Origin of the sequence: Paenibacillus foliorum, assembly GCF_013141765.1 — a bacterium.
GTDB classification, from domain to species: Bacteria; Bacillota; Bacilli; order Paenibacillales; family NBRC-103111; genus Paenibacillus_S; species Paenibacillus_S foliorum.
Window position 1 is genome coordinate 57,672 of the sequence record NZ_WHOD01000045.1, and the last position, 57,671, is coordinate 115,342.

The 57,671-nt window shown below is 42.8% G+C and carries 58 protein-coding genes and 1 pseudogene (2 of these 59 cut by a window edge); 9 read left to right on the top strand and 50 right to left on the bottom strand.

Annotation, left to right across the window (positions count from 1 at the left end; genetic code table 11):
* On the bottom strand, positions 1–4,600 hold the 5' portion of the coding sequence (locus tag GC093_RS08485; RefSeq protein ID WP_171651434.1) for an S-layer homology domain-containing protein. Its footprint begins 2,804 nt before the window's first position; the window shows 4,600 of its 7,404 coding nt (coding positions 1–4,600); its start codon is at positions 4,598–4,600; the stop codon falls past the left edge of the window.
* Between the two features lie 338 nt (positions 4,601–4,938).
* Complete coding sequence (locus GC093_RS08490; protein WP_171651435.1) at positions 4,939–5,355, bottom strand: NUDIX hydrolase; 417 nt, start codon at positions 5,353–5,355, stop codon at positions 4,939–4,941.
* Positions 5,356–5,618: 263 nt separating this feature from the next.
* Here GC093_RS08490 and GC093_RS08495 point away from each other — a divergent pair, with 263 nt between their 5' ends.
* Positions 5,619–7,178, top strand: coding sequence for an SWIM zinc finger family protein (locus GC093_RS08495; RefSeq protein ID WP_171651436.1), 1,560 nt, complete (start codon positions 5,619–5,621; stop codon positions 7,176–7,178).
* Positions 7,175–10,108, top strand: a complete 2,934-nt coding sequence (locus tag GC093_RS08500; protein WP_171651437.1) for a DEAD/DEAH box helicase — start codon at positions 7,175–7,177, stop codon at positions 10,106–10,108. Before GC093_RS08495 ends, GC093_RS08500 begins: the two co-directional genes overlap by 4 nt.
* A gap of 247 nt (positions 10,109–10,355) precedes the next feature.
* On the opposite strand, the gene GC093_RS08505 is transcribed toward GC093_RS08500, so the two are convergent.
* From GC093_RS08505 to GC093_RS35840, 3 genes are all read right to left on the bottom strand, one after another.
* Positions 10,356–10,688 carry a DUF3024 domain-containing protein gene (locus GC093_RS08505; RefSeq protein ID WP_171651438.1) on the bottom strand — a complete coding sequence of 111 codons (333 nt, stop codon included), beginning with the start codon at positions 10,686–10,688 and terminating at the stop codon, positions 10,356–10,358.
* 46 nt (positions 10,689–10,734) lie between these two features.
* Positions 10,735–11,103 (bottom strand): hypothetical protein, encoded by a 369-nt coding sequence (locus tag GC093_RS35835; protein ID WP_246313947.1) that lies wholly within the window; start codon positions 11,101–11,103, stop codon positions 10,735–10,737.
* 77 nt (positions 11,104–11,180) lie between these two features.
* Positions 11,181–11,411 carry a class I SAM-dependent methyltransferase gene (locus GC093_RS35840; RefSeq protein ID WP_246313948.1) on the bottom strand — a complete coding sequence of 77 codons (231 nt, stop codon included), beginning with the start codon at positions 11,409–11,411 and terminating at the stop codon, positions 11,181–11,183.
* Positions 11,412–11,617: 206 nt separating this feature from the next.
* Here GC093_RS35840 and GC093_RS08515 point away from each other — a divergent pair, with 206 nt between their 5' ends.
* Positions 11,618–12,664, top strand: coding sequence for a hypothetical protein (locus tag GC093_RS08515; RefSeq protein ID WP_171651439.1), 1,047 nt, complete (start codon positions 11,618–11,620; stop codon positions 12,662–12,664).
* A 175-nt stretch (positions 12,665–12,839) separates the two neighbouring features.
* Here GC093_RS08515 and GC093_RS08520 read toward each other — a convergent pair whose 3' ends face one another.
* The 25 genes and pseudogenes from GC093_RS08520 to GC093_RS08630 form a co-directional block, all read right to left on the bottom strand.
* Positions 12,840–14,390: a PAS domain-containing sensor histidine kinase gene (locus GC093_RS08520; RefSeq protein WP_171651440.1), complete on the bottom strand. Its 1,551-nt coding sequence runs from the start codon at positions 14,388–14,390 to the stop codon at positions 12,840–12,842.
* 64 nt (positions 14,391–14,454) lie between these two features.
* On the bottom strand, positions 14,455–15,303 hold the full coding sequence (locus tag GC093_RS36325) for an HD domain-containing phosphohydrolase (protein ID WP_281365198.1): 849 nt from the start codon (positions 15,301–15,303) through the stop codon (positions 14,455–14,457).
* A complete protein-coding gene (locus GC093_RS35850; RefSeq protein WP_281365199.1) occupies positions 15,278–15,508 on the bottom strand; it encodes a response regulator in 231 nt (76 codons plus the stop codon). Before GC093_RS35850 ends, GC093_RS36325 begins: the two co-directional genes overlap by 26 nt.
* A gap of 52 nt (positions 15,509–15,560) precedes the next feature.
* Positions 15,561–17,942 carry a response regulator gene (locus GC093_RS08530; RefSeq protein ID WP_171651441.1) on the bottom strand — a complete coding sequence of 794 codons (2,382 nt, stop codon included), beginning with the start codon at positions 17,940–17,942 and terminating at the stop codon, positions 15,561–15,563.
* 90 nt (positions 17,943–18,032) lie between these two features.
* Entirely contained in the window at positions 18,033–18,998 is a 966-nt protein-coding gene (locus GC093_RS08535) for a methyl-accepting chemotaxis protein (RefSeq protein ID WP_171651442.1), read from the bottom strand.
* A 35-nt stretch (positions 18,999–19,033) separates the two neighbouring features.
* Positions 19,034–20,365, bottom strand: a complete 1,332-nt coding sequence (locus GC093_RS08540; RefSeq protein ID WP_171651443.1) for a globin-coupled sensor protein — start codon at positions 20,363–20,365, stop codon at positions 19,034–19,036.
* Positions 20,366–20,762: 397 nt separating this feature from the next.
* Positions 20,763–21,146, bottom strand: a complete 384-nt coding sequence (locus GC093_RS08545) for an ACT domain-containing protein (protein WP_171651444.1) — start codon at positions 21,144–21,146, stop codon at positions 20,763–20,765.
* Positions 21,147–21,421: 275 nt separating this feature from the next.
* Positions 21,422–22,426 carry a hydrogenase expression/formation protein HypE gene (gene hypE / locus GC093_RS08550; protein WP_171651445.1) on the bottom strand — a complete coding sequence of 335 codons (1,005 nt, stop codon included), beginning with the start codon at positions 22,424–22,426 and terminating at the stop codon, positions 21,422–21,424.
* Positions 22,427–22,429: 3 nt separating this feature from the next.
* Complete coding sequence (hypD, locus tag GC093_RS08555) at positions 22,430–23,539, bottom strand: hydrogenase formation protein HypD (RefSeq protein ID WP_171651446.1); 1,110 nt, start codon at positions 23,537–23,539, stop codon at positions 22,430–22,432.
* Positions 23,511–23,747 carry a HypC/HybG/HupF family hydrogenase formation chaperone gene (locus tag GC093_RS08560; RefSeq protein ID WP_171651447.1) on the bottom strand — a complete coding sequence of 79 codons (237 nt, stop codon included), beginning with the start codon at positions 23,745–23,747 and terminating at the stop codon, positions 23,511–23,513. The genes hypD and GC093_RS08560 overlap by 29 nt, the downstream gene beginning before the upstream one ends.
* Before the next feature lie 14 nt (positions 23,748–23,761).
* A pseudogene (hypF, locus tag GC093_RS08565) lies at positions 23,762–25,531 on the bottom strand (carbamoyltransferase HypF); the annotation flags it as partial.
* Positions 25,492–26,088: an acylphosphatase gene (locus GC093_RS36600; protein WP_312886482.1), complete on the bottom strand. Its 597-nt coding sequence runs from the start codon at positions 26,086–26,088 to the stop codon at positions 25,492–25,494. The pseudogene hypF and the gene GC093_RS36600, both read right to left, overlap by 40 nt.
* A complete protein-coding gene (hypB, locus tag GC093_RS08570; protein WP_171651448.1) occupies positions 26,046–26,708 on the bottom strand; it encodes a hydrogenase nickel incorporation protein HypB in 663 nt (220 codons plus the stop codon). Before hypB ends, GC093_RS36600 begins: the two co-directional genes overlap by 43 nt.
* 5 nt (positions 26,709–26,713) lie before the next feature.
* The gene (locus GC093_RS08575; RefSeq protein ID WP_171651449.1) at positions 26,714–27,064 is read right to left on the bottom strand and encodes a hydrogenase maturation nickel metallochaperone HypA/HybF; all 351 of its coding nucleotides are present in this window, start codon (positions 27,062–27,064) and stop codon (positions 26,714–26,716) included.
* A gap of 5 nt (positions 27,065–27,069) precedes the next feature.
* Positions 27,070–27,480: a hypothetical protein gene (locus tag GC093_RS08580; RefSeq protein ID WP_171651450.1), complete on the bottom strand. Its 411-nt coding sequence runs from the start codon at positions 27,478–27,480 to the stop codon at positions 27,070–27,072.
* Positions 27,473–27,982, bottom strand: coding sequence for a HyaD/HybD family hydrogenase maturation endopeptidase (locus GC093_RS08585; RefSeq protein ID WP_246313949.1), 510 nt, complete (start codon positions 27,980–27,982; stop codon positions 27,473–27,475). Before GC093_RS08585 ends, GC093_RS08580 begins: the two co-directional genes overlap by 8 nt.
* Positions 27,954–28,748 (bottom strand): Ni/Fe-hydrogenase, b-type cytochrome subunit, encoded by a 795-nt coding sequence (gene cybH, locus GC093_RS08590; RefSeq protein WP_171651452.1) that lies wholly within the window; start codon positions 28,746–28,748, stop codon positions 27,954–27,956. Before cybH ends, GC093_RS08585 begins: the two co-directional genes overlap by 29 nt.
* Positions 28,749–28,758: 10 nt before the next feature.
* Positions 28,759–30,474 (bottom strand): nickel-dependent hydrogenase large subunit, encoded by a 1,716-nt coding sequence (locus tag GC093_RS08595; RefSeq protein ID WP_171651453.1) that lies wholly within the window; start codon positions 30,472–30,474, stop codon positions 28,759–28,761.
* Positions 30,475–31,554, bottom strand: coding sequence for a hydrogenase small subunit (locus GC093_RS08600; RefSeq protein WP_171651454.1), 1,080 nt, complete (start codon positions 31,552–31,554; stop codon positions 30,475–30,477). It lies immediately after the preceding gene.
* Between the two features lie 206 nt (positions 31,555–31,760).
* On the bottom strand, positions 31,761–32,660 hold the full coding sequence (locus GC093_RS08605; protein WP_171651455.1) for an SDR family oxidoreductase: 900 nt from the start codon (positions 32,658–32,660) through the stop codon (positions 31,761–31,763).
* Between the two features lie 154 nt (positions 32,661–32,814).
* Positions 32,815–33,165 carry a VOC family protein gene (locus GC093_RS08610; protein ID WP_171651456.1) on the bottom strand — a complete coding sequence of 117 codons (351 nt, stop codon included), beginning with the start codon at positions 33,163–33,165 and terminating at the stop codon, positions 32,815–32,817.
* Between the two features lie 53 nt (positions 33,166–33,218).
* Positions 33,219–33,653 (bottom strand): GNAT family N-acetyltransferase, encoded by a 435-nt coding sequence (locus GC093_RS08615; RefSeq protein ID WP_171651457.1) that lies wholly within the window; start codon positions 33,651–33,653, stop codon positions 33,219–33,221.
* Between the two features lie 14 nt (positions 33,654–33,667).
* Positions 33,668–34,318 (bottom strand): zinc dependent phospholipase C family protein, encoded by a 651-nt coding sequence (locus GC093_RS08620; protein ID WP_171651458.1) that lies wholly within the window; start codon positions 34,316–34,318, stop codon positions 33,668–33,670.
* 93 nt (positions 34,319–34,411) lie between these two features.
* On the bottom strand, positions 34,412–34,987 hold the full coding sequence (locus tag GC093_RS08625) for a hypothetical protein (protein WP_171651459.1): 576 nt from the start codon (positions 34,985–34,987) through the stop codon (positions 34,412–34,414).
* A 56-nt stretch (positions 34,988–35,043) separates the two neighbouring features.
* The gene (locus GC093_RS08630; RefSeq protein ID WP_171651460.1) at positions 35,044–35,568 is read right to left on the bottom strand and encodes a GNAT family N-acetyltransferase; all 525 of its coding nucleotides are present in this window, start codon (positions 35,566–35,568) and stop codon (positions 35,044–35,046) included.
* 341 nt (positions 35,569–35,909) lie between these two features.
* On the opposite strand from GC093_RS08630, the gene GC093_RS08635 reads away from it, so the two are divergent.
* The gene (locus GC093_RS08635) at positions 35,910–36,971 is read left to right on the top strand and encodes an LLM class flavin-dependent oxidoreductase (RefSeq protein WP_171651461.1); all 1,062 of its coding nucleotides are present in this window, start codon (positions 35,910–35,912) and stop codon (positions 36,969–36,971) included.
* 212 nt (positions 36,972–37,183) lie between these two features.
* Here the strand turns inward: GC093_RS08635 and GC093_RS08640 are convergent, their stop codons facing one another.
* The gene (locus tag GC093_RS08640; RefSeq protein ID WP_171651462.1) at positions 37,184–39,211 is read right to left on the bottom strand and encodes a Na+/H+ antiporter; all 2,028 of its coding nucleotides are present in this window, start codon (positions 39,209–39,211) and stop codon (positions 37,184–37,186) included.
* A 234-nt stretch (positions 39,212–39,445) separates the two neighbouring features.
* Here GC093_RS08640 and GC093_RS08645 point away from each other — a divergent pair, with 234 nt between their 5' ends.
* The gene (locus GC093_RS08645) at positions 39,446–39,718 is read left to right on the top strand and encodes a YkgJ family cysteine cluster protein (protein ID WP_171651674.1); all 273 of its coding nucleotides are present in this window, start codon (positions 39,446–39,448) and stop codon (positions 39,716–39,718) included.
* Between the two features lie 194 nt (positions 39,719–39,912).
* On the opposite strand, the gene GC093_RS08650 is transcribed toward GC093_RS08645, so the two are convergent.
* From GC093_RS08650 to GC093_RS08725, 17 genes are all read right to left on the bottom strand, one after another.
* Complete coding sequence (locus GC093_RS08650) at positions 39,913–40,692, bottom strand: helix-turn-helix domain-containing protein (protein WP_171651463.1); 780 nt, start codon at positions 40,690–40,692, stop codon at positions 39,913–39,915.
* Between the two features lie 13 nt (positions 40,693–40,705).
* Positions 40,706–40,879: a sensor histidine kinase gene (locus GC093_RS08655; protein WP_171651464.1), complete on the bottom strand. Its 174-nt coding sequence runs from the start codon at positions 40,877–40,879 to the stop codon at positions 40,706–40,708.
* 128 nt (positions 40,880–41,007) lie between these two features.
* Positions 41,008–41,418, bottom strand: a complete 411-nt coding sequence (locus tag GC093_RS08660; protein WP_246313950.1) for an ABC transporter permease subunit — start codon at positions 41,416–41,418, stop codon at positions 41,008–41,010.
* Between the two features lie 129 nt (positions 41,419–41,547).
* Positions 41,548–41,820: a sugar ABC transporter permease gene (locus GC093_RS08665; protein ID WP_171651465.1), complete on the bottom strand. Its 273-nt coding sequence runs from the start codon at positions 41,818–41,820 to the stop codon at positions 41,548–41,550.
* A gap of 495 nt (positions 41,821–42,315) precedes the next feature.
* Positions 42,316–42,930, bottom strand: a complete 615-nt coding sequence (locus tag GC093_RS08670; protein ID WP_171651466.1) for a DUF1796 family putative cysteine peptidase — start codon at positions 42,928–42,930, stop codon at positions 42,316–42,318.
* Positions 42,931–43,110: 180 nt separating this feature from the next.
* Positions 43,111–43,833 (bottom strand): class I SAM-dependent methyltransferase, encoded by a 723-nt coding sequence (locus tag GC093_RS08675; protein ID WP_171651467.1) that lies wholly within the window; start codon positions 43,831–43,833, stop codon positions 43,111–43,113.
* A 36-nt stretch (positions 43,834–43,869) separates the two neighbouring features.
* On the bottom strand, positions 43,870–44,004 hold the full coding sequence (locus GC093_RS36330; RefSeq protein ID WP_281365200.1) for a hypothetical protein: 135 nt from the start codon (positions 44,002–44,004) through the stop codon (positions 43,870–43,872).
* A gap of 11 nt (positions 44,005–44,015) precedes the next feature.
* Positions 44,016–44,483: a GNAT family N-acetyltransferase gene (locus GC093_RS08680; protein ID WP_171651468.1), complete on the bottom strand. Its 468-nt coding sequence runs from the start codon at positions 44,481–44,483 to the stop codon at positions 44,016–44,018.
* A 138-nt stretch (positions 44,484–44,621) separates the two neighbouring features.
* Positions 44,622–45,161, bottom strand: coding sequence for a GNAT family N-acetyltransferase (locus GC093_RS08685; protein ID WP_171651469.1), 540 nt, complete (start codon positions 45,159–45,161; stop codon positions 44,622–44,624).
* A gap of 743 nt (positions 45,162–45,904) precedes the next feature.
* Positions 45,905–46,822 (bottom strand): alpha/beta fold hydrolase, encoded by a 918-nt coding sequence (locus GC093_RS08690; protein WP_171651470.1) that lies wholly within the window; start codon positions 46,820–46,822, stop codon positions 45,905–45,907.
* Positions 46,823–46,851: 29 nt separating this feature from the next.
* Positions 46,852–47,331 (bottom strand): hypothetical protein, encoded by a 480-nt coding sequence (locus tag GC093_RS08695; protein ID WP_171651471.1) that lies wholly within the window; start codon positions 47,329–47,331, stop codon positions 46,852–46,854.
* An 89-nt stretch (positions 47,332–47,420) separates the two neighbouring features.
* Positions 47,421–47,939 carry a GrpB family protein gene (locus GC093_RS08700; protein ID WP_171651472.1) on the bottom strand — a complete coding sequence of 173 codons (519 nt, stop codon included), beginning with the start codon at positions 47,937–47,939 and terminating at the stop codon, positions 47,421–47,423.
* Between the two features lie 31 nt (positions 47,940–47,970).
* Positions 47,971–48,516 carry a GNAT family N-acetyltransferase gene (locus GC093_RS08705; protein ID WP_171651473.1) on the bottom strand — a complete coding sequence of 182 codons (546 nt, stop codon included), beginning with the start codon at positions 48,514–48,516 and terminating at the stop codon, positions 47,971–47,973.
* A gap of 866 nt (positions 48,517–49,382) precedes the next feature.
* The gene (locus GC093_RS36875; RefSeq protein ID WP_171651675.1) at positions 49,383–49,637 is read right to left on the bottom strand and encodes a contact-dependent growth inhibition system immunity protein; all 255 of its coding nucleotides are present in this window, start codon (positions 49,635–49,637) and stop codon (positions 49,383–49,385) included.
* Positions 49,638–49,752: 115 nt separating this feature from the next.
* On the bottom strand, positions 49,753–50,613 hold the full coding sequence (locus GC093_RS08715; protein ID WP_171651474.1) for an aminoglycoside phosphotransferase family protein: 861 nt from the start codon (positions 50,611–50,613) through the stop codon (positions 49,753–49,755).
* Between the two features lie 239 nt (positions 50,614–50,852).
* A complete protein-coding gene (locus GC093_RS08720) occupies positions 50,853–51,170 on the bottom strand; it encodes a hypothetical protein (protein WP_171651475.1) in 318 nt (105 codons plus the stop codon).
* Positions 51,171–51,431: 261 nt separating this feature from the next.
* Positions 51,432–51,896 (bottom strand): hypothetical protein, encoded by a 465-nt coding sequence (locus GC093_RS08725; protein WP_171651476.1) that lies wholly within the window; start codon positions 51,894–51,896, stop codon positions 51,432–51,434.
* 563 nt (positions 51,897–52,459) lie between these two features.
* Between GC093_RS08725 and GC093_RS08730 the strand changes: the two genes are divergently transcribed.
* Positions 52,460–53,278: a class I SAM-dependent methyltransferase gene (locus GC093_RS08730; protein WP_171651477.1), complete on the top strand. Its 819-nt coding sequence runs from the start codon at positions 52,460–52,462 to the stop codon at positions 53,276–53,278.
* A 284-nt stretch (positions 53,279–53,562) separates the two neighbouring features.
* Here GC093_RS08730 and GC093_RS08735 read toward each other — a convergent pair whose 3' ends face one another.
* Together GC093_RS08735 and GC093_RS08740 are read right to left on the bottom strand one after the other, a co-directional pair.
* Positions 53,563–53,811 carry a helix-hairpin-helix domain-containing protein gene (locus GC093_RS08735; protein WP_171651478.1) on the bottom strand — a complete coding sequence of 83 codons (249 nt, stop codon included), beginning with the start codon at positions 53,809–53,811 and terminating at the stop codon, positions 53,563–53,565.
* A 146-nt stretch (positions 53,812–53,957) separates the two neighbouring features.
* A complete protein-coding gene (locus tag GC093_RS08740) occupies positions 53,958–54,398 on the bottom strand; it encodes a GNAT family N-acetyltransferase (RefSeq protein WP_246313951.1) in 441 nt (146 codons plus the stop codon).
* 267 nt (positions 54,399–54,665) lie between these two features.
* On the opposite strand from GC093_RS08740, the gene GC093_RS08745 reads away from it, so the two are divergent.
* The 3 genes in view from GC093_RS08745 to cydD are tightly spaced (each overlapping or abutting the next) and all read left to right on the top strand, a layout consistent with a single transcriptional unit that may run on beyond the window.
* Positions 54,666–56,069 carry a cytochrome ubiquinol oxidase subunit I gene (locus GC093_RS08745; protein ID WP_171651479.1) on the top strand — a complete coding sequence of 468 codons (1,404 nt, stop codon included), beginning with the start codon at positions 54,666–54,668 and terminating at the stop codon, positions 56,067–56,069.
* Positions 56,056–57,072, top strand: a complete 1,017-nt coding sequence (gene cydB, locus GC093_RS08750; RefSeq protein ID WP_171651480.1) for a cytochrome d ubiquinol oxidase subunit II — start codon at positions 56,056–56,058, stop codon at positions 57,070–57,072. Before GC093_RS08745 ends, cydB begins: the two co-directional genes overlap by 14 nt.
* Positions 57,072–57,671, top strand: the start of a protein-coding gene (cydD, locus tag GC093_RS08755) for a thiol reductant ABC exporter subunit CydD (protein ID WP_171651481.1). 1,137 nt of this gene lie beyond the right edge of the window; the window shows 600 of its 1,737 coding nt (coding positions 1–600); the start codon lies at positions 57,072–57,074; its stop codon lies beyond the right edge, outside the window. The genes cydB and cydD overlap by 1 nt, the downstream gene beginning before the upstream one ends.

The following is a 57,671-nucleotide window of genomic DNA, read 5'->3' on the forward strand; positions in this document are numbered from 1 at the left end:
ACTGGATCGGGTTTGCGCCTTCTGTCGTGCCTACGTTATATGCTTTTTTGTTAAGCGCAAGGTTTACAGATGATATCCCTGATGCCACCTTACTTATGGTAATGTCGGCAAGCTGAAGCTCAGCATCATAAGCAGAGTTTGTACCGTTAGCGGAGCTGCGATAAATGCCCCACTTGGGACGCTCATATTGATCAAAAGTAGCTGGATACTCGGTTTCAAAGCTGCCGCTTCTTTCCGGTCTTCTCCATAAGTCTTTGATACCGTCGCCTGCACCTTGGTTTGGAAACACTTGATACACATCCGGGCTATCGAAGGTGTATACCTTACCGGTTACTGTATCCGTTATCTTGACTGTAAGCCAGCCGCTATCCGAAATAAGCGCGTTAAGCTCAACCTTAATCCAATGCCCATCGATTTCTTTTAACGGAATTCTCATAAGGGTTTTATCGCCGTCATATCGGTTGTGATTCACTACAAGATCCCTGCTGGTCGTTCCGGAAATCGACATAGCGATGATATAAGCGCCGTTCTCACCTCCGGTGTTGCCGCCCTGTAATGTATCAGCCGCTTGGGCATTCGTAGCCTTCAACTGGAAGATATGCCTGAAGTTAGGCTGATTCCACTGGTTGCCATCCGGTATATTCCAGAGCCAATCATAAGAAACCAAGTCACCTTCGTAGGCTACAAAATCGCCAGTTGAATCTTCGCTAGGGCGAATTTCAACCCGTTGCCTATCCGTAGTAGCAGCACCGTCAACAACATAGCCTAAATTCCAGTCAAAAACACCCTTGTGACCGTATTCGCCATCACGAGTCTTTTCGATGAATTCATTGTTCAAGCCTCTACCGTATTCAAAGATCTTGAACACATCTTTTTTCAGTGTGCTGTCCCAAATGCTCTTGATATGATCGTCGGCCGCAGTTGCCCGAGGCTGATCACCGTAAAATGCGTGGTAAGCGTCTCTTATCCTTTTAGTCACGCCTTCTACCGGTTCGTCGGTACCCATAGCGCCGCCCAAAATGTTATAAGGAGATACGCCAGCAATTGCGTTCATCTTGATTGTCTTGTTATTCTCGCCATAACCGCGTGCTGTTACGTTCAATGCAAATATAGACGGGTTGCCGTTGTTAAAATGAAACGTAAATTCATTGGTACCTAGTGGCAATTTGGCAAGGTATGGGAGTGTCAATGTAACCGTATTGCCTGATAGAGAGTAGTCATTATCCTGACGAAGCGCAGTGTCACCTTTGGTTATGCTCGTAAGCGCCTGCCCGTTAGCAAGGTTTATATGGGTAGATATAGGTGAAACCTGATCCCATGTACTATAAGTTTCCTTATCGGGTACCAATCCGGTTGCGTTGGTTACCGAGTCCTTTCCATAAATAGCCAATCCGGATATACCCATCATCGATTTGGTATCATCCACACGCTTATCGCGGGGGCCAACCAGTACTGTGTTTACCATCACATACCGGGCTGTAAACGGGTAAACGAATGTCTTGGTATCATAGCCCCATTTTTGACCATTGTAGGTTACATAAGACCACAAACCTTCCGTTTCCGTTCCGCCGGCCAGCGTCCATCCATTTGCCTTCCAGTCGTAATTGTTCGCCTTATCAGAGTCGGATGCCACGGGAGCACTTGCCCAAGATTTGGGGTCATTGGAGTAATACACTTCAAATCTTGTCGCATTACTTTGAATATTTGAGATGATGTTGGGTATTTCAAGGTACAACTTATCAATCGTTTTTGGAGTGCCAAAGTCAACCGTTAATGCCAAGGAGGATGGCGAATAGTTACTTTTATATACATCTGAGCTTGAATTACGCCAATAGCCGCTACCACCGGATAGCAAAGCGTCTACTCCCGGATGATCAGAAGCTTCAGAGCTCACCTTGAGATTCACGCCTGCTTGAGGTGTGAATCGGGATGGAGCCAACAGACTTACCGAACCTGAAGGAATTACCGGAACATCCGCTACCGTAACCGTACAAGTTTGGCTCAAGCTTCCATAGCTTACGGTTATTACAGCCGTACCTGCACTTACACCGGTTACTAAACCATTTGCATCAACAGTTGCCACTGATGGATTTGCCGATTCCCAAGTTACCTTCTTAATCGGTGTTTCTTCAGGTAATACTTCGGCTTGAAGAGACTCTGTTTTGCCGATTGCAAGGTTTAGGCTATTCTTGTTGATGGTTAAGGATCGAGAAGTCTCTCCGAAGACTCTGAATACATTACTACGAATTCCAACACCACTTCCATTGGGTTTACTTTGTGTGACATCGGATACAAGCAGCACATATTGAGCTGCAATCGGTGTGGTTAATGTTTGATCAACCTTTTCGTTATTACTCAATGGTGTCGTTTTCCCTACTCCGGATATTGGAATCCATGAGCCTCCGTGTGCAGTCTGAAGCGGTTTCTCCGTTCCCTTGGTACTTGTAGAAAAGTTATTACCCTCCACTAGTTCATCATAAGCGGCGGCATCATTGGTATAGTACATCTGGTAATTGTTCAAATAGCTGCTATTATTGGTCCATTCAATTTGAATTTTGCTAACTTCTATTTTCTTTTCCATCTGCACAGCCGCCCAGTATTGATGATTGCCTGCGTCCGGGGTAACCAGAGAACTGTTCGCCTGCCAATAGTTGGTTGCTTCGTCATCAATAAAGTATTCTTTGGGGTTACTGGTTCCTGAAGAAACAACCTTTATTTTGGCCCCTGGAGTTACCGCCCAGTTTTTATAATCCGTAAGGGTAACTTCAATGTAGGGCTGAATATTTTGCAGGTTCGTAATCCCAATGCCATTAAATTTTCCATAAATCTTATTTGTGCCCGTGCTATCCGGCTGGTAGTCGGTCGAGTTCCAAGTTACGTTCACCTTCTCTGTTTTCCCTGTACTCAAGGTTGCATCAAGCTGCGTAGGCAAACCTAAGCTACTAAAAGCAGTGCCTTTGGAAGCCATGATTCCCAACGGCCTGGCCCATGCTGTAACGTCCTTAGGCTGTATATTGGGATTCCAGCCATCAGGAAAAATATAGCTGTCTTTATCCCTTTTGACTAAATGAACATCTGCCAGATACATAGTTGCGGCTTGGAATTCATCTTTATAGGCCGCATCTCCCTCACCATTATACAAACCCCGGTAAAGCCCCCATTTGGAACGGTTTTGCTGACCTGATTCTATAGGCAGATCACCTCTTTCGTCTCTACCAGTCGTTGGATTTTTCACTTCAGGGCGCCTGTAGGTTTCGGCTGTCATACCGCCTTCGAACATCACATTGTTTGTTTCCAGGTCGACTAGCTTACCGTAAACATAACCTTTATCGGCGGTTAGAATCGTTACTTCCATATCAAGCCAGCGGTCAACGACCTTGTCAAATGGAATTGTGAACAATGGCTTTATTCGGTCCGCGTAGTTGCCATCAGGATTGTTCCTGAATTCAAGCTGTCCTTTACCTCCACTTGAAACCAATGTAAGAGTAGTCACTGGCTGGCCGGCTGCGTTGCCTGCTACTTCTTTCAATTGGAATATGTGCCAAAATCTGTGGGGCTCAATAAAATCACCGGCACGCTTATCACCAACATCATGCTGAAACCTTAAAGTTTCCGACGGGAGCATAAACCTCCAGTGGTGGGTCATAATGTCGCCGCCCACACTATTTGCAGCAATATTGGCTGCGCCAGTGTTGCTTTTGATCTCCAGCCTCTGGCGGTCGCTGTTGACAGCGCCTCGATCGCCGTCGTCCCGGCTCACGCCATCCGGCGTAACAAAAGGCAAGAATTCATGATAACGCAAAATATCGGAGTTGAGCTTGTTTGAGCCCGGTACATTTGCAATGCCATACTTCGTAAGCGCATTCAAATCGTTTTTGCCTATAGTCTGCAAATACATATTATCTCCCAGCCATGACTCATCAACTGTCGAAGCCGCAGGATAGTCTCCTGAACGGTCATAGACAGATTCTGACCATGATTTCCCGCTGTATGATGAAGGGATGCCCGGACCTTCTATAGCACCAGTAGTACTACCATTGCCAATTTTAGAAGCACCCAAAACATCCCATGCGTCTTCACCCGCCTTAATATTAAGTGGAGAATAATTGTCGTTGGGTCCGAGAGGGCCTGTTATAGGGGGCAAAACACTATCCACATGAACGGTTATGGTATAGCTTTTACTGTTACTGCTATTATTCTTATCGGTTACTATCAAAGAGTATAAGGTGGTACCACTTATTGAAAATTGGTCCAATTTGGCATCGTCTTTGTTGATGCCGCTAGCAGCAAAAGGAATAGCCGTTGTTCCGTTGCTTCTGTATAGTGTCGCGGTAGCCCCTGGATTTGTTGTTACATTTATCATTTGGTATAAAGTGCCGTAGGGCAATGATATATCAATGGTTGCATTAGTAAGATCAACTACTGCGTTTACAGGCTTATTCACTTTCACTTCCAATGTACCTAAGTTGTCTCCCTGCACTGCATGAACTGTCGATGCTGGTAAAACGGATAGATTAAAAAGTGAGAGTCCAAGTGAAAATATTAAAATTAGGCTTAATACCTTTTTTAGAACTTGCTGCTTAAGCATCATAATGAACATCTTAAAGCCTCCTAATTATAGTCATATCAAGCCTTTAAAAACGTATTAAAGGAATGGCATCCCCCCTGTTATAAATTTTGACTGTGGAATCATGATTCGAGGATAGCGTTCCACATTGGTTAATTAGTCCATTTTATCTAAATAATAGGTAAAGCAAAATTGAATAATTTAAGGTGGCTTGTCATCTTTTACGCTTTTACATTTAAAAAAATCGAGACCATCCAATAAGTCATAGACTTAAAGGACAGCCTCTGTAAAAATAAGCCACTGCATGTCACCTCGCGTTAATGGCAATTAAGAAACTTAGGTAGGACTATTCCCTCCCACAAGGAAAGTGTTTAATCAATTAGAATTAAATCTTTGCTCATATTCACTTGTTCAATCATATGCCCAATATTTCCTTCACCTGCATATAGGGACATGTCAAAAAAGTCTTGATTCAAATCAGACCAGTATAGTTCATTTTCTTCGCCTGAGATAATTACATCATGCTTTAATTTACCAACATAAACTTCAACATAGCATTTTTGTAAATAGTATTTAAAGTCCATTAAATGATACAAAGTCACATCCTCTTTTGAAATGCAGGTTTCTTCAAATAGTTCTCTATAAGCAGCATCAATACCCGCTTCTCCATCCTCGATTTTTCCGCCAACTAGATTTCTTAATCCTATGTATGGATTCTTTAACCGTTTACACATTAGCAGTCGGTCCATAGCTTTACTGTAAATCATAAGAACGTTATACCCTTGCATTACTTGACCTCCTTATTTCTTCCAAATCCATGCGAAACCATGAGCCATTTGAACCACTAGTATGTATGATATACTGTCATATGATGAATTCGCAGAAATTCTACACCAACTACCCTATTCGATATTTTACCACTAAACATATAACCTCCACCTCATTTTCAAAATCGTTTTTAAAGGCAAATCATGAAAAAGTCGTATTTATGTTCGTATTTCACTATAATGGAGTTGTAATAATCTTATAATTTTTAGCAAGGAGCCTTTCTATGAGTTCTTTACCTGCTTTAAACGATGAGCAATGGTTGAAACTTCTTGAGCATGTAGCTAAAACCTTTAATGAGGTTACCCTTAGCCGAGGGTTTAATTATTTTAAACAGCAGCACGTAACAACCTTGGTCATTTCTGAGGATCGTGTGGTTCACGCTAAGGTAACAGGTCCTGAAGACAACAGTGTTACGCTGAATTTAAATAAGTTTGCATCCAGTTCCTGTACCTGCCCCGTCCAAACCTATTGCAAGCATCTGGCGGCGGTTATCATGGAGCTTGCTGACCGAATGGGTTATCCGGCTTCCCAAATTGTGAATGCAGCTTATCACCTGAAGCGGGCCACTTCGAATTCCTCATTAGATTCGTCGCTCTCTCAATTGCCTGAGATGGACATTTTCAGCTGGCATGAGTTTCTGAACCAATATACAACCCATGTTAAACCGACTTACGATCAGGGAAGTTTTACGAACGTACTGCGGCAAGAGCTGCAAAAAATCAAGAAGGTAGACATTCCTTTTTCTGCGATTGACTGGGTCTTTTTTGAATTGCATCAAGAATTATTTATCCTGAGAAAAATAAAAGAACAGAATGCTCAAAGCAGTGTAAACTATTATACCTCGTCTGCATTGTACCAAATGTACGATACAATTCATGTCGGGATACACCAAAAATCAGCTCTTTTCAACTTTACCCTCGCAGAAGAGCGCCTTAAACAAACGTTAAGTTATATAAGACAGCAGTTGGCCACAGAAACCGACCAGAAATATCTGGATTATGGCCTATATACGGCGCTGTGGAAATACTGGATAGCCCCCTCTCCCAATGCCGACCACTGGGTGTCACAGGAGATTAACGAAATAGAGAACCTAACAACCCATCCTATTTCTTCTTCCTTCTCAGCGGCGAAGGCTTTCTTATACCTATATCAATCCAGAAGCAGTGAGGCATGGGAAGCCTTAGAAGCGAGCGGCACGTTGAAAAAAGCACCAATGAGTCTCTTTCTTACTTTCCTGAATCATATTTCTGCTGCGCGTGACTGGGACAATCTGGTTGATTGGTTATTAAAAACTGCCTCTTACTTTTATGGCCAACGAACCAAGGAACTAGAGGCCTATATCGGTTACTGGAAAGAAGCTGCCGCGCATATTCCTGAAGCCGAAAAGCACTTATGGAACGTTCTGGAAGAGATGCTGCCCCATTCGGGTCCAATTATCGAAGAAATGCTGTACGAGCAGCGAAAGTGGAAGCCTTGGTTGGAAATGCAAATCTTTAAAGGACAGGATCCACTTTACCATCGAGTCAGTGTCCTACAGCCTATCGAGAAGGAATCGCCAGAGCTCCTTCTACCTTATTATCATCAAGCCATCGAACATTATGTCTCCCTTAAAAATCGGCATGATTACAAAAAATCGGTCAAGCTGCTGAAAAGACTGGATAAAGTATACGGGAAAATGAAGCAAACCGAGCGCTGGGATCGTTTCTTCGCCGGATATGTGGGACGACACAGCCGGCTTCGAGCGCTGCAAGAGGAAATGAAGAAAGGAAAGCTGTTGGAATGAGTACAAAATTGTATGATATGACTTTTCAAGTGATACTAACGGATAGTGGGGATGCTTTACTCTGGGGACTTCAGGATGGGTATGAGGTACCAGGCGAGAAATTTCGGAATTTATTGTTCGCTTGGCACGAGCCATCCTGCTACGGGACTACACTGGAGCTGCGGCAGGCTGGGGAACTGACATTGACTGTCCTCCCAGCAGAAATGGTGCTCCCCTTCTTCTCTGAGCCGAATTTCATGGACATTCTCCGCTGGGAGTTGGGTAATGAAGCCACTAAAGCATTACTTAATGTCGCCCCCCTCCTATATAGAGAAGCCAAAGCAGGCCATTATATACCAAGTTACAGCTCATACCGCAATGGAACGCTGGACTGGACATGGGAGGCTGGATCTGAGGAGCTGAAAGAATTAGATTGGGATTTGTTTTTATCCTTGGACTTCCTAGGTGAAGAAATGAGAGGCTTACGCTCAGCTTTTTCCGCCATTGTTTCGGTAGAACACTATGCGAACGAAGACGCCGTGTCTGATCTACGACGGGATTATCCCGCTCTGTTTAAAAGGACTGCGGAAGCAGCAGCCTCGGCTCATACATTTACAGAGGAAGAGTGGCTCGCTTCACTCGGTTGGAAACCGGATACGGCTCCCTTCCGCCCCGCTTTGCAGCTGTTGGAGCCGGACGAAGAACAATACGATTGGCGCCTCCGTTTGATTCTACAGGATAAAAGCGACGGCTCAGTCTTTATACCTATTCGCCTAGCAGCAGACGGTCACGCTACCGGAGTATGGGCCAGCGATTGGAGCGCTTATATCTTAGAGCGTTCTCCCGGATGGGCAGCAAGGCTGTCTGCTGCGCTTCCAACCGAGAATATCGGCGGTGAGCTCTTTGCTGAACCGTTAACCGATGAGGCTGCTTGGCGGTTCCTGACTACGGATAGCCGCCAATTGCTGAATGACGGTTGGAATGTCATGCTGCCAGGCTGGTGGGAGGCTGCTTCGAAACGAAAGCCACGGCTGCGCGCGCAGATTACATCGGAAGCAGGCGGCAAGAGCAAGTCGTTATTCGGACTAAACTCCCTTGTAGACTTCGACTGGCGAATTGCCATCGGCGACACAGACCTGAACGCGTCCGAATTCGCTGAGCTGCTTAGCCGCAAGGAAAGGCTTATCCGCTTCCGCGGAGAATGGGTCTACTTGGACCCTGCTCTTTTGGAGCAGATCCGCAGGCTCATGGAAAGTGTAAACCCCGAAGAGGGCTTATCTTTGCAGGATGTTCTTCAATTGCATCTGTTAAGCGAATCTGAGCCGCTGAAACCATCAGAATCTGGCCGTACAACTGAAAAAGATGCGGAAGAGGAGGAAACAAGGATTAAGCTGGAGATTGAGTTAAACTCACATCTCTTAGCATTAGTCCGTCAGTTGGGTCAGCCATCAGAATTACAGGAGCTTGCAATACCTGATGGACTGCGCGCAGAGCTGCGCGGCTACCAGCGTGAAGGCTTCACATGGCTGAGTTTTCTTAGAAAGCTCGGACTTGGTGCCTGTTTAGCCGATGACATGGGACTCGGTAAAACCGTTCAATTCATCACATATTTACTCCATCACAGAACTGAGTCTGAGCACCCTTCTCTACTCATTTGTCCAACTTCTGTTCTTGGCAACTGGCAGAAGGAGTTAGCCCGCTTTGCTCCCGATTTAAGGGTTATGCTTCATTACGGGAGGGGACGGTTAAATGGCGAAGCACTTTCTACCGCTTTGAAACATACAGACGTTGTAATTACCTCCTATACAACTGCACTATTGGATCAAGAAACTCTACAGGAAACTCTTTGGAGTTCTCTCTGCTTGGATGAAGCACAGAACATTAAGAATGCACAAAACAAACAATCGGCAGCGGTCCGTTCGCTCCATGCAAAGCACCGCATTGCGCTGACAGGGACGCCGATAGAGAATCGATTATCAGAGCTGTGGTCCATCTACGATTTCCTTAACCCCGGTTACCTGGGTAACCAGCGAGGGTTTCAGCATCGTTTTGCCAATCCCATAGAGAAGCATCATGACGAGGTGCAAACGGCGCAGCTTCAGAAGCTTATCAAGCCCTTCATGCTGCGCCGTAAAAAGAAAGATCCAGCTATTCAACTGGATTTGCCAGACAAACAGGAGATGAAAGTCTACATCAACCTGACAGCCGAGCAAGGAGCGCTCTACGAGCGTGTGGTCAAGGATCTGATGGAACGTATGAAGAATCTGGAAGGCATTGAGCGAAAAGGAGCCATCCTTGGTGTCTTGACCCAGCTTAAGCAGCTATGCAATCACCCCGCGCTGCTCATGAAGGAAGCAATTCCATCGGGAGAAGCTCTTCTGCTCGAAGAGCACCGTGAAGCGTTCATCTCGCGGTCTGCGAAGCTGGAGCGGATCGCAGCCATGGTTGGTGAGCTACGGGATGAGGGGGATTCCTGCTTGATCTTCACTCAATACGTAGGCATGGGACGTATGCTGGCCGATGTACTGGGAGCCCAACAGGGCGAGCCTGTGCTGTACTTGAATGGCAGCACGCCCAAGGTGGAGCGCGATAGAATGATTGACTCGTTCCAGGCTGCAGACGGAACAGGCCCGGGTATTTTTGTCCTGTCGCTGAAAGCCGGCGGAGTCGGACTCAACTTGACCGCAGCCAACCACGTATTCCATTATGACCGCTGGTGGAATCCCGCCGTAGAGAACCAAGCAACCGACCGAGCCTATCGGATGGGACAGAAGCGAAACGTGCAGGTGCATAAATACATTTCTCTTGGCACCCTTGAGGAGAAAATCGATGAAATGCTGGAGAGCAAGATGAGCTTGAGCGAGAACGTAATCTCCACCTCTGAAAATTGGATTACTGAATTATCGAACGAGGAGCTTCACAATTTGTTCGCGCTTCGCCAGTCTTGGTAATGTAGATAGGATCCATTCTATTAAGAATGGTCTAGCTTCCAGAAGGCCTTCTCCTACGATGCTGCTCTAAATACTCTCGTGCAACGTTGTTATGTTCCAGAACACTCACTGCCTTAAAGCCGCGCTGCTGCTGCTGTAAGGCAGTGCAGGGTTGCTGAATATACTACTTCGTAATATATCTTGCATGACTCTCTTTCTAAACCTACTGTCTTTACCTCTGCTACCTTCGGGAAACAAGTCCTCTTCCTTATCCCCAAAACATCCCTCGATTATCTTTATCAACTGTTTTCAATTGTTTTTCAAAGTCTTCATCCGGAATGATATCTTCAACAAAATGCCATTTGTCCTTACTATCTCTCCAGTATACTTTCCACTTGCTCTCTTCTAATCGAAATTGAGCAATATCTAGTTCCACCCATTGATCACTTTTAAAGGCTGGTCTTTCCTCTACCAGTGTGACGTTATTTCCTCTAAATTTAAAGTTAAGTCTTACTTGATTTCTAACGCTTTTTGGCACCTTCTGATCAATATAATCGGACAGTAATTTTTCAATTCTCTTTTTTGTGAATGCATCCAGCATGTGCTCACCTCGTTGGGGTAGTTTTATGGTTTTAACATCTAGATTCTTAAGGTTTAATAGCTTTCCAGATATATTTATGTTCTCTTATTCCAAGTTTTCCGTCAATACTATTTTCTCTTATCCTTACTTCAAGTTCTTTCTCTAGCTCAGGTAATGTATAATCCGGATTACCCGGTACGTCTGATAAAAACTTAGCAAATTCAACTTCATTCGGAAAATATGAAATTGATTCATTGAACTCCTCGATTTCTAATCCCGTATATCCATTCTTATATAATCGTTCTTTCACAGAGTCTACATTAGTATGTATTCCATATATTGTACCACGTGAAGATAACACTTCACTATGATTAATAATTGAAGTTGGTCCTCTTCTATTATATATCAAGTCAAACTGTCCATCATAAAATGGCATTTTTGATTTCGTTGTGGCGTATTTAAAATCTAAATTATTAATTTCACTAGAACTTAATAAAGATTGTGCAATATTAATTAACTCTGTTGAATTATCAAATCCAGTAACCTGTTTGTGTACTTAGACATCCTTAATGTAAATTCTCCATGACCGCAACCCGCATCGAGTACTGACTTGAAACTAGGTAACATGTTAATTAGTCTTTCTTCAAAAATATCTTCAGCGGATTTTCCTTCTACAGTATATATAGCTCTGCCCTTGTATCCGCCATTTCTTCTTGCGATCATGTCGTACCATTCGATTCCCATGAGTTACCTCCAGAACTGTTACTAGTCGTTTTGCTAGCGAAATAATATGACGCTTACAGCCCTTGTATAAATGCTTGTTCCGGCTCACAACGCAGCTTCTACTATGAATTTGCCGACATTTCCCTTAGACTGAAAGCATATTATACGGTTGCCGCCTTAATATTATCAGTACCTTATTAAATTGAACGAAGTGGAGGTTGGTGTCCATGATAGTCGGAACAGCACGAACAGCAGCGTCGGAGTGGGTCTTGGAGCACGCTAGCAAAGAGGCAGGATTCAGGGGGGCTTATTTCAGCGGTTCAACGATAGGATTGCCTGATGACGCAGAATTATCGGCAGCTTCTGACATCGATGTTGTAGTCGTTACCGAAGAAGCTGAATCCCCGCTTAAGCTTGGAAAATTCGTCTATCACGGCGCTTTAGTTGAGGTGACCTATCTTTCTTGGAACCAGCTCGCATCAATCGAAGAGGTTCTGGCGTCCTATCATCTGGCAGGTAGCTTCCGTGTGGACACGATCATTACCGACCCCACCGGACATCTGCACAGACTTCAAACACAGGTATCTCTCCGTTTCACCGAGCAAGTATGGGTACGTCATCGATGCGAGAACGCTCTTCAGAAGATCGAAAATGGGCTAAGGGCTATCGATATCGATGCGCCGTTACACGACAAGATAACCGCTTGGCTCTTCCCGACCGGTGTGACCACGCACGTATTACTCGTGGCAGCGCTTCGCAATCCTACTGTACGGCGCCGCTACCTGATCGCTTGTGAAGTACTTAAGGAATATGGACACGCTGACCTATATGAAGATCTGCTAAAGCTGCTCGGTTGTGCTCACCTGACTAGTCAGCGAGTCGAACATCATCTCGAAGAACTCACTCGAACATTTGACGCAGCTGCAGCTGTAGGTAAAACACCTTTCTTTTTCAGCACTGACATCACCTCTGTAGCCCGTCCGATTGCAATTGATGGCAGCCTTGAACTCATCCAGTCCGGTTTCCATCGTGAAGCGATGTTCTGGATCGTTGCTACCTTTGCACGCTGTCACAAAATTCTAACCGCAGACGCTTCACCTGCCATACAGCTTGCACTCGCCCCAGCCTTTGAAGCCGTTATCGCCGACCTTGGTATCACCTCTAACAGCGACCTGATCCGTCGTGCCGATGACGTTCTCCAATTTCTTCCTAGACTTCGGGAGTTCACCGAGGATCTCCTAGCCTCCAACCCTAGCATAGTATCTAAAAAATAGAGTTAAGAAAATTTAAAAAGCTCAGACAAACTTGCCGTTTTGTAAAAAGTTATCACTGTATCACTTCGTTATTTAAAACGGCAAGTTTTGTTCATTTAAAAAATTCATATTCTGCTGCCCACCCTCCACGCAACCAGAAGCGTACGCGGAGTGATGAGCAAATAGTTGGAAATTATTACCAAACAGTTAGAATCGAAGCCATGTCATCTCCCTCAGGGTGATCCGGAAGCCAGCATATAAAGGTGGTGCCAACACCAAACTCACTATCTACAGTAATATCCCCTCCCATAATATGACTAAAGCTTTGACTAATTGCCAGCCCTAAGCCGGTACCGCCATATTTTCTTGTCGTTGACGCATCTGCCTGGGAAAATGGCTGGAACAGCTTCTCAATTTGAGGTGGAGTCATTCCGATACCCGTATCCTGAACCCGGAAAGAATATCCCTCCTGATTCCCTCTTGTTTCCCTGTAAACATCAAAGCTGATGTTGCCAGTCTCGGTAAACTTATTGGCATTGCTGAGCAAGTTGATAAGAATTTGCCGTAGCTTTGTCTCATCTGTCGTAATGACTCCCTCTACACACCTCGTTTCTATTCGATTGCCTCTCCCCTTTACTATCGGTGTGAAGGTCGTCATCACATCCATAATCAAAGCTGGCAGATCACATATCTCCAGATGAAGCTCCATCTTGCCTGCTTCGATCTTCGAGATATCCAGAATATCATTGATTAGCGCAAGCAGATGATTACCTGCTTTACTGATTTTCCCCAAATCCTCCACGAAGGTAGCCTCGCCTATTTCTTCTGCCTCTTCCTGCAGCATTTCACTATAACCGATGATAGCATTCAGAGGGGTGCGGAGCTCGTGGCTCATGTTGGCCAAAAACTGACTTTTGATCATATTAGCTTTAATCGCTTCATCATGCGCTTTTGCCAATTGCTCCGTGCGTTCTGCCAAAGCAGTTTCCGCCTTGACTCTGTTAGTAATATCCGTACGAATGGAAATGAATTGATGTGGGATTCCCTTATCATCGAGAAACGGAACAATCGTCGTATTCATCCAATACTCGCTGCCATCCTTTGCCCGATTTTTAACTTCTCCCTTCCACACAAACCCTTGCTTGATAGTCTCCCACATAGTTTCAAAAAATGATCTGGGGTGATAGCCGGAATTGATAACCCGATGTGTCTTTCCGATCAGCTCTTCCCGATTGTACTTGGAGATTTCACAAAACTTGTCATTAACATAAGATATAACACCGTTGTTATCCGTAATCGCAACAATCGAGGATTCATCCAGGGCATTTTCAATATCCCATAAATCCTCCATAGTTTTTGTTAACGACTCTTCTTTCTTCTTGCGATTTGTGATCTCACTACCGAAGGCCACATATTGATAGACGTTACCGTGATCGTTCACGAATGGCACCAATGTCATGTCCAACCAATATTCGCTGCCATCCTTCGCACGATTTTTCATTTCTCCCTTCCATACTATTCCTTTGCTAATTGTCTCCCATAAGTTTTTAAAATAGGCTTGAGGATGAAATCCAGAGTTAATCTTATTATGGGTTAAACCAATGAGTTCGGATTTTTCAAACTTGGAAATATCACAAAAATTATCATTGACAAAAGTAATGATCCCTTTCTCATCTGTCACCGAGACGATAAATGACTCTTCCAAAGCAGCTAACGCATGTCTCACATCTTTGATAACAGTAAACATGTTTTACCTCCAACTTCCTTTCTACTTACTACCTAGTAATTACTCCAATGCATGTATAGCTTCTTTAAGCGCTTGCATCATTCCATAGATTTTGATGAATCAAATGAAGAAACGCATCTACCACCTGCGGGTCAAAATGGTACCCCTTCTGTTTTTCTACCTCTGCGATCGCGTCGGTCGAACTCCAGGCTTTTTTGTAAGGTCGCTCATGGGTCAATGCGTCATAAAAGTCGGCAAGAGCCACAATACGTGACTCCAAGGGAATCTCTTCTCCTCTTAGTCCTTGAGGATAACCGGAGCCATCCCACTTCTCATGATGCGATCTCGCAATAACTCCTGCCATTTTCAGCACGGTAAATGAGCTGCCCTCCAAAATGCTGGACCCAATTGTCGTATGTGTCTTCATACATTCGAACTCATGGGGCTCGAATCGGCCCGGTTTCAACAATACCTCGTCAGGAATACCAATCTTGCCAATATCATGAAGAGGGGCTGCCATTCGGATAAGGCTGCACTGCGACTCGGAAAGCCCTATACGTCCCGCGATTAAACCTGACAGATGACCTACTCGCTGGGTATGCCTCCCGGTCATATCATCGCGATATTCCGCCGCGCGCCCAAGAAGCTGCAAAATTTCTAATTTTGCCTTCTGTAGTTGTTCTGTACGTTCCCGTACTCTTTCCTCCAGCGTATTATTATGCTGTTGAAGCTGCAGATGAAGGTGCCGGGTTTTCAGTAAATTGTTGATGCGGAGAATTACTTCGGTTCGATCATAGGGCTTGGTTAAAAAGTCATTAACTCCTGCTTGCAGCCCTTGCTGCTTGGCTTCGGAGGTCATATCGGCGGTAAGCATCAATACTGGCAAATAGCTGTTCTCCTCAGTCTGTTCACGTATCAGCTTTAGTGCCTGCAAACGCATCCATCCCAGGCATATGTAGATCGAGCAGTACGATGTCGGGATCAACCTCTATCAGCAGCTGTTTGATCTGATGCGGATCCATTGTGCTGTACAGCTTTTTGAATCCAGCGCGACCTAGTATTCGCTCCAGAAGACTTATGTTGTACTCTTGATCATCGACGATTAGAATTTTGGCGAGTTCAAATTCGAATCCGTCCATCTTTCACACTCCATTCGTTGGGTATGCGTTCACTTTAATTGGCGGGCCTATATTACCCCTTCTGAACCACGGTATCTGTTATGAACTGACGAATCTCATTTAATAACAATTTATGGTCGAACGCTCCCTTTTGAATGATGTTCTTCACATAACCGTTCAACTTATACCGATCTTCCGATGTGATCGACTTCGCTGTTATCACCACAATCGGAATTGAACGCCACGCAGCATCCTGCTTACGCAGTTCTTCTATGAATTGGAAGCCGTCCATTTCCGGCATCATCAGGTCAAGTAAGATCAGTGTTGGCCTTTCCTTGGCCATGCACTCCAAAGCCAATCTGCCGTTCCGAGCCTGATTCACCACATAACCCTCTTTGTGCAGCAGCTTAGTCATCAGCTCGCTTGTCGTCGTATCGTCCTCGATAACGAGAATGGAATGATGATTACGATTCGATACATATTTGTCCATCACCTCAACCAACCGTTCCCGTTGTACCGGTTTCATTAAAAATTCAGAAGCTCCTAGTGAATAACCCAAATTCTTATCGTTTGTCATTGACCAAATCACAACAGGGATATCTGCTAGCTCCGGATCGCTTTTCAATGTCGACAATACATTCCACCCATCCATGCTAGGCATGAGAATATCGAGACAGATCACTTTGGGGCGAAGCTTCCTGGCCAGCAAAAGCCCTTCCTGGCCGCTTTCAGCGAACGCCATTGTCCATCCCTCTTTGACGAGAAACCGCTCCATTAATTGCCGGTTGAACGGCTCGTCATCAATAAGAAGAATGCTCACCTGATCGTTCTCTTCCACATATTGGATCTTCGCCTCTGAAGAAGTACCTGTATCAGATCCCTGTTCAAGAGGAGCCGTTGGTAGCCAGCATGTAAAGGTACTGCCAGATCCAAATTCGCTTTCTACGCGAATTTCACCCCCCATGATGTTGCAAAAACGTTGGCTGATAGCCAGACCAAGACCGGTGCCTCCATATTTCCGCGTTGTTGAGGAATCAGCTTGCGTGAACGGCTGAAACAACCTCTCAAGCTGCTCCGGTGTCATCCCAATTCCTGAGTCTTGAACGCGGAAACAATAACCTGCTTCGTCACCTCTTGTTTGAGGGTAGATATCGAGAATGATCTGGCCAGCCTTGGTGAATTTACTCGCATTACTAAGCAAATTAATTAAGATTTGCCGCAGCTTCGTTACATCTGTGGTGATTTCACCATCCTCACAACGGGTTTCCACCTGATTTCCATTCCCTTCTATCAGCGGTGTGACTGTCATAATCACATCCTGAATCAGATCAGCCAATTCGCATGTCTCAAAGTGAATCTCCATCTTGCCAGCTTCGATCTTCGAGATATCCAGAATATCATTAATAAGTGCAAGCAGATGATTTCCAGCCTTGCTGATTTTCCCTAGATCATCCACAAAGGTGGGCTCGTTAAGCTCCTCCGCCTCTTCTTTCAGCATTTCACTGTACCCGATAATAGCATTAAGCGGAGTTCTCAGCTCGTGACTCATATTGGCAAGGAATTGACTCTTGATCATATTCGCTTTGATGGCTTCATCATGGGCTTTCTCAAGCTGCGCGGTGCGTTCTGCCACCAACTCTTCTAAGTGATCGTTTAACTGCCGCAGCTCCTGATTGATGATATAAATCTCATCTGTTTTTTCCTGTATTTCCGAATCCTTATGTGAAAATCTTCTGGAAATGTAGATACCAAGCAGCGACAATCCAAGCGTAAATAAAGTGCCGCCCGATATGAAATAAGCGAGCCATTTCTGATCCAACACCATGCCTGAAGATAAGGCTGATTTGCCGCCCAAATGAAAGTCAGCAGCCATCATGCCTGTATAATGCATACCGACGATCGCAGCCCCCATAATCAACCCGCTTCCGAGCTTCTTCCAACCTTTGCCTTGTTCTCCACCCTTGCGGAAATAAAAAGATAGCCACAACGCCGCAATAGATGCCACAACCGCTATCATAATGGAGAGCGAAAAAAAGAAGGGGTCATACGTGATATCGAGCTGCATCGCAGCCATTCCGATGTAATGCATCGCTGAAATGCCAACTGCAAGCAGAAGCCCTCCGGTTAGCAATTGACGAAGGGTTAGCTGGTTGCGTCCAACGATAAATAAGGCAATAAAGGATGCAATAATAGCTACCCATACAGACAGCAGGACAAGCAATAAGTCATAAGCGATCGGTACATGCAGTGAGAAGGCAAGCATCCCTACAAAGTGCATCGACCAGATACCCATACCCATGGCGACAGCGCCAAACAAGAGCCATAACCAGCGGCTTTTCCCTTTGTTTGTACTGATCATCCCCGTCAAATCTAGAACCGTGTATGACGCTACTACTGCAACGATATATGAAAAAACAACAAGTATCGAATCATACGAACCATGAGCATGTTCCACCGAAAATCCCTCTTTCCTTTACATATTGATTCCAAGTTAATCTCTGCGGAATTAATGAAGGCTTTCTCCACATTGTTAAATGACATTTATTCAACAGAAAAACGTTGCTGCAGCGATAAAGTCAATAGGTTTAATTGCCGATTCCGATATTTGCATCATATATTCTTTTAATACCCTGGTTTTTCCGTGACTTTCCATGATGGCTTGTTCGGATACGATCGCATTTTTTTTCATTTCTTCAGAAGATACAAACAACGCGGATTGTATCGCAAGATTGATATTGCGAAGCTTGGATTCCATCTGTTCAAGAGAGAGTGCCTGATCACCTAGCCCTCCAGTCACTTCTTCAGATGCATAACGCATTTCCTGATTAGTCCGAACATTTTGTTCCGATGTCTCAGAAACGATACCAGTGGTTGAACCTATTTGTCCGGACAAAGACTGAACATGCTCCAGCAAGGCCATAATCTTGTCCTCCTTGCTTCTATTTTCATCCTCTAGTTGACTCGTAATGCTGCGCTTAGAGCGAATTTGCCATATTGTTGCAATTGACGTTATTACAAGAAATACAGCATGAATCCCGACCATAAGGAAGGGGTACGTGTCAGTCCCAAATATGAGCTGGGGAAAGAAAAAGAATCCCATGACATGCTGGATAGCAAATAATACGGTCATCATGGCGATCAAACGCGTATTCTCGTAATAAGCCGCCGCTGCGATAACCATAAAGATGGAAAAATGAAACTCAACATTGCCTCCGCTTCCACTGATGATGGAAAAGCTCGAGAAGGTTAGAGTAAGCGTGTTCAACCATGGCAAATACACATGCTCCTTATTCAAAAACCAATAAACGGCAAGTCCCAGACTAACAATGGGCAATAAAAAAAGGCCATTCTGAGCCCATAGCATTAGAATGTTCATCTCAAACCCGGAACCGTGGATTCCCATCGTATGTCGAAAAGGGTCGAACGTCCTTGTTACTATAAATATAATAACATTTAATAATACAGCTGCGGCGGAAAGCCACAACATGAGACGATTTTTTTTGTCCTGCATAGTTAAGCAATCATCCTTCCAAATAATACTTACAATTACACATTTATTGCCGATTGATGTAAGGTTTCCGCTGAAGCCACTACCTTTTGCGTTGCCAATCCTATCTCTTCGATATTATGTACCAACGTTTTCATCCCTTGCTCCACCGTTTCCACGTCCCCTAGACTACTCGCCATTGATTGAACGATACGATTAAAAGCTCCTTCTGTCGCTTCCGATTCTAACTTGCTCTCACGAACGAACGTATGTACCTCTTGTATAGCTCCCACAACATCTTCGGTATATTCGCGTGTCTGTACAATATATGCATTTATCTGTTCCACCGAAAGTTTGGTCTGATCCGATAGCTTGCGAACCTCTTGTGCAACAACGGAAAACCCTTTTCCGTGCTCGCCCGCTCTTGCAGCTTCAATAGCTGAATTCATGGAAAGCAAGTTCGTTTGAACGGCAATTTCTTGCACCAGATCAATAACATTACCGATTTTCTGCACGGATTGATTTAATTGCTTGACATTCTCTTCCATCGTATTGGTCCTATTGAATATAGATACTATGCTTGATTCCAATCTGGCAAGCTTCTCTTGTCCATCCTTTGCAAGCAGCTGCGTATCTCTAGAGGTTTCTGCGCTGCTCAGAACAGAAAGGTTCACCTCATTACTGCTTGCAATCAACTGCTGGACAGAGGCGCTTGTTTGCTCGGTAATAACCGTCATTTCCTGACTTACCGTAATGATTTTTTCTTTTAGCTCTTCTTTGACGTTTTCATAATGAAGCTGTCTTTGACGAACATTTTCCTTCTCATAGCCTTCCAGTACGATCTGTTGTTCAAAATTAAGAATCTTGGTAATCACTTTGCTGATTCTAATACTCTCATCCCGGTTTTCGATATATCGATGAACGATATCCAAAAGCGTACTTTGCAAGTTCAGAAATGCTCCCATATACCATTTGGGCTCTAATCCAACCCGATAATGTACATCAGCTACCCGAAATCTTTTTTTCAAATATCCACTGTCGATTTGCCCATCGAACATCTCTATCAGATGCATCTCCAACGTTTTTCGGAGCCGTTCAATAGTACTATTTTCAAGGATGATTTCTTTCAGTTCTTCTACGTTGGTGATGGTTCGATAAAAGGTAGATACAATTTCATCGATATGTTGCGAGATAAGAGATTGTATGGATTTAGCCAGTTGAATTTCTTCTATTGTCAGTTCGATCATTTCAAGTTGCTTTAATATAGTTGGATCCTTCAGATCGATTGTCACCTTTTCGGCTTTCGCTTTTACCAACCATTCCGAATGCTCTGCCGGCTTTTTATTACCACCAAAGATATTAATTAAAAATGAAAATGGACATTTTGCCATTTGTCTACCTTACTCCCCTTCATAACTACAAGATAATTTTTGATTACCGAAAGATCGAACTGGCTAAATAAAGTCAGATGCTTTGGTTAACATTCTCACAGTAATACATGTAAAAATCAATAGTTTAATAATTTCATGTTTAGTATACAACATTGTTATGAAATATTTTTGAAACTTGTAAAGGCTGCGCATCACAACAAATAAAACCAACCGTATGTGCAGACGAGGCGATTGTTTGTAAAATGGAGCTATTTGCAGGCGCATTACATTTATTCCTATTCAACAAAACACCCCATAGTTTTCATGAACACAGTGAGTTTCACTATGTTACGAATTCTACGGGGTGTTCTTTTCTCATTTCGAATTTTAATCCACTCAGGTCAGTCATTATAAGTTCTTATAAGCTGTTGAATGAATGTCCTGCGATCTCCAAAACTGACTTTGCTTTTTCAAGTGAATGGATTTTAATTAATAAGTAATCCGTGTTAAAAGTAGAAATGGCAAAAATGCTAATGTTATGTTCGGCTAAGGGATTCGCTAAGGAAGCTAATATACCTGTTAATCCAAAATCCAACACCCCCTCTACCTTTATGCATTTCCAGTTATTTTCCACATCTTTGATTCCTGTTTCGGGAAGACATGATGAAGGACATACAATAGAAAGCTCCTCACCTGTTCGTGTAATTGAGAATAATTCACCACAAATAGCCCAAGATGGAATAGTGTCTGCTGCAGATAATTTCACAATGGAAAAGATAGTGTCCAATATGACTAAATTCATCTCTTTTATCCCCTTCCTAAATTTATTCATCTTATGGAAATTATACAGAAACCAATCGCTAACCGCCTATTAGTTGGTTGCATCTTATTACGTAATGCTGCCCGTTAATGGAGAGAAGTATGCCACGCGGCATACTTCTTCTTAGTAAAGGTTAAATAAGTATCTTAATGGTAATAACTTGGAAATTTGGGCAAGCATTAATATGTAATAAAAAGCCAACGCTGAGCTCTGACGAGTCGCATCGGATTAATTAATGATATTAATAAATAATTATATTAACAAATTCTCGGCAGCAGCATGCCCGACAGCCGATTCAGCCTTCTAGATGAACCAAATACGGTTCTCAGCTGAAGCTGACCTTTCTGCGTGCCTGTCACACGCCCAATGACTGTCGCATTTGCTCCCTCCGGATGACGACGAAGTACTTCTAGGAGCTTGGCTTCCTCCTCCTTGCCTACGATGATGAGGGCTTTGCCCTCATTGGCTAGATAGATCGGCTCAAGGCCTAGCAGCTCACAAGCCCCTTGAACTTCCGGACGCACGGGAATCTGCTCTTCGTCCAACTCAATGGTAACTTTAAAATCCTCACAAATCTCCACCAGCGATGTAGCCAGGCCGCCACGAGTAGGGTCCCTCATGATGCGGATGTTCTTTGTGTTGCCCAATGCCTCTTCCAGCATTCCATTCAGAGAAGCGCAGTCGGACAGCACTTCCGTCCGCAAGCCCAGCTCATTCCTCGCTGTTAGAATAGCGACGCCATGATCGCCGATGCTTCCCGTGACGATCACACTGTCACCTTCCTTCATGCCATCTGGCATCGGGTGTTGATGCTCATAGATAGCGCCAATACCCGTGGTATTGATGAAAATACCATCACATGAACCTCGCTCCACTACCTTCGTATCGCCGGCAATAATACTAACTTGCGACTTTGCCGCCTCCTCAGCCATTGATTGAACAATGATTTTCAAATCCTGCAGAGGAAACCCCTCTTCAATGATGAAGCCGCAAGTCAAATATAAAGGCTTGGCTCCGCTTACGATCAAGTCATTCACCGTTCCTGCAATGGAAAGCTTGCCGATATTGCCGCCAGGGAAAAAGATTGGCTTAACAACAAAACTATCGGTTGTCATGGCAAGCCTAGGTGCAGACATACTTTGAATGGAAGCATCCATTAGAGGAGCGGAGCTACTCCCAAAGGCAGTTAAAAAGATTTCCTGAATCAATCGATGTGAAAGCTCGCCACCGTCTCCATGGGCTAAAGTAATTCTGCCGTTCATCAATTAGTCCTCCATCGTATAAGCGTAATAAGCAGCACATGTGCCTTCTGTAGAAACCATGCAAGGACCAACAGGCTGTACGGGTGTACAAGCCACCCCGAATAAGCGGCATTCCGGCGGGCTAATCAGACCTCGTATCACTTCACCGCAGCGGCATTTTGTTACACGCACTTCAGTGGCTGGAACCGCAAACTTCGCTTTGGCATCCAAATGGCGGTATTCTTCGCGAATGGCTAAACCGCTGTTCGCGATGCGCCCAATGCCTCTCCATTCCTCATCACACTTAACAAAATACGTTTCCATATAGCTCTGAGCTACAGCATTTCCTTTATTGCCCACAATGCTCGCAAGATCGTTGATAATAGCAGATTCCTCCTTGAACGACAGCTCAAGCAGACGATAAATGCCGCTCGCCATCTGTACAGGCTCAAAACCGCTTATAACACCAGAGATGCCATACTCCTCGGTCAAATATCGATAGCTTTCAGCGCCAAGAACCATCGATACATGCCCCGGAAGCAAAAAGCCGTCTACCTTCACTTCCCCGCCATCCAGCAAATGGCGAAGAATGGGCTCTATCAGCTTCGTAGTCACCCACATCGAAAAGTTGGTCAGCTTTTTGTCTTGAGCTTCCTTTAGAACGATAGCCAAAATCGGAATAGTCGTCTCAAAACCGATTCCAAGAAAAACAACCTCACGGTCCGGGTGCCTCATGGCAATGCCAATAGCATCTGTCGGGGAATAAACGACGCGAACATCTTTGCCTTCTGTCTTAGCATCCATCAACGTTTTGCGGCTGCCAGGCACCCGTATCATATCGCCAAAGGTGCAAATAATCCGATTCTCACCATCAGCAAGCGCGATCATGCTGTCAATAGACTTCTGATCCGTTACACATACCGGGCATCCGGGTCCAGAGACTAGATGAACATACTCCTGAAGTCTTTTTTTCAATCCCGTGCGAGCAAGCGCCATAGTATGAGAGCCGCATACCTCCATAAACACAGGCTTACGTCCATATTTCGTTTGAAACGCTTCGGCAAGCGTAATCACTTTACCAAGAATAGCTTGACTTAACACGGGGCTATGAAGCTCCTTCAGCATCTCTAGCATGAACAAGTTTCCTCCATTCTTCCAAGCTTTCATATGCGAACGATTCTTCTATGATGGACATCGCTTGCCCGGCGTGGACGATCACAAACTCTCCGATCTGGACCTCAGGCACGAATATAATGCCAATACTCATTTGCGATCCCAACACATCTACAATTGCTGAGTATTCGTCTATCTCTATGACTTTCGCGGGTACGCCTACACACACTGGTCTTCACTCCCCTAGTTATGATCGTTATGCTTCTGATGTGCGGCAATAATAATTTGCCCTTGAGAAATACCGCTATCACTGCACGGAACCCGTCTATGCTCATATACCTCAAAGCCTTGTCGCTCCAGCTTCGATCTAAGCTTCGCGGACAGGTAACGATTGTGGAGGCTGCCTCCTGACAGCACCACCTCTTTTACATTGCCTGAGTGTTCTTCATGAGTATGCAGCAACAGGTTCACAGCCGCAGCCGCCACTGTTTCATGAAATCGCACTGCGATTTCTGCAACAGGAACACCCCCTAAGATGCTCTGTATTATCTCCTCCAGCATCCGAGAACAACTGATCTCAAATAAGCTTCCAACTTTGTCGATGGAATAAGGATAAGCAGCAACCTCTTCCCCCTCATAGTAAGAAGCAAGCTCAGACAGCACAATTGCCGCCTCCCCATCATAGGTGGAAACATGACACAGTCCCAACAACGAACTGACTGCATCGAACAATCTTCCGCAGGTCCCTGCCAGCGGTGCATTAATTTGCTTTTCTATCATCGTCCGAATCAGGTCGATTTCATGATCCTTGCTTGGATACAGCCTTCGAAGCCAAGCCTCACCGCATTGCGGCAGTAGTGACAGTACCATAGCAACAGCACTGCGCCACGGTTGCTTTACACATAGCTCTCCGCCCGGAAGCGGAGTATATCGGAGATGCCCCAGCCGTTCAACAGCTCCGGCATTCCCGTACAGCAGCTCAAATCCCCAGATGCACCCGTCCGTTCCGTATCCTGTCCCATCTAGAATCAATCCGTAGCAATCCCCGGTTAAGCCGTTATCCTCCATACAGGAAACGTGATGCGCATGATGATGCTGAACAGAAACGAATTCAATGCTCGGATCTGACACTAGCACTCGTGTTGTATATCCTGGATGTAGGTCGACAGCAGCAGTATGCGGGAAAACCCCAGATAGCTGAACAAACTGTCCGTATTCCTCCTGTCCATGCCGTTCGATATCCAAATTCGTCAAATCACCATTCGGTGGTCCTACAAACAGCTGTGTTCCACGTCCGAACGTCACCGTATTTTTTTGCTGACCACCAAGGGCAACAAACCCGTCCACATCATGAAGCGTTTCGTATGGGTCGGGCACATACCCTCGCCCACGGCGGAGAAATTCGAGACCACTCTCTTTCCACTGCACAACAGAATCCTCTATGGGATGAACGATCTCCCGGTTATGAGTCAGGATATAATCCGCTACGGATGCCAAGGAGGACAACACTTCATCATCACGATACAGAATCGGATGGCCGGAAGGATTCGCGCTCGTCATTACCACAAAGACAAGCTCATCATCCTCTAGCAGCAGATGATGCAGCGGCGTATAGGGGAGCATCAAGCCGAACGTACACATATTCGGCGCTATTTCTGAGGCTAAATCGTTATCAGCATTTTGCCGCACTACCACGATGGGTCTTTCCATTGAAGTCAGCAGCTCCTTTTCATCCGATGAAAGGATACCGATCTTCTCGCAGCTATCCAGCGAGCAGGCCATCACAGCGAGTGGACGCTTCGGACGTCTTTTCCGATGTCTTAAACGGGTAACGGTTTCGTTGTTTCGCGCATCGCATACCAAATGATACCCGCCGATGCCTTTGACAGCGACGATAGCTCCATCTTTAAGCAGCTGCTTGGTAAGAACGACTGCTGCTTCCCGATTCGCTAGCTGCAGCCCACTCATATCGGTTAATTGGAGCGAAGGCCCACACTTCTCGCAAGCAATCGGCTGTGCGTGAAAGCGTCGATCATGGACATTGTATAATCATCCTGGCAGCATTCGCACATCGTAAATGTGCTCATTGAAGTCATCGCGCGGTCATAAGGCAGCTCGCGGATCATACTGTATCTGGGTCCACACTGTGTACAATTGATAAACGGGTACCGATACCTAGGGTTCTGTGGGTCGGCCATATCCTTCAGACATGCTTCACACACCGCATAATCAGGCGGTAGAACAATCGAGGATGACGCTCCGTTTGGTTCCGTCTCCATAATTTCAAAACTCGTATAACCGATGAACGGTTGCGAGCTCACTGTAAGCTCCACAATTACGGCGAGTCCAGGCGCATTCTTGGGTATCGCTTGTACAAATCGCTCTAGGTTCGATGCCGAAGCTGTTTCGGCAACTACCCTAACGCCATCCCGATTGTTTTGCACAGTCCCCTTGATGCCGTACTCCTTTGCCAAATGAAATAGAAAAGGACGGAATCCAACGCCTTGAACCCTGCCTTTTATAACAATTAATAATGCTTCCCCATGGCTTGATAGGCGCTGTCGATCCATTGAAACCACTGCTCCATTCCTTCGTTCGTTCTAGCTGAAAGCTGCAGCAGAGCGGACTGAGGATGGATAGCCTGCAAATCATTAACTGCTTCTTCCACATTAAAATCCAGATAAGGCAGCAGATCGATTTTGTTCAACAGAACAAGCTCCGTCCGCATGAACATCGTTGGATACTTCGGAATTTTATCGTTTCCTTCAGGGACGCTTAATACCGCAATCTTATGATGTTGGCCTAAATCATAACCAGATGGGCATACCAGATTCCCGACATTTTCAATAAATAAAAGATCCAGCTCGTCCAAATTAAATTCAGGCAGCACTTTTGCGACCATTCGCGCATCCAGGTGACATCCGCCATGCGTATTGATTTGTACGGCCTGCGCTCCAACCGCTCGGATTCGGTCCGCATCCCTCTCCGTGGCCAGATCGCCTTCAATCACACCAATCCGGTAGCGGTCCGACAGCCCTCTAATAGTAGCCTCCAGCAGCGTCGTTTTCCCAGCTCCAGGAGAACTCATCATATTTATAACTAACGTTCCATTGCTTTGAAAATGTGATCGGTTATGCGCTGCGGCTGTATTATTATCTTTCAATACTTCTTCGTTCAATGTGATTTGCATATCTATCAACTCCCATCATAGGACTGTACTTGGAACGTTTGGCCCGTCTTGAGCTGCCCTCCCGGCATTGAGCAATGCGGACATACGGCAATTCGCTGTGTCGGTTCGTATGTCATTTCGCAGAAAGGGCACATAGCGCTCGCTTCCTCAACTATGATCGTTAGCTCAGCCTCTTCCGACAACAGCGTATTGCGCTGTGCTTTGAACATATCAAAAGCCATAGCAAGCGCCTCGGGCATCGCATTACTGAATCTGCCCACAACTAACGAAATGTTAGATATAGCTTGAAAATTTCTTTGCCTTGCATCATTTTCTACTATGTTCAAAATATCGCCCATGAGCGCTAGTTCATGCATGCTTCTCACCTTTTTCGAGGAATGCCAATATACAGAACCCCTTGTTTCATTTTCGCTGCAAATAGGGTGAATGATTGATGTGATGCCAGATTATATTCCCGATCGCAGGTAAAACATTTAAACACAGGCTGGTAAACCAGATAATGCAGCAAATGACTGCATTCTGGGCATTTTTTGCTTAACGCGTGAAGCTTATCATCTTTTTGAAGCACAATAACCGGCTCCGACTGAACGACAACCTCTTGGAAGAGCTCTCCCCCACTTGAATAGGGTACTGGATAGAACTGATAACCGCTGAACGTTTCAGCAACTCGATCCAATTTCTCTATATCACGCTCAATGAAGGGCAAGAGGATCTCTTTGAATGTTTCAGTCAACGAGCCTGCCATCTCTTTGAAGAAATCCCGCCTATTCATCCTCCGTCATCCAATCCAGCACTTGAGCTTCGATCCGATCCGTGAGCTCCCCTAGTGAGGACTCAACGATCGATGACAGCCCAACGCCAAAATCCAGAGATGCTGGCTGAACACCAAACATTACCATGTGACTCGGAAGTCTCTCACGAATTCTTGCGGCAAAAAGTACCTCTTGAAACCCAACCTGATGGACAGACATTTTGACTCCGTAATAGGCTGGAATCGCTTCATTTTTTACCGAATAGATCGTTCCTGGTACTTGCCCCCCATTCATCGCATCAATAATCAGTAAATGATCGGTGTCCTCCACGGGTCCGAGTAGTCGTATTCCGTCTGTCGCCCCTTCAATAATCTCGATATTCCCAAAGGGCAAAAGTCGTTCATGGAGAAGCGGTAGAACTTGAACGCCAACTCCCTCATCGCTGTAAAGCGTATTTCCGATACCCAAGATGGTGATTGCAATAGGGCTTCGATTACTCTCGTTCATCTGATTGTTTATCATGTGGTTCCACCGTATGTTTCTTCTCAGATTTGTAACCCGTAAATATAGAGCTCATGGTGCCGTTTCGTTCCAGCCAATCTTCCCGGAAGGCCATATAAATGTGTACAACGATAAAAATCATAAACCCCCATGCTACTATATGATGCCACGAGCGGATCATGAAGCTATCGCCAAAGACAAAAGGAATCCAGGAAAAGATTTTCCCGAGCAGGGATTCAGGCTGGGGCTCGAACAGTAAGTAATAGCCTGTAAGTATGGCAAGTATGGAACCCAGGCCAATAAATAACCAGTAACTCAGCTGGGCCAATGGATTATGGCCTGTGTAGTGCGGCTTTTTATTTTTCATTAATAAATAGTATTTCATAGTTTCCCAGGTTTCGAGCCAAAACTGTACTTGTACCGGGTTGGAAGTTGCGTACCGATTGCCTTTGAATACCCAGTACCAACGAACAAGTAAATTCACCGTAAACGCGAATGCCGCAAAAAAATGAATGTACCGCGTCCAACCCATGACGAAGGAATAATAGGCTTCTTCTTGAATTAATGAGCCTAAGAAAGGCTTACCGATATAAATTCCCGTTATCATCAGCAGTAAAATAGAAGCTGCATTAATCCAGTGGAACACTCGAACTGGCAGCTCCCATACATACACTTTGACATAAGCTTTATGGTCATCGTAAATCCGGGTCGGGCGTCTTGCCTTTGTAGATATTTTAGATTTGGTATGCTCCTTCGTTTGCGATTTATTTTCGGTAGCGATGGACATAGGTCAGCTCCTAACCAATCCGGATTTCAGTCATTTGCTCGTTTTCCAAGTCAGTCAAATGCACCGCACAAGCTAAGCATGGATCAAACGAATGCACAATCCGCAAAATTTCCAACGGGTTTTTGGGATCTGCAATTGGCGTTCCCTTCAACGCCGCTTCATAAGCGCCAATTTGATTCTTATGATCACGTGGTGAAGCGTTCCAGGTTGTCGGTACGACCGCTTGATAATTCCTTGTCTTTCCATCTTCAATTCGAATCCAATGTCCAAGCGCCCCGCGTGGAGCTTCGATCCAGCCTACGCCCTTCGCTTTTTTAGGCCATGAGGAGGGCTCCCATTTGGTTCTGTCGAAGGTTACTTGATCGCCATTTTTAATATTCTTAAGCAACGCATTCATATCGTTACGCATCCATTTAGCTACAAGACCCGCTTCCAATGCACGCGCCAAGGTGCGACCCAAAGCGGATTGCAGCGCCGAGAACGGAAGGCCTAGCTTTCTTAGAGCACTATCGATCGATGTCACGTATTCTTCCTTCTTAGCTGCATATCCGATGATCATGCGGGCAAGTGGCCCTGTTTCCATCGGTTGTTCTTTCCATCGTGGTGACTTAATCCAGCTGTATTTCTCATTCGTATTAAGAGTTTCATAAGCTCCTTTGGGTCCGGTATATTTCAGATTCGTTTCACCTTCCCATGGATGCTTGCCGCCCGAAGACTGTCCGTCGTACGTATACCAAGAATGATCAATGAACTCTTTAACCTGCTCAGGGTCCTTCGGGTTGACATCTAAAATATTTTTCAGATCGCCATTCAAAATAACACCACGAGGCATCCGATACAGGTCCACATCTGCAATGTCTCCGGTTGAGAAGTCCCCATAGCTCAAATAATTATTCAAGCCACCCCCATAGGTCCAATCTTTATAGTAAGATGCAATCGCCATAACATCAGGAATATAAACTTGGTTTACGAAAACCATAGCTTCATCAATCAATTGTGATACATGGGACAATCGTTCCGCGTGAATACCATTGTCGCTGTTAATATCCAAAGGTGTGGCCATCCCCCCAACCACATAATGCGGATGCGGATTTTTCCCTCCGAAAATGGTTTGAATCTTCACAATATCCTTCTGCCAATCCAGCGCCTCCAAGTAGTGTGTGACGGCAAGCAGATTCACTTCTGGTGGTAGTTTATAAATTTTATGTCCCCAATATCCATTCGCAAAAATGCCTAGCTGTCCACTGTCCACGATTTTTTTAACCTTTTGCTGGACTTCTCTAAAATAACCTGGTGATGATTTGGGCCAATCTGAGATTGACTGGGCGATCGTGCTTGTTTTGGCTGGATCTGCTTCCAATGCATTCAACACATCAACCCAGTCAAATGCATGCAGGTGATAAAAATGTACAACATGGTCATGCAGCATGACTGCGGCGTTCATAATATCACGGATGAGGTGAGCGTTTCTTGGAACTTTGATCCCGAGTGCGTCCTCCACAGAACGGATAGCCGCCAATGCATGCGTGGAAGTACAAACGCCGCAAATCCGTTGTACATATGCCCATACATCCCGCGGATCACGATCCTGAACGATAAGCTCCAATCCGCGGATTGCGGTACCTGAGCTGTAGGCGTCTTTGATCACCCCGTTATCCATGTCCGCTTCGATACGCAAATGTCCTTCAATTCTTGTTACCGGGTCCACTACTATACGTTCAGCCATTTATTGTTCTCCTTCTTTGTTCTCATCTTTATGCTTTTTGACCGCAGTCGCAGCAGCATGAACGGCAATACCTGCGGCCGCAGCTCCAACTACAGCCATTCCCACGAGCTCTGGATTAATCGTGGTTTGAGTGCCTGGAATTTTCGCCAATCGGGTATAGAAAGGCCCGTTATCCCAGAAATTAGCTTCGGAACAGCCAATACAGGGATTTCCCGACTGGATAGGATAGCTCACGCCTCCGTTCCAACGCATCTCGGCACAAGAGTTATAAGTGGTAGGTCCTTTACAGCCAACCTTATATAAGCAATAGCCCTGCTTGGCCCCTTCATCATCGAATGACTCAGCAAAAAGCCCCGAATCGAAGTAAGCGCGGCGATTGCATTTATCATGAATCCGGTGACGATAAAAGGCTTTTGGACGGCCGTGATGGTCCAGCTCCGGAACCGTGCCAAAAGTAATCAAATGAGCGATAACACCGGTCATCACTTCCGCGATGGGAGGACATCCGGGTACGCGAACAATCGGTTTATCTTTGATAATGTCAGTAATCGGCTTCGCTCCTGTCGGATTCGGATAAGCAGCGGGAATGCCTCCCCAAGAGGAACAACTACCATAAGCCAAGATGACTTTAGCGTGTTTGGCTGTTTCCAGTAAGGTTTGCTTAGCCGAAACACCGCCTATCATCAGGTATTCGTCGTGCATCGGGATACTGCCCTCAACGGCCAGAATGTATTCGCCAGGGTAATTTTCGATAACATGCTTTCGTGCCTCTTCAATTTGATGACCGGATGCCGCAGACAACGCTTCTGTATACTCCAACGAAATCATGTCAAGTAGAACGCTTTCTATTTTAGGATGGGAAGATCGTATAAATGATTCCGAGCAGCCGGTGCAATCTTGAAGCTGAAGCCAGATCACAGGAACTCTTTTGTTGGTCTCCATCGCATGAACGACAGTCGCTGTTTGCGAATAATCCAGTCCTACAGAAGCAGCTAGAACAGCACACATTTTCAGAAAATCACGACGCGTAAATCCACGGTTCAAGGCTGATTGGTAGATCGTATTCATGTCTGTTTTCATTCTGAGTCTCCTTCGTTCAGTATATGCCTAAACATAGAATCCCTTTTATCATACTCCCTTCTTCTCCATCTCAAAGTGATAATTGTCACAATATGTAAATAATTATAGTCACAAGCAAAATGAAAAACCCTTCTCCAGTTGTTTTGGAAAAGGGTTCTCCTTATTTCATCTATAGGAAGTTTTTTCGAATGGTCTAATTCACCAGCTCACGTTTCCGTCATGACGCCGCCATTAACGTGAAGTACCTGTCCTGTCACAAAGGATGAATCGTCGGATGCTAAATAAATGTAAGTCGGTGCAAGTTCAAAGGGCTGCCCAGCGCGTTTCATTGGCGTTTCCAATCCGAACGTTTTTACATATTCGGCAGAATAGCTGGATACGATAAGCGGGGTCCAAATTGGCCCCGGTGCTACGGCATTCACCCTAATTCCCTTGCTGACCAATTGGAGTGATAGCGAGCGGGTAAATGACACCACCGCTCCCTTGGTCGAGGAATAATCGACAAGTAAAGGAGCGCCTGCATATGCAGTAACAGATGCCGTTGATACAATAGCGCTTCCCGGTTTCAGGTAAGGCAGCGAGGCTCTCGTCATATAGAAATGCGGGAAAATGTTGGTTCGGTACGTATCCTCAAGCTGTTCGTCGGAAATACCCAATAGGCTCTCCTGCGGAAACTGAACGCCTTGGTTTAATATAAGTATGTCAAGCTTTCCATAACATTCAAGTGTCCTTCTTACCACTTCCTCAGAAAAGGCGGAATTGCGTAAGTCGCCCTCGATCAGGAGGCATCTACGACCGTAATGCTCCACCATCTGTTTGGTCGCTTCCGCGTCCACTCGCTCATACAGATAGACGATTGCCATATCCGCCCCTTCTTTGGCGAAACCGATTGCGATGGCGCGTCCAATCCCGCTGTCGCCACCGGTAATGATGGCTATTTTTCCCGCCAATTTGCCGCTTCCCTTATATTCGGGATTGTCTGAAATCGGGAGCGGGTTCATTAAGTACTCCAATCCAGGCTGAACATCCTGATGCTGTGGCGGAAAAGTGATAGGCACCTGTCGACAGCGTGTCTCATAACCGTAATACGGATACTTGGGAATCACTGTGAGACCTCCCTTGCTTTTGTAGTCAAAACAGAATATTCCCCCAGTACCCGATGGGTACCTGTCACGATTCAATTTTTCGCTTTTTCATCTTTGCCCTTCGTTGCTTTTGCAAGCAGTCTTTGCTATATGTCCCTGCATAGCAGACTATGAGCTACTTATTTTGAATTAATCCTATTCCATTCCCAACCGGATCTACTAAATAAGCAAGATAAAAATGATCAAATTCCATCTTACCTCTTACAACTTGCGCACCTAATGCTATCGAATTTTTTATGGCTTCATCAATATTCTCAACTTCTATTTGTATCCTTGTTCCGTGCGGAAAGTCACTAGGCCCTTTAGAAATACCACCATTGATTCCAGGTTTATCATCATTTCCTGTTGTCGCTGATTGATATCCCCAGTTTGGTTCTGCAATCTTCCACCCAAAAACTGACGAGTAAAAGTTCGCGGCCCGTTCTGGATCTTGACTACTTAATTCAAATAAAACAACACGCCCCATATCCTCCAACCTCCATAGATAGAATTAATCTCCAATTATATAATACGCGACCGCTATCCCTGTCTGTTCATATTTCTTACAAAATCGGGAACTCTTCTCATCATTTTCTCCTGATCCAATTCAAAATCGTATTGTTTATATAACCCATGCGCATCTTTGGTTCCAAGTATCCCCATTAAGTTTTTTAGCTCCTCAGATTTAACTATAGTCTCTATTAATTTTTTGCCTATGTTATTTCCTCTGTGCCCTTCTTCTATAAAGACATCACAAAGCCAATACATGGTTGCTCCATCTGTCACTATACGTGCAAATCCAACCTGTCTATTATTTTTGTAAACCCCATAACATATCGAATTCTCTATAGATTTCCTGATTATTTCCTTAGAACGTTTATTTGCCCAATAACTGCTAGATAAGAATTCAAATACGGTTTCTAGGTTCAACAATGATTTGTCATTACTTATAACAAGCTCATCTTCATTTCCCATATATAGCTACTCCTTTAGTGTTTGAATTCGAGATACTTGATTCCCCATTCATCAAATAATTCTTTCAATTCATTTGATGTGTTTAAGATAAACTTCCTTACTGCCTCTTCTTTAAAATAGATGTTCTTAAACTTGGGCTCATTCCTATCATCAAGAAGCCATTCTATCTTTACATCTCTATATTGACTGACTTCATTTTGAGTAACAAAAGGGGTATCTGCGAATACATGAGCAAGCTGTAAGTTTTTCAATACTTTTTGTGCCCAATCTTCGGATCTTAACAAATTAAACTCAACTTGACTGACTTCTTGATTGTATATTTTCCTTATCTCATTCTTATCTCCATAATACTCTCTCTCAAATTCAGCATAAAGAGTATCAGTCCATCTTATATCTGCATAGATATGAGCAAAATAACCCAATATGTACTCCTTCCAATCCAAATTAATATTCAAGCTTAAATAAGAAAGGCATTCTCTTTTAAGAATTTCAATACTTGGAAACTTATCTTCACTTACTAGATGAGTAATACCTTTTTCTTTTCTAGTTGCATGATCTCTCATGTGTATAGCGTCTGGTGCAATGCTTCCTAATAAAAAACTTGGTGAAGGCTCTAAACTAGCCACTTTTGCTGCTATTGCAAAATGAACCATTGGCCAAGGCATTTTGAGGCACCTCCATTGCATTATTTTTTGCAAAACCATATGTCCAACATGCCTGACCCAGAATGATTCCTCTTATCTGCATGTTGTATCTCCTCACTCAACTCGATTACTCCAGAAACTTATATCTCCGAATGTGTAAAGCATGTTTCCGTTCTTATCCAAGCCTTCAATTGTAATCGGTAAGTTTAGTGTATGGTCCATTAATGAAAACCACATGGTTCTAGAACCATTTTTAATTATTGTTGCACTTTTATTAGCTTCACTAACTAAGAAAACTTGATTAATAGCAGGATCGAGGATTGTTCCATAAAGTAAATGTACCTGCTGATCTATTCTTTCCGTGCCTTGCCATGACAGTCCTTTACTAGAATCAAAAGAATTTTTACTTAAATAATCTGATATCTTATACCCTTTGATACCCTTTTCAACTAAAATTCCCGCCAACTCATTATTTTGGGTTTCGTAGAAAACTAGTAATTTCTCTTTTAATACATGAATATATGCTATTTCCTTAAAACTGCTATCGTTCTTAACAACAACTCTTTCAATGTCTTCATACAATGAAGTTTTTTTATTAATTAAACAAGTGTAAACAAAGCACAATACGATTAATAATGTCGATGTAATTATCAACCATTTATATTTATATATCATAGCCTGCGCTCTCATTGAGATCATTCTTCCCTCCGTCCCATTGAGGTACATTTAATTACTTATCCTTGAATTTATAAGTCTGCTACCATAGTTAATGAAGTGTCGACCATTCCAACTTCTTTAAACCCAAATCGTTGATATAGGTTCACTGCAGCCAAGTTATTAGGATCAACACTCAATGATGCTCTCTTAATCCCCTTTTCTTTCATCTCTTTAAATAACATGGTCAGCAAAGCAGTTCCAATTCCTTTTCCTCTATATTCCGGCCTTAAAGCCATGCCTAGCTCTGGTATATCTTTACTTATATATCCAAATCCCTTATTATCTTCATCAAAATGTCGAATGGTTATTGATCCTATAGATTGACCCTCGCTATTAACTGCAATGTAGCCGCGATCACCTTCTCTACCCCAATCTTCTACATACTTAGTTAAAAAGGGTTCTTTAATCACATCTTTATGAAAAGGCTCCTGTCCCTTTGGAACATATAAGGATTCAAATAACATTTCCCACAAAAAGGGCACATCTTGTACTGTTATAGGTCTGATTACGTAGTGATTCAATGATAAAACTCCTTTACCTAGCTTAAAGTTCATTCTTACCTTTTCTCTTCGAGCACCTAATCAGAACCAAACCACCTAAAATAACAATTCAAGAACAATTCTCTATCGCAACCTACTGTATCATTATATCAATCATTGGAAATTTTGGAAATTAAAATGAAGGCTCCCAGAGTCGTTAAGACATTGGTTACACCAATGGTTTCGGATTCATTTACTTAATAACATTAATTTCTTATTACATTAACTTCTTTTCTTCAATAAAAAACTCAATGCATTGGATTCATTGAATCCCCAAATAATCGTCAAAGTGAAAATTTGAGAAACCCTATACAAATGAGTAAACTATAAGTAGATACCGAAGGAGGAGAAACAAAATGTCCAATCAGCTAAACAACATAGAAATAGGAATCAGTACATTTTTGGAGACTACACCGGACCCGGTGACAGGAGAAGTCATCAGCCATGCTGAGCGGCTGCGCCATGCGGTTGAGGAAATCGTGCTGGCCGATCAAGTCGGTCTGGATGTCTATGGAATTGGGGAGCATCATCGAGCAGATTACGCAGGAACCTCACCCGCTGTTGTGCTGGCAGCAGCTGCTGCCATGACTACGCGGATCAGGCTGACGAGTGCCGTTACAGTGCTGTCTTCAGACGATCCTGTTCGCGTGTATCAAGCGTTCTCGACCCTTGACGGCATCTCTAACGGTCGAGCCGAAATTATGGCGGGCCGCGGTTCGTTCGTTGAATCCTTTCCGCTTTTCGGATATAGCTTGGATGATTACGACGATTTGTTCGAAGAAAAGCTGGAGCTTTTGCTAGCAATCAGATCCTCAGAGAAGGTAACTTGGCGCGGAGGCCATCGTCCAGCTATCGATAACCTTGGCATCTATCCTCGATCCGTTCAGAGCCCTCTTCCAGTGTGGATCGCAAGCGGCGGGAATGCACAGTCAGCGGTGCGGGCAGGAATGCTGGGCCTTCCGATCGCATTCGCCATTATCGGCGGAATGCCTGAGAATTTTGCTCCATTAGTCGCCCTCTATAAGGAGGCTGCCGCGCGGGCCGGGCACGATCCAGACAAGCTATCTATTGCAACGCACTCGCACGGATTTGTCGGAGAAACAACCGATCAGGCAGCTGACTTATTCTTCCCTTCAACACAAGCACAAATGAACGTTATCGGGCGTGAGCGAGGCTGGGGCCAGCCATACACTCGTGCCACTTATGATGCTGCACGCAGCCTTCGGGGCGCCCTCTATGTAGGTGATCCCGAATATGTTGCGGAAAAGATCATTTTGCTTCGCAAAAATTTGGGGATTACTCGATTCTTCCTGCACGTAAATGTCGGTACAATGCCACACCGTGAGGTCATGCGAGCCATAGAACTGCTAGGGACCAGAGTAGTGCCCATAGTACGCAAAGAACTTGCCCGTAACTAGGCAATGGAAAAAGCAAAGGTTCTCTGGTCATAGCAGCCGATCTCTTGATCGAACTAATTCAACTCTCTTATCCTGAAACGAGACTCTCCTATCTGAGCTAAGGCCACTTAAGAAAGAGATATTTACTTCAATAAAAAGAAGTGTGCGAGCCGCCGCACACTTCTTTTTATTGTCCTCAACCCTATTCAGCTTTTACTCGTTAATACTCTTGCTTACTCCTGCTCAAGAATGGATGCTTCTCGATTACGGATAATCCGTCTAAGCTCATTGGCGATGTCTCGAGTGATTTCACCGTGCTCATATAACCTTTGAACCTCGTCACGCTCCGCTTGGATGGCTATCCAATGCAAATCTCTTTTTACCTCTTCGTTTCCTTTATTATTACCCTGCAGCATCGGATAGGGCTTGGATAGTCTATCTATAATGTGTTTGTAATGATTAATGATGTTAATGACTTCATCCTTATTTGTACCCATACTCTTCTTTTCAAAAGCTCCAATAACCGCATTGCTTGTCTGTAGCTTTATTTCCTTCAATGCTTCCCGGTCTGAATTGGATAACTTGTGTTGAAGCTTCAAATCCTCCTTAGACAGGAGTCCCTTAAGCACTCGTGCTAAGATCATCAGAATAATGTACCAGAGATGCGTCCATCGTGACAAAGCAAGTTCAAGCTGCTCCAAACTTTTTAAGAACATAGCAGCGTGCTCTTTGCCTATTTCCCCTTTTGCAAACAAATCTCGTGTGACTTCACGCTCTATTTCAAGAGCAGCGACACGCAATTCTGCTTCTTTCTTATGTATTCGCAGGTTCCCCTGTTTTCGATTAGTAGGTTGGGATTGCCTAATCCATCGATCATAATCACTAATAACAGAGGATGATTCAGCCCTATTTTCTTCACTCGTAGCATGATGAACGGCTTGGATGGCCGCGCTCAACATCTTGATCTGCCCCTCGCTCTCCTTCCGCAAGTGCTCGGCTTCATTTCCAGCTCCTTTTTGCGGCGCTAAGAGAGGGAGCAGGATACTTGCTGCAAGTAGGGATAACAAGATAACGACAGCTGCGAGAAAAATGACCAAGCTCCGCTCTGGAAAGGGATCGCCAGTGTCGATAAAGAGTGGTATGGAGAAAGCGCCCGCAAGTGTTACGGCACCCCGAACACCAGATATGGAAGTCATTGCAAGTATTTTTAAAGAAAGCTTTTCTTTGTTTTTGGTACCCCCGAATATTCTGCCGCCCACAGAGAAAGCGAAGGTCCACAAAAATCGGAGTACAATTAGCATAATGAAAATGACCAAAGCATATCCGACTACCTTGAAATTGTTAAACTCAGGACTTTCAAAGATAATACTAATAACATCGGGGATCTGTAAACCCAAGATAACAAAGACAAGCCCGTTCAACAGAAATAGAATGACCGACCATGTATTGTCAGATACCTCATGCGTCCGTGGCCTTGATTTGTTAGATTGATCACGTTCAACTGCGTGCATGACACCACCGGCTACCGCGGCCAGTATGCCTGACACGCCAAGCTCTTCAGCCGCCAGATAAAGAGCAAACGGAGTCAGAATATGAATGAGCATATGCATCGTCTCGTCTTCAAGCCCTGAGCGTCGAAGCAGAAACCGCAAGCCAGTAATTAGCGATGCCAAAATAACCCCAACCACCAAGCCGCCAATGGCAATAATGAAGAAGCTGACGCTCGCCTTTGGTAATGAAAACACCCCGGTTACAGCAGCGGCAAGCGCGAATTTAAAGGCAACAAGCCCCGAAGCATCGTTCATCAAGGCCTCGCCTTCGAGCAGATGCATTAAACTCTTGGGCAATCGAATTTTTCCCGCTAACGCGCTAACAGCTACGGCGTCAGTGGGCGATAAAATAGCAGCCAGAGCAAATGCTACAGGAAGCGGAATAGTCGGAATCATCCAATGGATGGCATAGCCAATCACAAAAACAGTTACAAAAACAAGACCCACGGCCAGTAACAAAATAGGAGCACGAAGACGCCACAGCTCGCTGCGAGGTGTATGTTTGCCATCATTGTAAAGAAGTGGTGCGATGAATAAAAGGAAGAAGAGCTCTGTCTCCAGTTCCAGATGGAAACCTGGTGGAACAAATGTTATGGCACTTCCCAGCGCAATTTGAATTAAGGGTACGGGAACTGAGGGGAGCTGACGATTAATGACATTAGACACCCCTATCAGCGCAAGGAGAACCAAAATCGTTATAAATAATTCCATGTAGATGTTTCCTCCTTGCAGTTTGACATTGAATGAGTGTAACGATTCATTATACTCCCCTTTTAGATGAAATTTTATCCATAAATGTACTAAAACAAATAGGACCTTATTCTTGTCTTTAAGTGAACAAGAACTTGGTCCCTCATATTGATTATGATATGTTGCAGCGGAATCTGTTGATCATGCATTAACATGCTATACTTAGACTATCAGGTGAAGGAGGTTGTTTTATTGATGGATTGCAGAGCTGGCTGCGCGGCATGTTGTATTGTCATTTCAATTTCATCTCCTATTCCTGGAATGCCTGATGGAAAGCCGGCAGGCATTCGTTGTATACATCTTTCAACCGATAATAGATGCGGCCTGTTCAATAGAGTCGAACGCCCTGCTATATGCAGCAGTCTACGACCTTCGAAAGAGATGTGTGGGCAAACAAATGAGGAAGCTTACACGATTTTACAAGCCCTTGAAGCAGCAACAAAACCTTCTGACCCACATCTCGTTTAAAACATTCTGATTTGCTATTGCATCTAAAGTTCTGGTGGAATATACCACAGCATGGACAGTTCGAATCGTCTATTTACACCAGAAAGGCAGTACAGCCACAAAAAAGGCAGTTCAACCCAGCCTACTGGCGACGTTAAACTACCTTTTTGTGTTTTTCGAACATGGATAGCACGAGCCCGATTTCCGAATGGCATTTACACATCTTTCTCTTGTTTTTTTGCGCTCCGATATTCCGAGGGAGAGAGTCCTGTGTATTTCTTAAAGCAGACACTGAAATACTTGGGATTGCTGAATCCAATCTTACAGGCGATTTCATAGGATTTGAAGTCTTCCCTGCTCATTAAATTCAATGCCTTATTCATCCTAGTTTTCAGCAAATAGTCAGAGAAAGAAGTATTGCCGACTTTTTTTAGAACAGCGCTCAAGTACCCCGTGCTTACATTCACATGGTCAGCTACATCCTGCAGAGACAATACTTCTTGAACATAGTTGCTTTCTATGTATTGAAACACTTTGTTCAACAGCTGCTTTTGTTGACTATCGCGTCTGGAGCAAATTTCCACTATAAGTTCAAGGGTGAAATCCCGAATAGTCGCGGATATTTCCTTAGAGGTTGTCATGGTTTGCAGGTTGGTGCAAAAGTGTGTAAATCCGCCGAACCGTTGTTCCATTTGTGGTGTATGAATCCATTCCCATAGCTCCCGATAAAGTAGAAGCGCAATTTCAGTACCTAAAATATGCAGCTGCTGCAGGGGAACGAACCTTCTGTTCTGTACTTCTTCTATCCCGTCAATGTGCGGCATACGAATATCGGTGATAATTATATCGGGCTTCTGTCTTTCTGCTAGCATAAGAGCTTCTTCTCCATTGCCCGCTGTTCCGGATAAGATAAAGCCATTACCCTCCCAATCGATATTTTTACTTAACCCCCTCCGAATGATAACATCATCGTCCACTATGATCAGCTTGTTCATGTGGCATGCTCCTTTAACCAGCAGGTTGATCCGGAACCTTGCGGATCTTGATCGTTACATGAGTCCCCTCTCCGGGTTCGCTCTTATAGTGAAGACCATAATCGTCTCCATAATTCATTTGCAGCCTTTTGTGAACTTCCAGCGGGGGCTGGGGCTGGCGTAGTTGTCGTCTGTACCGAATTGCCACCACTACAACCCGTAAAAATCAGCGAGAGGCCTGAAGCCACCGTTAACAATTTTAACCATTTCATTCGAGTTCCCCACTTTGTGCAGTGAAAGGATAGTCAAACGGATTCATCCTTGAATCAGGATCCATCAAATATGATATCGAATGCACCGAAAGCCACTATTGAATTCCCCTTGCATATACCTTAATCCGATAGGTAGCATGAAAAATTGCGGTTTATTGATTAGCATCAAACTGAACAGGAACTCATTCCACGCACCGATGTACGTAAAAACGGTCGTTGCAACAATGCCTGGCAATAATATGGGGAAAATAATCAGGAATACTGCCTTGATCCGGCTGCATCCATCTACCATAGCCGCCTCTTCCAGCTGATCCGGAATATTCGATACGAAGCCGCTCATCAATATGGAATTAAAAGGAAGCTGAAAGGTACTGTAAGTAATAATTAGACTGATCGGGTTGCTGTCATGCCAAGCGTTTTGAATATTAGAAACAGAGGGATCAGAAGCATAGCACCAGGTATGAATTGTGTGCAAAGCAGCATGAGGAGAAATGCACGTTTCCCGACAAAACGAAATCTGCTTAACGCATAGCCTGTCATGACGGAAAGGACGAGGACTTCTTACGTGAAAACGTTTACAATGTTATCTAAACCGGCAAAACCATTAGTAGTAAGGCTTGCTTGCGTTATAGTTCTGTAAACTGTAGTAGAAAACATTGAACATGGGATAAAACAAGAATGAAGCAATCAGCAGCACCGACGGAGCGAAGATAACTCCTGATATGGCCCAAGGAATAATGGCAGCCGTTCGGAAGAAGGCGCGAAACTTGAAAGTTTGGTTAAGCAAGAACAAGTAAGGCATCCATTTAATGCGTTCTCTTTTCACCCTATTGGATCTTGGAATGTTCGACTTCAATTCAACCGCTTTAGCCTCCATCGCTTTTGCTCCTCCTCTCTTTTGTGGTAGCTTTATTGTAATTGAAGAAGTCATTCAAATAGAATTAAATAAACTCATCAAATTGTGTAATATTATCATCTCTGATTAAAAAGTAAAACCCCAACTTGGATGAGTTAGGGTTTCTAAGGTGAACTATTCATCTTTTCAAGTTAACCTATATTTACAGAATGATCTTATAAGATCCCGCTTCTCCTAAAAAATCTGCTCTTGTTAATCCTTCTTCTCCGAATAGTTCTATGTAGCTATTTATGGTTCCATCATGTGCTATTATAAAAGCTCTACGAGTCCTTTGATCTCGTATCCACTCGAATAATGCTTATCCTAGCTTTTTAAATCTACTCTCTTCTATATCATTAATACCTTCCATCCACCGATTTTTATTTGTCGTATTACACCACACCTTCCTTTATTCAAGTGTAAAAAGGAAGGTGTTTCCTGTGTAAGAGGTGACTCCCTCCAAAAACGGAAATGAGCTTAGAGTGTAAAACCGCTCATAATACGATTCCACGCATCGTCTGACCCTCTCCAATCATACCCCTGTGGAACTGTAACACAGCAGACACCTTCAAGCTCCCATTTTTCCTCGAACAACATTCGGTTTGGATTAGAATGGTCGTTTACAATCAGCAATCTGAATCTCCCATTCATCAGTGTATTCAGCGCCCTCTTTATTTGCTGCGCTTCCTTCAGAGTAGTGTCAGTGCGGACAAAAAGTATAGGTTTGTTTTGAATGGTGTACTGAAAACGATTGACACGCCGGTCAAGCTTTTCCTTAAAAGCGGGGTAAGCATCCCACCAACGCCCTTGATACAAGGGAAAGTCATGATAGGAAACAACATCGTATACATTATCACTTACAACGAAACATTCCCTCGTTCTGTCAACAAGCTCAAGATTTTGAAAATCCATCAAACCTTTAAACTGCTGATGCAGCAGCTGAACTAAGCCGGGTACGGATCTAGAAGTAAACCAGTCGATCGGACCAGCGGATTGACGCAACCCAATTCTTTTCAATTGATAGGCCGTTTGGCAAGTAGATCCTAAACTCATATAGGTCTTATAACGACCTACACAGTCATTCCATCTCATAACGCTCACTCCCGGCAAACGAATAGTTGAGCCGGCATAGTTAGACATAGGGCCCAGTGTTACCTTATTCCGTTATGGCAAATAAGGTTCGATTGGACTGTAAAAAATTCCTTTACCCTATACGTACCCCGGTATCGGCATGGGATATTGTCGATCAGTTATGAGCGTTATATGATTTCATTATTCTTTCTTGCACACTATATTGCCTTCTTCTTGTAAAACAATGGAAAACCCATTGCTAGTTAGTTCCTTTCTTAATTCTTCTGTCTTAAAATGTCTTCTTTTCGGTAACCACCATTCATTATTAATCATTACAGCATCATTGTACCGCTCCGGTGATATAACCCGTTCATAAACCATAGCAGTTTCAACACAATAGTAATAGTCTTCACCATAGAATCGCGATTCATTATACATAGCTGTTGCAATGATATAGTAACCGGATCTTTTCAATCCCGACCTTATGATGGAGTAAAGTTTGGACCTGTCGCCATCCGTAACAACACTTTGCAAACAGTAATTATCAAGTATAAGGTCATATTCCTTATCAAGTTCTGACATCTCTAATAAATCTTGATTGCTGTAGTTAATTTTTAAATTACGTTCCAATGCTATAGACTTTGCAAGTTCAATAGCAGTTGGTGAAATATCAATTGCATCTACAGTAAATCCTTTTTCAGCTAAAAAACAAGCCCCCGTGCCAGTTCCACATCCATACTCAAATACTCTAGATTCTGTAGCATTAACATCGATCAAATCTAATGCTTTCTCTAAAAATGGTCTCATCATAAAATGGTCAAAATTATAGTTCAGAGGATCATGATATTGATCCCATGCGTGCAAGTTGTCTCTCTTTATTTCCTGATAGGTTTGTTCATGCTCTTCGTAATAATATTTTTTCATGGATATAACCCCTTATCTAAGCACAGGTAATTTCTTTTAAAAAGCGCTATATAAACCCATTTCTTTGACACTTGCTTTATTTAACTCTGATAAGTCATAAGCTACAAATTCAAATAAATTCTTGAGAACAGGTATTTCCTCTTCTTTTAAAGTGTTTAATACTACCTCCATAAAATCATCCCTCATCCCTCTATTTCCTTCAAATAATAAATAATCTCCATCTCTTTAAATAGCTTACGATTTATCTCGTTATATCCATTTCGTTCAAAAAATTTTTGGGCTGGCAGCTGTTGGCTTGTCGTATCTAAAACAAATCTTCTGTAGCCTCTTACTTTTGCTGATTCCTCTAAGGCCGTTAAAATCAACTGTCCAATTCCTCTTCGCTGATATTCCTGATCTATTCTAATTCTCTTTATTTCTGCGGTGTCACTATCATATTTCCTATAAGCACCCATGCTCACTATTCGGTTATTATACATTCCCACAAGGAATTCACCGTTCTTATTTAGGTAATTTTCTTCAATTTGCTCCATATCTTTATCTAGATAAGGGTTACCTATACTTGCACTAAATTGGAGTAGTCCATCTACATGCAATTTCATAACAAATTCTTGATCGGCTTGTTGGTACTGTCTAATAATGATAGACATGCGTTTCCTCCCGTCGTTGTTAAGTATCATTAGCTTGGTTTTCCGATGTTATTGTATTCTACGCCCCAAGAGGCTTGAAGCAGTAAGGCTACCTGTCTCATAGAATTAGAGAGCGGAATTGTTGGCTTGTTTTCTACTCTATAAATGCTTTATTAAGCTTATCCGGACTATTTCATCCCAGATTGGCCCTCGTCTTACTTCCTTGTATCCCAGTTTCTTATTAAGCTCTATAACATGTAAGTTTTGTTCTTCTGTATGTGTGTATATCAAGTTCACATCATTGCTTTTTGCTATTTCTTCAAGTTTTAACTTTAGCATTGTCGCTATTCCGAATCTTCGATAATTTGGATCAACCCATAACTGAAAGATCTCCACAAAGCGTCCGTCTTCCTGAAATAAACTTCGATCTAATTCATGGAATATGGTCTTCCAAGGATAATTCCCATCTCTATTACAAATTGAATACATAATCAATCCGATTCTTCTGCACTTGTCTTTCTTGTCTTCATAAATGAATGCGCCTCTATCTTTTTCCATTACAAATCTCATAATCTTCTCACGATGTAGTTCTAAATCCGCTTCCGTCATCTGAGTTTCACCATTTGAAGTAATACCCTCATCTTTTAAATCTATTTGAACTAAAAAATTCAGGTCAGTAATATCCGCTTTTCTTATCATCATCTCACCACCAATTGCTGGGATTTCTTATAGCGGTTTGTATTTACGATCACTACTTGCCAAGATGCATAAATCAAATATACCACTACCTGTAAAATATGGTAATGGCACAAAACGATCTCAATTAAGTTTTACCTAGGTAGATCAAGAAATGTAAGCTCGGCAGCGGGAAATCTATGTTTTACGACAGGACTTCATGAGGTGCCCTCAAAAAGTTTATTCACTCGTTTCTGTACGTCTCCTACATATGTTTTATTGATTGATTGCTTGTTTTTGTATAGCCCCTTCAGTTCATTAAAAGTATCCTTATTAGTTAGTATTGATCTTTGCTCAACGGATATAAACAATCTATAAATATAAAATAATGAAAATCCCATACACCCCATTGCAATAAAATGTAAAGGAACAAGTAATAGTGGTTTTAACTTACCGAAACAAAACACGGGAATGTAAAACAACACATATAGAAGACATAGATACATCAATTTATAATAGATATTAGGAAGACTAATATTCAATTTCGCTCCCAACTGTCTAAGGCTGAACTCTAAAGTTAATAAGTAAAAAACAATAAAATAGCTAACTAATATAACCGAAACCGAGGAGTATAAAAATAAGTCTTGCTTAAGTATTAATGCTATTCCAATCGGTAACACTGCTAGCATAATGTAAATTAATGTAATGGATAAGGGTTTCAACTTCAAAAGTATCTTCATAATTATCGCTCTCTTTCACTGCCTTCTCTAAATAAATCCACTGTGCCTTACCTTTTTTATGTAGTTAGTTACCACTTCAGCATATTTATCAGGCTCTTCAACCCTTACCGAATGACTGCTTGAGTTGAAGATTATAATCTCACTATCGCTAAATGTATCCTTAAACTCTTTAATTTGTTCATCGCACGTTATAGGATCAAAGTATCCCTTGATTAATAAGGATGGGATACTAATAGCATGAATATCGTCCAATACCGAATGATACACCCTCCAATCATTCAGTAATTTTCGCCTTGTATTATTGGATTTACCCCATAAACTCTTAGACTCTACACTTGCTCCAACGATTCGATTGATTACTTTTTTATCTTCACCATGCCAAAAAATAACTCCGTCATCGCCAAGATCTCTAAAAGCACTGTTCATAAGCTGATGAATGTCTTTATAGTCATCGATTTCATTAAGAGCCTCTAAATAATAGTTTGATTTTTCTTGCTCACCTATTCTTTCAAGTTCATTTGAAACCGCTCTAATAAGCGATCGTTCAGATAGCGCAAAATTAAAAGTCGGTCCTTCAAACACAAGGCATTCTATCGACTTGGGATACATAGATGCATAAAGTGCAGCAATATATCCCCCAAAGGAATGGCTCACAACTGACCATTTTGGAATGCCCAGATGGATACGTATCTCCTCAAAATCATCAACTATATCCTCAAGTGTGATCTCTTCATCGTCCTCAATCGCCTCGGATCTCCAGACCCCTCGTTGGTCCACAGCAACTAACATAAAATTAGTACTTAATCTACTTCCTTGATATTGAACAAAATCCGTGCACCCCACTACACCTGGTCCTCCATGAATGTACAAAATTACTGGTAATCCTTCTTGCCCTATAACTTCAATAAAAATCTCTTTACCCCTAATTGTTCGATACATACCCATCGTTGTAAAAACATCCTCACATCATTATTTCATTCACTTAAAATCTGTTTTACCAGTTGATACAGTAAAAATATACAAATCGAAAGACTTACAAATAATAAATAGGTATTGATATTGAAGTATTGATTGTTCACATGGATTGTTACTCCTGTCGTAATTGAGTTTATATATGGCCAATCTATATGTCCAAATTTCTCTTCATATACTTGAGCCAAAAAGTTCCGATAATTATGAAGGCTAGTTAATTGATAATTGATTCCTATAAGAAAATGACTCATGATCAAGAGGAGCCCTATGAAAATTGTTTTGAAAGATATCTTTTTGTCTTTAAACACATATATCCATTGAGCCAGCATTACAACAAATAAAATGACTAAAGGAATAAAGAGTAGGATAGCAGGATTACCATTGCCAGAGCTGCGTCCGGGAGTAGTAGTCATAATATATCCGAGCATAAATAGAAAGAAAACCATCACTAAATTTATGATAATTAATAATTTTGCTTTCATAGCTCCTCCCTGACTTTTTTCACAATATTAATCTGCCGTTATACGATCCGTTTTCTTCAACATATCGCACCCTTAAATTGAGTAAATTACTATCCTTTTAGATTCGCTTTCAAAATTATGTTCTTTACAAACTCTGTCTTCGCTTCCGCATAAGCGTGTTTATTAGTATTAAATGTTTTTGAAAGTTCTTCTTTAAGTTCCTGATATTCTTGTCTGGATATCTTATCACTGTTTAAATAATCCCTAAATAAGAGCTGTTCCTTTAAGTACCGATTATTTTTCTCATACATGTGTATTTGATGTGTTCTCGGCTCTCCCTTATTAAAATAATGTCTTTCAGGTAATAGGTTTATTCCGTGGTATGAGTAACCAAGCTCTTCTAAACCAGCAACATATAACAACCCGTCATCAAAATGATTTATTTCAATAGCCATATCAATAATCGGTTTAGCACTGATACCCTTTATTGAAGTACTTCCAATATGATGCATACGCACATTTAATTTCGTTAATTTCTTGTTTATCTTCTCTCTCTCAAATTCATACTCTTGAATCCATTTTTCTGTCCATGGAACTAGAAAGACCTGCCCTTTTGGTAATCCAAGCATTCGATACCTCCTTAAAAATTGGTTTATTATTTTATATCCTATAATCTCTTTTTAGAATTGCAAATATCACTGCATCAACAAACCGATTCTTCTCATAAAAATAATCCTTTAAATACCCTTCTTCTTTTAACCCAATTTTCTCAAGTAGCTTCCTTGAACTTATATTATCTGGGTCTATAAATGCTTCAATTCGATTCAGTTCAAGCTCTCTAAACCCATATGGTAATAAGGCCTCTAGTGCTTCCGTCATGATTCCTTGTTGCCAATATTCTGGTGCTAATTCATACCCTATTTCTGCTTTAAAGTGTTCATTCGACCAATTATGAAAGCCGCATGTACCAATGATCTTATCCTCAGATTTAATTGTAATTCCCCATCTTACTCCTTTTTTTTCTTGAAACCGCTTGTTCCATGTATGTATTAGCTCCTCTGATTGACCAATCTCGGTAAAGCTTTCTAAATCATAGTATTTAGTTACTTCGTCTTTCGAAAAGTACTGAAATAAGTCTCTAGAATCTTCTGTTATTAATTGTCTTAATAGTAGTCTTTCCGTTTCCAATAGAGGGAAGGATATCATTTTGGGCACTCCAATCGTCTTTAGGTGATTTTAACTAATGTTCTAGTGTAACGCGTCACCAACTTATAAAACGTTGTGATAGCGTTTAATAGAATCTCATCAAGTGACCTTCTAATCTCACTTAATATTGTCTTTGTTTAATTTCATTGAATAGCTTCCTTCCGATCCATCACTAGTAATAATCAATTTGTATGTTCCTTTTTCTTGTGCTTTATAATCAATAATTCCTATTGTATTCTTAATTATTATTTCTTCCCATTTAACGATTTTATCTTTATCTATTATTACTAGTTTAATATCTCCTTGTAATACATTAATTTCATAATCAGCTCTTATAGTCTCATTTTCCTGAACTTTTATTGAGCTTATTTGTTTAGTTCCTTTAAAAGACTTTTAGCTACAACTTTCCCGTATTGATTTAGCTTCAGTAATCGAAGAGCAATTATTCCATACTGTTGATGAAGAGTACTCAATTTCTTTAGAAGATAAATAGTGAACAGAAGACAAAGTAATCAAAAAAATGATTAATGGTGTTAATATTATGTGCATTTTATACTTCATTGAAATTACCTACTCCATATATGTATTATCTAATATTCTTTCGACGAATTGCAGATACGTTGTATTCCAGAACCCTCACTGGCTTAGCGTAGCGGCGGGTCCGACGGAATTAGCCAGTGCAGGATTAACCTCCTCGAAATTCCTCTTGCAGACTAAGAGGCAAAAGCCTGAGCGGGAACATCTATCAGGGACCATCTCTGAGTTGTTATTTAATTCTTGTCATTATTATATTCATACTTATTGACAATCTCATTAAATGTCTCTAAATCGACCTTTAAAGAATCTATAATAGTATCTAGTTCATACTACGAATATTCATTACATTTCCAAAAATCTTCATCAATACTAACAACAGCATTTAGTAGGTCCCCTGCATATAGGTTTCCTGAACAAAATGGATCTCTGGCAAGTCTATATAATACTATTGGAAGCAAAAACCCTAGACTCCTCTGCTGCAATATTATCAATCTTAAATCTTCATTAGTCCAGTATTTTAAAGGTAATTTTCTTAGTTCATGTACTTTCCTGATAAGTCCTGTTGAATGAGTTGGAGCTTCCAGCCATTCAACACTGCCTGATTACTTTCCGAGAAACTTCCGATGGATCTAGATCGGCATAGCGAGCTACAGCCTGAATGCATTTTTATAAAATGTCCCCGCCTTTAATGAGAGGCATTCAAAGTAAACTTTCATTTAAATGTATATTGTTCTTCAATATGCTCTTTACTCTTGTAATTGTATTTGCATTTTTAGACAGACCAACAAATCTATTAAGTAATAGCCATCTAAGGCAAGCTATTGCCTCAAATAATTCTAGTTCTTCATTTGTATATTGATTTTGCGACAGATAGGCAGAAAGATATATGGAACCATACCTTTCTCCAACATAAATCTTCATTAGAACAATTGACCATGCAATATCATATCTCGGGTCACCAATTTGCCCGTTTGTCCAATCTATTATTGTGTACTTGTCTTCTGTTTCCAAAATATTTCCTAAATTAAAATCACCATGAATAAGGTAATCTTGTTTAAGATTCGCACTTTCAAGAAGCTGGATCAATAGATTCTTAATGTCCTGATGTTCTTCAATTTTCGGGTAAAAGTAGCTGACAAAATCATGTTTTTGAAGTGTTGAATTATCCAAATCTTCATATGGAAACCTATGAATATCGGTTAATATCTTCGCAAGTATAGTAAGTTTAGACTTATTTACTTTATTAATAGGTGCCCCGTCAAAACTCGTTAATAAAACCTGATTTTTATTTTTATCTAAACCCCAACCAAAAGGCTTTGAAACTGATAGTCCTCGGTTATAAAGAACATCTAACAACCTATACTGACAATTAACGTCTGGATTTGAATCCCTATTCCATACTTTTAGTACAAAGCTTGATTCACCTGTACATATCTTTGTCACTTCTGCTTCAAGTCCAGAATCCAAAGGGATGATGGTAAATGAACTTCCCTGTTCTAGCATTGAATCAATTTCTTTGCTTTTTACCATCCAGTTAACATCTCTAATTGGATCTCCCATGGCTTCTCTTCCTTTCGCGGGGATTTGTTATAACGTTGTTGTATTTACGAACCCTACTGCCTTAAGGCACGTAGCGCTGGGTCTGACGGGCTTGGGTGGTTCAGGATTGTCTACATGAGAACGCTTCCTCTGATGCCTCTCTACAGACCAAAGGGAATAGGCCCCACAGCGTAGATACCGTGCTATCTGATGGATACGACACCTCGAACTATCAAAAAAATGTATTATATTGTAATTTACTATAGGTTTCCTAAATTGACTATCCATTCTTTCTTATTATGTTTGATATAGTTTACAAATTCGGTTTTTGAAATTCCATCGAGTAATTCGTAAATCTCTGTTCTGAAAGTATTAATTGTTATAAATATTATTGCTAGAGATTCTCCACAACTTGCTTTGATCATATCATCAACATTGTTATCTCTAGCCGTATAGAGTAATGCAAAAATAATCTCGTTGTTAGAGTAATTACTTAAATCAATAGCTGCATCATCCCTCTCGGCATCTGAGGCAGTAGTATCTATAAGAATGTCAATTAATTTCTTCCACTTTGGCATAAATTTCCCCCCTTCTAATTAGTGTTTCAAAGGTTTTTATGCTGTTTCAGTTTTTACGTATCTATCAGATAACGTTTGTGTGTTCCCGAACCGTAACTGGCTCTAGCCGCGGCGGGTAGCTCCGCCACTAACCAGTGCAGGGTTCTCTTCTGATTATGCTTCTCCGAAATTCATTTTAAAGACCAAGAGGCGTAAGCCCAGCAGCGGGAATACGGTGTTATCGGATGTCTTCGCCTTCTTGGATTAGACTTTCTAAAAACACTAAAAGTTTTTGTATTCTTCAGTTATTGCTAGTCCAATTTGGTAAATTAATAAAACAATTAGATAAATAGTTCCTATAGGTATAAATTCAGTAAGAAAATACTTCGTTAGGGGTTTATATATTATTTGTTGGTTCTTGTTTCTATTAATATCTACTTTAATTAATGATTGAATTAATCCAATAAACAAAAGAAAGCCTGTCAACCATGTTATAAATTCAGCAAGCAAACCTCCGTATTCATCATGCAAACTAAAGTAAATTATAGCTTTCTCTTCAAACATTAGGCCTGCCACAAGAAAAGCTAACAAAATTATTGTCTTAATATTTGCGAAGATTTCCGATAACGTTGTTGCACTCCCGACGCCACAGCACCTTAAAGCTAGCATGGATCCATAAGCGAAGCTGGCTTCCAACTGGCCGCGACTGCGGTTTGGTGGTGCAGGTGTGTCGCTTGGCTCCCCCACCTCGAAATGCTTCTGGCGACTAAAGATTGTAAGTCCCGCTGCAGGAATGCGGTGTTAGCTGAAGTACCCGACTTCTTGACATAATAACAGAATCATTTCAAGAGTGTTTTATAAGTTCCTTTGCTTATTTGATCTAATAACTTCGGGAATATCTCAATTACAGTGATTTTCTGTAACTCCCCCTCTTTATCCTCAACCTAGTAAATCAAATCCTGAAGTAATACCATCGTAATAAAACCCTAAAATCTTCACAGCCTACGCTGCTTCAGCCCTTCTCATTATAACAATCATTGTAAATATTGGAAATTAAAAAACTCCTCATGAAATGATGCGTACTACATCCACCGGCTACATTTTTTGGAATGCTAATATGATTCATAAATTTTCCCAAGCAATGACGATCATTACTATAATCAACTCATTGAATATACAGTCTATTAAATATATAGTTAAAGACAGGGTTCAGCCAGCATCACCGCCTTCTACGGATGAATGCTTTGGCAGAGGTGTGCTGAATCACCGAGCGAACATGGAACATGCTAAAAAAGGAGTGAATGGAAACCATGATTGAACACATTCGCATGAATAATGTCCAACGTTTTACTGGATTCGGGGCACTCTACGATGAGAATCGGCCTACTGCCCCACATGAGGTTGTTAAGCTTTTAACCACCTACTTGCAACGCAAGCCACAAACGGTAGTTGACGTGGGCTGTGGCACCGGCCTTTCTTCTTTTCTATGGTTGGATGAAGCTGATTACATCTTAGGAGTTGAGCCGAGTGACGATATGCGCTCAGTAGCCTTAGCCAAATGGGAAGCAATCAATAAGCCGGACAAGCTGCAATTTGTCAGCGGTCTTTCCCATCAATTGGAAGTACCTTCGGCATCTGTCGACATCCTTACCTGCTCGCAATCGTTTCATTGGATGGAGCCGCAAAGCACACTTCGCGAGTTTGCCCGCGTGCTTCGGCCAGGCGGCGTGTTCGCCGCTTACGATTGTGATTGGCCTCCAGCGATCGATTGGACAATTGAAGAGCAATACCTGAGGATTAATGCACTTGGTGATACTCGCGCAGCGGAGCTAGCACAAGGTGAACAGCAAGCATTTAAATGGAATAAAGACGAGCATCTACAAAATATTCGCAACTCCGGCTTATTTCGATATTCCAGGGAAATCGTCTTTCATCATTGGGAAACATGCGATGCGACACGCTATGTAAATATTGCATTAAGCCAAGGTGGCCTGCAAACCGCATTGAAGCTGGGCGCGGACGAGCTGCATGAGGAGGTTGCTGCATTTCGTGAATTGGTGGCACAGGTATTTGCAGGTGAAGAAAGGCAGATTTTATTTAGCTATCGAATGCGTCTGGGTATTGTTTAGCCAAGAACAACTGTGTCCGACGTGAGTTTCAATTTACATGGAACCGTCATCAAGCTGGCACAATTAACAGAACGTTCTCTAGCGAAAACGCTATCAAATGCGGCAATGTGCGTACGGGATTCGCGCGCGTTCGAAACGGATTCTTCTAATAAATCAGTAAGCTAAATAATAAAAAAGCGGCAGCCTTGAACTGAAAATAAAGTTCAAGACTGCCCTTTTTATCGGCTATCGTTCCATTTTATTACACCAAGAAACCTGTTCCTTCCATTTTACTACAGGATACTTCAAGAGCCATCGGCGAACGATTGTCCTTTTGCCGCGAGGGCCCGACGGATCAGATCGATTCCCTTGGGTCCCATACCATGCAGCTTCAAAACCTCTGACTCGGCGAGTTTACTGAACTGGTCAAGCTGTATGTATCCAGCCCTAGCAAGAGCTCGAAGTGCCGGCTTGCTCAGCCCTGTAGGAAGGTCGGACTCCGGCTCATCACGTGTTTCCAATGCACTGGGTCCATTGTTTGAGTTTTTTGACATACTGGGTTCACCTCACCTTTCTCAGAAAATGTATCATCAAATTTCATGAACTTTACGTTTAATCCATGTTTAGTCCATTTATCTATATTCCCTTTTTGTCTATTCCCCGCAATGATTACAAAATAACATATATACTCCTTTTCCTACTATCGGCTCAAATCCAAGGTTTTGATACAAGTAGCGAGCTGTTTATTGTCATCATCCGTTTCGAGCTGTAAGCGAGATGCTTTTTTCTCAATGGCTAAATCAATGGCATATTGCATCAACGCTCTACCTACCCCTTTATTCCTATACTTCGGTGATGAATAAAGAGGATCTATACGCAGCACCGGATAACCTTTGGACATTGAAAAGCCCCACGAAAGGACAATAAACCCCACTAATTCTTGCTCATGCTTCGCCAAAAAACACTGCGCTATATTATTATTGTGCATCAAACGATTTAAAGTCTGCTCACAAGCTTCAAGCTGCCCTATCGAAAAGTCAGTCTCATCTACCCCATTGGATGAAGAATTAATGTAACCCGTTATCAAACCTCTAGCTTTAAGAACATGGGACTCATTCAAAGGTATGATTTCAATATTCATTTACGATAACCCCCTCATTTATACAATACATTCAATGTTAAATATTTCCTCTTTTTTCCACCATTGATGCAATGTACTAATACCTCCAAATTAAAATATAGAGTCCTTAGCTGAACCATTCACAAAATGGTCGTATTTTTCGGGTTCTTCTTAGGTTTGTTTGTGATTAAAATCACATATTCTCATAGCTGAATCTGCCAAGATAAGAGTCAGAGAACGAAGTTAGCTGGAGCCCCATTCATTTGAAGAAAGTGAGGATCAATCACTATGGATTTAATCATGCTTGCACGTACGCAGTTCGCTTCCACAACCATTTTTCATTTTTTCTTTGTTCCTGTTTCAATTGGTCTCGCCCTATTAATTGCCATCATGGAAACTATCTATGTGACAAAAGGACGGGAAGAATACAAACAAATGGCTCAATTCTGGGGCAAGCTTTTCCTGATCAATTTTGCGATCGGTATTGTCACAGGTATTTTGCAAGAATTTCAATTCGGTATGAACTGGTCTAATTATTCCCGTTTTGTAGGTGATGTATTTGGAGCTCCACTTGCCATTGAGGCCCTGCTTGCCTTCTTTATGGAGTCTACGTTCATAGGATTATGGATTTTTGGTTGGGAGCGCCTCTCTCCAAAGCTTCATTTACTCTGCATCTGGTTGGTTACTCTCGGTACCTCTATGTCAGCATTCTGGATATTGGCTGCCAATTCGTTTATGCAGCGCCCTGTCGGCTTTACTATTGCCAATGGACGTGCCGAGATGAATGATATATTCGCCCTTTTAGGAAATGGGCAGCTGTGGGTCGAGTTCCCTCACACCTTGCTTGGAGCTTTTGCAACAGGCGCCTTCCTTGTCACAGGAATAAGCGCTTGGAAGATGCTTAAAGGCCAAGATATGTCCTTCTTTCGCAAATCTTTTCAAATCGCTGCTCTTGTAGGCTTGATTGCTTCCGTAGGTGTCGCCCTGTTCGGTCATCAGCAAGCCCAATACTTAGTGAAAACCCAACCGATGAAAATGGCCGCAAGTGAAGGCTTATGGGGAAAAAGTGGTGATCCCGCTCCTTGGACGGTTATTGCAAGCATTGATCCTATCAAGCAGACCAATAGTGGCGAAATCAAAATCCCCTATCTGCTCAGCTATTTATCACATAGTCAATTTTCCGGTGAGGTAAAGGGGATGCTTGAGCTTCAGGCTCAATACACGGAGCAGTATGGACCCGGCAACTACATCCCTCCTGTCCGCACGACCTTTTGGAGCTTCCGAATTATGGTGGCAGCCGGATCGTTTATGATACTAGTAGGGATGTATGCCATATTTTTGTGGGTACGCAATAAACTGGAAAAGCCTGCCGTCTGGTTCATGAGAATAATGGTCGCCAGCATATCCCTACCGTTTATTGCCAATACTGCGGGGTGGATTATGACCGAGATCGGACGTCAACCCTGGACGGTCTTTGGACTCATGCGGACGGAAGACGGGATTTCACCAAGCGTATCCGCTGGTCAGGTACTATTCTCCTTGATCTCCTTTACAGCTATATACTCAGTACTTGCCGTTATAATGGTCATTTTATTTATTCGTATCATTAAAAAAGGACCTTACGACTCGGCCAAGTCAACTCATGATTCAAGCGATCCATACGATAAGGAGGGGTATCATGCTAACTCTTAATGAACTTTGGTTTGTACTGGTTGCTGTATTATTCGTAGGCTTCTTTTTCCTTGAAGGGTTTGACTTCGGAGTCGGTATGTCAAGCACCCTGCTTGCCCGCACCGATGGTGAACGTCGCGTGCTCATTAATTCTATCGGGCCTTTTTGGGACGGTAATGAGGTTTGGTTAATTACCGCAGGAGGAGCTATGTTCGCCGCTTTTCCCCATTGGTATGCAACGATGTTCAGCGGCTACTATACGCCATTAGTCTTTGTGCTTCTTGCCTTAATAGGACGTGGAGTCGCATTTGAATTTAGAAGCAAGCTGGAGAGCACCCGATGGAAGAAAACATGGGATATCGTCATCTTTCTAGGCAGCCTTCTGCCTCCCCTGCTGCTTGGCGTTGCCTTCTCCGGTTTAATAAAGGGACTTCCTATCGGCAGTGATATGGAAATGAATGCAGGGTTTCTGGACATCGTTAACGGTTACACCTTACTTGGCGGAATTTGTGTCGTTGCACTTTGCTTACTGCACGGACTTCTGTTTATCACCCTTAGGACAACAGATGAGCTGCAAATGCGGGCACGTGTTATGGCAAAAAAACTGCTACTCCCAACCGCTTTCTTGCTCATTATGTTTGCGTTTATGACGTACAGGATGACCGATCTGTTTGAGCAGCATCCTATTTTGTTAACTTTGACTGCTGCATTAGGCTCAGTAGCTTATCTGCTTGCTGGCTTGTTTATAAGCCGCATGAAAGATGGGTGGGCTTTCGGAATGACTGGAGCTGCAATAGGCTTGTCCGTCGCATCTATCTTTATCGGTCTGTTCCCGCGTGTCATGATAAGCTCCATCGATAGCGCCTTCAGCTTAACGATTTATAATGCTGCATCCGGAGCTTATTCGCTTAAGATTATGGCTATTGTTTCATTATCCCTTCTGCCCTTTGTACTTGGCTATCAAATATGGAGTTACTTCGTTTTCCATAAACGCATCCGTGAAAAGGATCATCTGGAGTACTGATGGGTAGAGATCTCCTGATGTTCAAGGGAATAAGGGCTGTCTTGAGCACCATTACGGTATTCACACTAATTCAATGCTGCTGCATGATAGTAGCCGCAAAAACATTGGCAGACATTATTTCGGAATGTTTCGCTGGAGCTGCTTTGGAATCTCAAACAAGCAAGCTATTATTATTTACAGCAGCTTTTGTGGTCCGCCATCTGATGACGTTACTGCAACAGCGGACATCGCACCGATTCGCAGCGGTAACAAGCGCAACAATGAGACAGCGTCTACTCGATAAGCTGTTTCAGCTGGGTTCAAGGTTTGCAGGTACTCAAGGTACTGGCAGCCTCACAACCCTTGTACTTGAAGGTGTAACACAATTTCGCAGCTATGTGGAGCTGGTCATTCCCCGAATGATTGGGACAGCTGTTGTTCCTGCCGTGCTACTTATTTATATAGCCTTGCAGGATGCTCTAGTTAGTCTAATACTTGCTATCACCATGCCTATCCTGATCGTATTTATGATTCTGATTGGTTTTGCGGCAAAAAGCCAGGTGGAAAAGCAGCATGATTCCTACGACAAGCTGTCGAATCATTTCGTAGATTCGCTACGG

Excerpts from the sequence above, each read along its gene's own strand:
- GC093_RS08720 (WP_171651475.1), bottom strand. The coding sequence starts at position 51,170 with ATGCCAAAGTGGAAGAAATTAATTGACATTCTTATAGATACTACTGCC.
- GC093_RS08695 (WP_171651471.1), bottom strand. The coding sequence starts at position 47,331 with ATGAAAGCAAAATTATTAATTATCATAAATTTAGTGATGGTTTTCTTT.
- GC093_RS35835 (WP_246313947.1), bottom strand. The coding sequence starts at position 11,103 with ATGCCATTTTATGATGGACAGTTTGACTTGATATATAATAGAAGAGGA.
- hypD (WP_171651446.1), bottom strand. The coding sequence starts at position 23,539 with ATGCTAGAGATGCTGAAGGAGCTTCATAGCCCCGTGTTAAGTCAAGCT.
- GC093_RS08610 (WP_171651456.1), bottom strand. The coding sequence starts at position 33,165 with ATGGGGCGTGTTGTTTTATTTGAATTAAGTAGTCAAGATCCAGAACGG.
- GC093_RS08625 (WP_171651459.1), bottom strand. The coding sequence starts at position 34,987 with ATGAGAGCGCAGGCTATGATATATAAATATAAATGGTTGATAATTACA.
- GC093_RS35850 (WP_281365199.1), bottom strand. The coding sequence starts at position 15,508 with ATGGACGGATTCGAATTTGAACTCGCCAAAATTCTAATCGTCGATGAT.
- GC093_RS08715 (WP_171651474.1), bottom strand. The coding sequence starts at position 50,613 with ATGGGAGATCCAATTAGAGATGTTAACTGGATGGTAAAAAGCAAAGAA.
- GC093_RS08685 (WP_171651469.1), bottom strand. The coding sequence starts at position 45,161 with ATGATAAGAAAAGCGGATATTACTGACCTGAATTTTTTAGTTCAAATA.
- GC093_RS36600 (WP_312886482.1), bottom strand. The coding sequence starts at position 26,088 with ATGGATCGACAGCGCCTATCAAGCCATGGGGAAGCATTATTAATTGTT.
- GC093_RS08645 (WP_171651674.1), top strand. The coding sequence starts at position 39,446 with ATGGATTGCAGAGCTGGCTGCGCGGCATGTTGTATTGTCATTTCAATT.
- GC093_RS08735 (WP_171651478.1), bottom strand. The coding sequence starts at position 53,811 with ATGTCAAAAAACTCAAACAATGGACCCAGTGCATTGGAAACACGTGAT.
- GC093_RS35840 (WP_246313948.1), bottom strand. The coding sequence starts at position 11,411 with ATGGGAATCGAATGGTACGACATGATCGCAAGAAGAAATGGCGGATAC.
- GC093_RS08620 (WP_171651458.1), bottom strand. The coding sequence starts at position 34,318 with ATGCCTTGGCCAATGGTTCATTTTGCAATAGCAGCAAAAGTGGCTAGT.
- GC093_RS08575 (WP_171651449.1), bottom strand. The coding sequence starts at position 27,064 with ATGCATGAACTAGCGCTCATGGGCGATATTTTGAACATAGTAGAAAAT.
- GC093_RS08535 (WP_171651442.1), bottom strand. The coding sequence starts at position 18,998 with ATGCAGGACAAAAAAAATCGTCTCATGTTGTGGCTTTCCGCCGCAGCT.
- GC093_RS08585 (WP_246313949.1), bottom strand. The coding sequence starts at position 27,982 with ATGATAAACAATCAGATGAACGAGAGTAATCGAAGCCCTATTGCAATC.
- GC093_RS36330 (WP_281365200.1), bottom strand. The coding sequence starts at position 44,004 with ATGGAGGTAGTATTAAACACTTTAAAAGAAGAGGAAATACCTGTTCTC.
- GC093_RS08580 (WP_171651450.1), bottom strand. The coding sequence starts at position 27,480 with ATGAATAGGCGGGATTTCTTCAAAGAGATGGCAGGCTCGTTGACTGAA.
- GC093_RS08520 (WP_171651440.1), bottom strand. The coding sequence starts at position 14,390 with ATGTTTACTGTTATCAAAGATGTGAGACATGCGTTAGCTGCTTTGGAA.
- GC093_RS08730 (WP_171651477.1), top strand. The coding sequence starts at position 52,460 with ATGATTGAACACATTCGCATGAATAATGTCCAACGTTTTACTGGATTC.
- GC093_RS08490 (WP_171651435.1), bottom strand. The coding sequence starts at position 5,355 with ATGCAAGGGTATAACGTTCTTATGATTTACAGTAAAGCTATGGACCGA.
- GC093_RS08740 (WP_246313951.1), bottom strand. The coding sequence starts at position 54,398 with ATGAATATTGAAATCATACCTTTGAATGAGTCCCATGTTCTTAAAGCT.
- GC093_RS08745 (WP_171651479.1), top strand. The coding sequence starts at position 54,666 with ATGGATTTAATCATGCTTGCACGTACGCAGTTCGCTTCCACAACCATT.
- GC093_RS08665 (WP_171651465.1), bottom strand. The coding sequence starts at position 41,820 with ATGGAGGCTAAAGCGGTTGAATTGAAGTCGAACATTCCAAGATCCAAT.
- GC093_RS08630 (WP_171651460.1), bottom strand. The coding sequence starts at position 35,568 with ATGAACTTTAAGCTAGGTAAAGGAGTTTTATCATTGAATCACTACGTA.
- hypB (WP_171651448.1), bottom strand. The coding sequence starts at position 26,708 with ATGCAAATCACATTGAACGAAGAAGTATTGAAAGATAATAATACAGCC.
- GC093_RS08670 (WP_171651466.1), bottom strand. The coding sequence starts at position 42,930 with ATGAGATGGAATGACTGTGTAGGTCGTTATAAGACCTATATGAGTTTA.
- GC093_RS08500 (WP_171651437.1), top strand. The coding sequence starts at position 7,175 with ATGAGTACAAAATTGTATGATATGACTTTTCAAGTGATACTAACGGAT.
- GC093_RS08680 (WP_171651468.1), bottom strand. The coding sequence starts at position 44,483 with ATGTCTATCATTATTAGACAGTACCAACAAGCCGATCAAGAATTTGTT.
- GC093_RS08650 (WP_171651463.1), bottom strand. The coding sequence starts at position 40,692 with ATGAACAAGCTGATCATAGTGGACGATGATGTTATCATTCGGAGGGGG.
- GC093_RS08595 (WP_171651453.1), bottom strand. The coding sequence starts at position 30,474 with ATGGCTGAACGTATAGTAGTGGACCCGGTAACAAGAATTGAAGGACAT.
- GC093_RS08640 (WP_171651462.1), bottom strand. The coding sequence starts at position 39,211 with ATGGAATTATTTATAACGATTTTGGTTCTCCTTGCGCTGATAGGGGTG.
- GC093_RS08690 (WP_171651470.1), bottom strand. The coding sequence starts at position 46,822 with ATGGGTATGTATCGAACAATTAGGGGTAAAGAGATTTTTATTGAAGTT.
- GC093_RS08615 (WP_171651457.1), bottom strand. The coding sequence starts at position 33,653 with ATGGGAAATGAAGATGAGCTTGTTATAAGTAATGACAAATCATTGTTG.
- GC093_RS08705 (WP_171651473.1), bottom strand. The coding sequence starts at position 48,516 with ATGATATCCTTCCCTCTATTGGAAACGGAAAGACTACTATTAAGACAA.
- GC093_RS08600 (WP_171651454.1), bottom strand. The coding sequence starts at position 31,554 with ATGAAAACAGACATGAATACGATCTACCAATCAGCCTTGAACCGTGGA.
- cybH (WP_171651452.1), bottom strand. The coding sequence starts at position 28,748 with ATGTCCATCGCTACCGAAAATAAATCGCAAACGAAGGAGCATACCAAA.
- hypE (WP_171651445.1), bottom strand. The coding sequence starts at position 22,426 with ATGAACGGCAGAATTACTTTAGCCCATGGAGACGGTGGCGAGCTTTCA.
- GC093_RS08545 (WP_171651444.1), bottom strand. The coding sequence starts at position 21,146 with ATGAATTTAGTCATATTGGACACTATCTTTTCCATTGTGAAATTATCT.
- GC093_RS08675 (WP_171651467.1), bottom strand. The coding sequence starts at position 43,833 with ATGAAAAAATATTATTACGAAGAGCATGAACAAACCTATCAGGAAATA.
- GC093_RS08540 (WP_171651443.1), bottom strand. The coding sequence starts at position 20,365 with ATGGCAAAATGTCCATTTTCATTTTTAATTAATATCTTTGGTGGTAAT.
- GC093_RS08495 (WP_171651436.1), top strand. The coding sequence starts at position 5,619 with ATGAGTTCTTTACCTGCTTTAAACGATGAGCAATGGTTGAAACTTCTT.
- cydB (WP_171651480.1), top strand. The coding sequence starts at position 56,056 with ATGCTAACTCTTAATGAACTTTGGTTTGTACTGGTTGCTGTATTATTC.
- GC093_RS08515 (WP_171651439.1), top strand. The coding sequence starts at position 11,618 with ATGATAGTCGGAACAGCACGAACAGCAGCGTCGGAGTGGGTCTTGGAG.
- GC093_RS08700 (WP_171651472.1), bottom strand. The coding sequence starts at position 47,939 with ATGCTTGGATTACCAAAAGGGCAGGTCTTTCTAGTTCCATGGACAGAA.
- GC093_RS08635 (WP_171651461.1), top strand. The coding sequence starts at position 35,910 with ATGTCCAATCAGCTAAACAACATAGAAATAGGAATCAGTACATTTTTG.
- GC093_RS08505 (WP_171651438.1), bottom strand. The coding sequence starts at position 10,688 with ATGCTGGATGCATTCACAAAAAAGAGAATTGAAAAATTACTGTCCGAT.